Annotated in this window: 58 protein-coding genes and 5 pseudogenes (1 of these 63 running past the window's edge); 35 read left to right on the plus strand and 28 right to left on the minus strand. The window is 40.9% G+C overall.

What is annotated here, in order from left to right:
• The first annotated feature begins 176 nt into the window (after window positions 1–176).
• Together gatC and AACX33_RS23160 are read left to right on the plus strand one after the other, a co-directional pair.
• On the plus strand, window positions 177–470 hold the full coding sequence (gatC, locus tag AACX33_RS23155) for an Asp-tRNA(Asn)/Glu-tRNA(Gln) amidotransferase subunit GatC (protein ID WP_193997956.1): 294 nt from the start codon (window positions 177–179) through the stop codon (window positions 468–470).
• A 123-nt stretch (window positions 471–593) separates the two neighbouring features.
• Window positions 594–1,565 carry a glutathione S-transferase family protein gene (locus tag AACX33_RS23160; RefSeq protein WP_193997955.1) on the plus strand — a complete coding sequence of 324 codons (972 nt, stop codon included), beginning with the start codon at window positions 594–596 and terminating at the stop codon, window positions 1,563–1,565.
• Window positions 1,566–1,708: 143 nt separating this feature from the next.
• On the opposite strand, the gene aroA is transcribed toward AACX33_RS23160, so the two are convergent.
• Entirely contained in the window at window positions 1,709–3,061 is a 1,353-nt protein-coding gene (gene aroA / locus AACX33_RS23165; protein WP_193997954.1) for a 3-phosphoshikimate 1-carboxyvinyltransferase, read from the minus strand.
• 414 nt (window positions 3,062–3,475) lie between these two features.
• Between aroA and AACX33_RS23170 the strand changes: the two genes are divergently transcribed.
• Window positions 3,476–3,988: a hypothetical protein gene (locus AACX33_RS23170; RefSeq protein WP_193997953.1), complete on the plus strand. Its 513-nt coding sequence runs from the start codon at window positions 3,476–3,478 to the stop codon at window positions 3,986–3,988.
• Between the two features lie 92 nt (window positions 3,989–4,080).
• Here the strand turns inward: AACX33_RS23170 and AACX33_RS23175 are convergent, their stop codons facing one another.
• Entirely contained in the window at window positions 4,081–4,662 is a 582-nt protein-coding gene (locus AACX33_RS23175; RefSeq protein WP_193997952.1) for a thioredoxin family protein, read from the minus strand.
• Between the two features lie 171 nt (window positions 4,663–4,833).
• Window positions 4,834–5,049 carry a chlorophyll a/b-binding protein gene (locus tag AACX33_RS23180; protein ID WP_193997951.1) on the minus strand — a complete coding sequence of 72 codons (216 nt, stop codon included), beginning with the start codon at window positions 5,047–5,049 and terminating at the stop codon, window positions 4,834–4,836.
• 241 nt (window positions 5,050–5,290) lie between these two features.
• Here AACX33_RS23180 and AACX33_RS23185 point away from each other — a divergent pair.
• The 8 genes and pseudogenes from AACX33_RS23185 to AACX33_RS23220 form a co-directional block, all read left to right on the plus strand.
• A pseudogene (locus AACX33_RS23185) lies at window positions 5,291–5,578 on the plus strand (FAD-dependent thymidylate synthase); the annotation flags it as partial.
• 3 nt (window positions 5,579–5,581) lie between these two features.
• Window positions 5,582–6,208: pseudogene (locus AACX33_RS23190) on the plus strand (hypothetical protein); the annotation flags it as partial.
• A gap of 3 nt (window positions 6,209–6,211) precedes the next feature.
• A pseudogene (gene thyX, locus AACX33_RS23195) lies at window positions 6,212–6,646 on the plus strand (FAD-dependent thymidylate synthase); the annotation flags it as partial.
• A 920-nt stretch (window positions 6,647–7,566) separates the two neighbouring features.
• The gene (locus AACX33_RS23200; RefSeq protein ID WP_193997950.1) at window positions 7,567–8,535 is read left to right on the plus strand and encodes an SDR family oxidoreductase; all 969 of its coding nucleotides are present in this window, start codon (window positions 7,567–7,569) and stop codon (window positions 8,533–8,535) included.
• Window positions 8,536–8,692: 157 nt separating this feature from the next.
• A complete protein-coding gene (locus tag AACX33_RS23205; protein WP_193997949.1) occupies window positions 8,693–10,096 on the plus strand; it encodes a hypothetical protein in 1,404 nt (467 codons plus the stop codon).
• 145 nt (window positions 10,097–10,241) lie between these two features.
• A complete protein-coding gene (locus AACX33_RS23210) occupies window positions 10,242–11,192 on the plus strand; it encodes an ABC transporter ATP-binding protein (RefSeq protein WP_193997948.1) in 951 nt (316 codons plus the stop codon).
• A gap of 170 nt (window positions 11,193–11,362) precedes the next feature.
• The gene (locus AACX33_RS23215; protein WP_193997947.1) at window positions 11,363–12,880 is read left to right on the plus strand and encodes a hypothetical protein; all 1,518 of its coding nucleotides are present in this window, start codon (window positions 11,363–11,365) and stop codon (window positions 12,878–12,880) included.
• A gap of 261 nt (window positions 12,881–13,141) precedes the next feature.
• Complete coding sequence (locus tag AACX33_RS23220) at window positions 13,142–14,797, plus strand: hypothetical protein (protein WP_227788811.1); 1,656 nt, start codon at window positions 13,142–13,144, stop codon at window positions 14,795–14,797.
• 92 nt (window positions 14,798–14,889) lie between these two features.
• Here the strand turns inward: AACX33_RS23220 and AACX33_RS23225 are convergent, their stop codons facing one another.
• The 3 genes from AACX33_RS23225 to AACX33_RS23235 form a co-directional block, all read right to left on the minus strand.
• On the minus strand, window positions 14,890–15,999 hold the full coding sequence (locus AACX33_RS23225) for a glycosyltransferase family 4 protein (protein WP_193997946.1): 1,110 nt from the start codon (window positions 15,997–15,999) through the stop codon (window positions 14,890–14,892).
• A gap of 20 nt (window positions 16,000–16,019) precedes the next feature.
• On the minus strand, window positions 16,020–16,829 hold the full coding sequence (locus tag AACX33_RS23230) for a PIG-L deacetylase family protein (protein ID WP_193997945.1): 810 nt from the start codon (window positions 16,827–16,829) through the stop codon (window positions 16,020–16,022).
• Between the two features lie 548 nt (window positions 16,830–17,377).
• Window positions 17,378–19,594 (minus strand): hypothetical protein, encoded by a 2,217-nt coding sequence (locus AACX33_RS23235; RefSeq protein ID WP_193997944.1) that lies wholly within the window; start codon window positions 19,592–19,594, stop codon window positions 17,378–17,380.
• Window positions 19,595–20,445: 851 nt separating this feature from the next.
• On the opposite strand from AACX33_RS23235, the gene AACX33_RS23240 reads away from it, so the two are divergent.
• On the plus strand, window positions 20,446–21,615 hold the full coding sequence (locus tag AACX33_RS23240; RefSeq protein ID WP_193997943.1) for a glycosyltransferase: 1,170 nt from the start codon (window positions 20,446–20,448) through the stop codon (window positions 21,613–21,615).
• Between the two features lie 50 nt (window positions 21,616–21,665).
• Window positions 21,666–22,823 carry a glycosyltransferase family 4 protein gene (locus AACX33_RS23245; RefSeq protein WP_193997942.1) on the plus strand — a complete coding sequence of 386 codons (1,158 nt, stop codon included), beginning with the start codon at window positions 21,666–21,668 and terminating at the stop codon, window positions 22,821–22,823.
• Here AACX33_RS23245 and AACX33_RS23250 read toward each other — a convergent pair whose 3' ends face one another.
• From AACX33_RS23250 to AACX33_RS23260, 3 genes are all read right to left on the minus strand, one after another.
• Window positions 22,824–23,195 carry a hypothetical protein gene (locus tag AACX33_RS23250; protein ID WP_193997941.1) on the minus strand — a complete coding sequence of 124 codons (372 nt, stop codon included), beginning with the start codon at window positions 23,193–23,195 and terminating at the stop codon, window positions 22,824–22,826. It lies immediately after the preceding gene.
• Between the two features lie 44 nt (window positions 23,196–23,239).
• Window positions 23,240–23,503: a hypothetical protein gene (locus tag AACX33_RS23255; protein WP_193997940.1), complete on the minus strand. Its 264-nt coding sequence runs from the start codon at window positions 23,501–23,503 to the stop codon at window positions 23,240–23,242.
• A gap of 268 nt (window positions 23,504–23,771) precedes the next feature.
• Entirely contained in the window at window positions 23,772–25,364 is a 1,593-nt protein-coding gene (locus tag AACX33_RS23260) for a mechanosensitive ion channel family protein (protein WP_193998044.1), read from the minus strand.
• A gap of 598 nt (window positions 25,365–25,962) precedes the next feature.
• Here AACX33_RS23260 and ahcY point away from each other — a divergent pair.
• The 3 genes from ahcY to AACX33_RS23275 all read left to right on the plus strand — a co-directional run bounded on the left by ahcY (window position 25,963) and on the right by AACX33_RS23275 (window position 28,227).
• Complete coding sequence (gene ahcY, locus AACX33_RS23265; RefSeq protein ID WP_193997939.1) at window positions 25,963–27,240, plus strand: adenosylhomocysteinase; 1,278 nt, start codon at window positions 25,963–25,965, stop codon at window positions 27,238–27,240.
• Window positions 27,241–27,493: 253 nt separating this feature from the next.
• A complete protein-coding gene (locus AACX33_RS23270; RefSeq protein ID WP_193997938.1) occupies window positions 27,494–27,910 on the plus strand; it encodes a XisH family protein in 417 nt (138 codons plus the stop codon).
• A complete protein-coding gene (locus AACX33_RS23275) occupies window positions 27,898–28,227 on the plus strand; it encodes a XisI protein (RefSeq protein WP_193997937.1) in 330 nt (109 codons plus the stop codon). The genes AACX33_RS23270 and AACX33_RS23275 overlap by 13 nt, the downstream gene beginning before the upstream one ends.
• Here AACX33_RS23275 and AACX33_RS23280 read toward each other — a convergent pair.
• Together AACX33_RS23280 and AACX33_RS23285 are read right to left on the minus strand one after the other, a co-directional pair.
• On the minus strand, window positions 28,224–29,681 hold the full coding sequence (locus AACX33_RS23280; protein WP_193997936.1) for an HNH endonuclease: 1,458 nt from the start codon (window positions 29,679–29,681) through the stop codon (window positions 28,224–28,226). The two genes, AACX33_RS23275 and AACX33_RS23280, sit on opposite strands and share 4 nt — an antisense overlap.
• A gap of 115 nt (window positions 29,682–29,796) precedes the next feature.
• Window positions 29,797–30,426, minus strand: a complete 630-nt coding sequence (locus AACX33_RS23285; RefSeq protein WP_193997935.1) for a hypothetical protein — start codon at window positions 30,424–30,426, stop codon at window positions 29,797–29,799.
• A 360-nt stretch (window positions 30,427–30,786) separates the two neighbouring features.
• Between AACX33_RS23285 and AACX33_RS23290 the strand changes: the two genes are divergently transcribed.
• Together AACX33_RS23290 and AACX33_RS23295 are read left to right on the plus strand one after the other, a co-directional pair.
• Window positions 30,787–31,026, plus strand: coding sequence for a type II toxin-antitoxin system Phd/YefM family antitoxin (locus AACX33_RS23290; protein ID WP_193997934.1), 240 nt, complete (start codon window positions 30,787–30,789; stop codon window positions 31,024–31,026).
• A complete protein-coding gene (locus AACX33_RS23295; protein ID WP_193997933.1) occupies window positions 31,023–31,409 on the plus strand; it encodes a type II toxin-antitoxin system VapC family toxin in 387 nt (128 codons plus the stop codon). Before AACX33_RS23290 ends, AACX33_RS23295 begins: the two co-directional genes overlap by 4 nt.
• Here the strand turns inward: AACX33_RS23295 and AACX33_RS23300 are convergent.
• Window positions 31,406–31,723, minus strand: coding sequence for a hypothetical protein (locus AACX33_RS23300; RefSeq protein ID WP_193997932.1), 318 nt, complete (start codon window positions 31,721–31,723; stop codon window positions 31,406–31,408). The genes AACX33_RS23295 and AACX33_RS23300 overlap by 4 nt on opposite strands.
• Before the next feature lie 85 nt (window positions 31,724–31,808).
• On the opposite strand from AACX33_RS23300, the gene AACX33_RS23305 reads away from it, so the two are divergent.
• From AACX33_RS23305 to AACX33_RS23320, 4 genes are read left to right on the plus strand one after another with little or no spacing between them, the layout of a single operon-like run.
• A complete protein-coding gene (locus AACX33_RS23305; protein ID WP_193997931.1) occupies window positions 31,809–32,225 on the plus strand; it encodes a XisH family protein in 417 nt (138 codons plus the stop codon).
• Window positions 32,213–32,548, plus strand: a complete 336-nt coding sequence (locus AACX33_RS23310) for a XisI protein (RefSeq protein WP_193997930.1) — start codon at window positions 32,213–32,215, stop codon at window positions 32,546–32,548. Before AACX33_RS23305 ends, AACX33_RS23310 begins: the two co-directional genes overlap by 13 nt.
• Before the next feature lie 17 nt (window positions 32,549–32,565).
• Window positions 32,566–32,796 (plus strand): type II toxin-antitoxin system Phd/YefM family antitoxin, encoded by a 231-nt coding sequence (locus tag AACX33_RS23315; RefSeq protein ID WP_193997929.1) that lies wholly within the window; start codon window positions 32,566–32,568, stop codon window positions 32,794–32,796.
• Window positions 32,793–33,179, plus strand: coding sequence for a type II toxin-antitoxin system VapC family toxin (locus AACX33_RS23320; RefSeq protein WP_193997928.1), 387 nt, complete (start codon window positions 32,793–32,795; stop codon window positions 33,177–33,179). Before AACX33_RS23315 ends, AACX33_RS23320 begins: the two co-directional genes overlap by 4 nt.
• Here AACX33_RS23320 and AACX33_RS23325 read toward each other — a convergent pair.
• From AACX33_RS23325 to AACX33_RS23345, 5 genes are all read right to left on the minus strand, one after another.
• Window positions 33,176–33,463, minus strand: a complete 288-nt coding sequence (locus AACX33_RS23325) for a hypothetical protein (RefSeq protein ID WP_193997927.1) — start codon at window positions 33,461–33,463, stop codon at window positions 33,176–33,178. The genes AACX33_RS23320 and AACX33_RS23325 overlap by 4 nt on opposite strands.
• Window positions 33,460–33,699 (minus strand): hypothetical protein, encoded by a 240-nt coding sequence (locus AACX33_RS23330; RefSeq protein ID WP_193997926.1) that lies wholly within the window; start codon window positions 33,697–33,699, stop codon window positions 33,460–33,462. Before AACX33_RS23330 ends, AACX33_RS23325 begins: the two co-directional genes overlap by 4 nt.
• A 158-nt stretch (window positions 33,700–33,857) precedes the next feature.
• Complete coding sequence (locus AACX33_RS23335; RefSeq protein ID WP_193997925.1) at window positions 33,858–34,226, minus strand: Crp/Fnr family transcriptional regulator; 369 nt, start codon at window positions 34,224–34,226, stop codon at window positions 33,858–33,860.
• Between the two features lie 344 nt (window positions 34,227–34,570).
• Complete coding sequence (locus tag AACX33_RS23340) at window positions 34,571–34,936, minus strand: VOC family protein (RefSeq protein ID WP_193997924.1); 366 nt, start codon at window positions 34,934–34,936, stop codon at window positions 34,571–34,573.
• A 299-nt stretch (window positions 34,937–35,235) separates the two neighbouring features.
• Complete coding sequence (locus AACX33_RS23345; RefSeq protein WP_193997923.1) at window positions 35,236–35,952, minus strand: cyclase family protein; 717 nt, start codon at window positions 35,950–35,952, stop codon at window positions 35,236–35,238.
• Window positions 35,953–36,098: 146 nt separating this feature from the next.
• Between AACX33_RS23345 and trxA the strand changes: the two genes are divergently transcribed.
• The 3 genes from trxA to AACX33_RS23360 all read left to right on the plus strand — a co-directional run bounded on the left by trxA (window position 36,099) and on the right by AACX33_RS23360 (window position 40,115).
• Window positions 36,099–36,425: a thioredoxin gene (gene trxA / locus AACX33_RS23350; protein WP_193997922.1), complete on the plus strand. Its 327-nt coding sequence runs from the start codon at window positions 36,099–36,101 to the stop codon at window positions 36,423–36,425.
• Window positions 36,426–36,896: 471 nt separating this feature from the next.
• Window positions 36,897–38,162, plus strand: a complete 1,266-nt coding sequence (locus AACX33_RS23355) for a TPR domain-containing glycosyltransferase (protein ID WP_193997921.1) — start codon at window positions 36,897–36,899, stop codon at window positions 38,160–38,162.
• A 264-nt stretch (window positions 38,163–38,426) separates the two neighbouring features.
• On the plus strand, window positions 38,427–40,115 hold the full coding sequence (locus tag AACX33_RS23360) for a SulP family inorganic anion transporter (RefSeq protein WP_193997920.1): 1,689 nt from the start codon (window positions 38,427–38,429) through the stop codon (window positions 40,113–40,115).
• On the opposite strand, the pseudogene AACX33_RS26550 reads toward AACX33_RS23360, so the two are convergent.
• Window positions 40,107–40,211, minus strand: a pseudogene (locus AACX33_RS26550) (P-II family nitrogen regulator); the annotation flags it as partial. The gene AACX33_RS23360 and the pseudogene AACX33_RS26550 sit on opposite strands and share 9 nt — an antisense overlap.
• Window positions 40,212–40,476: 265 nt before the next feature.
• A complete protein-coding gene (locus tag AACX33_RS23365; protein ID WP_265338623.1) occupies window positions 40,477–40,608 on the minus strand; it encodes a hypothetical protein in 132 nt (43 codons plus the stop codon).
• A 526-nt stretch (window positions 40,609–41,134) separates the two neighbouring features.
• Between AACX33_RS23365 and AACX33_RS23370 the strand changes: the two genes are divergently transcribed.
• From AACX33_RS23370 to AACX33_RS23405, 8 genes and pseudogenes are all read left to right on the plus strand, one after another.
• Window positions 41,135–41,380, plus strand: coding sequence for a hypothetical protein (locus AACX33_RS23370; RefSeq protein WP_193997919.1), 246 nt, complete (start codon window positions 41,135–41,137; stop codon window positions 41,378–41,380).
• 100 nt (window positions 41,381–41,480) lie between these two features.
• Window positions 41,481–41,627, plus strand: coding sequence for a hypothetical protein (locus AACX33_RS23375; RefSeq protein ID WP_193997918.1), 147 nt, complete (start codon window positions 41,481–41,483; stop codon window positions 41,625–41,627).
• A 231-nt stretch (window positions 41,628–41,858) separates the two neighbouring features.
• Window positions 41,859–42,953 (plus strand): sodium-dependent bicarbonate transport family permease, encoded by a 1,095-nt coding sequence (locus tag AACX33_RS23380; protein WP_193997917.1) that lies wholly within the window; start codon window positions 41,859–41,861, stop codon window positions 42,951–42,953.
• Between the two features lie 97 nt (window positions 42,954–43,050).
• Window positions 43,051–43,383 (plus strand): P-II family nitrogen regulator, encoded by a 333-nt coding sequence (locus AACX33_RS23385; RefSeq protein ID WP_193997916.1) that lies wholly within the window; start codon window positions 43,051–43,053, stop codon window positions 43,381–43,383.
• A 158-nt stretch (window positions 43,384–43,541) separates the two neighbouring features.
• Window positions 43,542–43,757: pseudogene (locus AACX33_RS23390) on the plus strand (tetratricopeptide repeat protein); the annotation flags it as partial.
• A complete protein-coding gene (locus tag AACX33_RS23395) occupies window positions 43,758–43,910 on the plus strand; it encodes a hypothetical protein (protein WP_227788812.1) in 153 nt (50 codons plus the stop codon). It abuts the pseudogene before it with no gap.
• 39 nt (window positions 43,911–43,949) lie between these two features.
• Window positions 43,950–44,753, plus strand: coding sequence for an Rpn family recombination-promoting nuclease/putative transposase (locus AACX33_RS23400; RefSeq protein WP_193997915.1), 804 nt, complete (start codon window positions 43,950–43,952; stop codon window positions 44,751–44,753).
• Between the two features lie 317 nt (window positions 44,754–45,070).
• Window positions 45,071–45,688, plus strand: a complete 618-nt coding sequence (locus AACX33_RS23405) for a hypothetical protein (RefSeq protein ID WP_193997914.1) — start codon at window positions 45,071–45,073, stop codon at window positions 45,686–45,688.
• Between the two features lie 166 nt (window positions 45,689–45,854).
• Here the strand turns inward: AACX33_RS23405 and AACX33_RS23410 are convergent, their stop codons facing one another.
• The 3 genes from AACX33_RS23410 to AACX33_RS23420 all read right to left on the minus strand — a co-directional run bounded on the left by AACX33_RS23410 (window position 45,855) and on the right by AACX33_RS23420 (window position 48,173).
• The gene (locus AACX33_RS23410; protein WP_193997913.1) at window positions 45,855–47,021 is read right to left on the minus strand and encodes a pyridoxal phosphate-dependent aminotransferase; all 1,167 of its coding nucleotides are present in this window, start codon (window positions 47,019–47,021) and stop codon (window positions 45,855–45,857) included.
• 292 nt (window positions 47,022–47,313) lie between these two features.
• Window positions 47,314–47,478: a hypothetical protein gene (locus AACX33_RS23415; protein ID WP_193997912.1), complete on the minus strand. Its 165-nt coding sequence runs from the start codon at window positions 47,476–47,478 to the stop codon at window positions 47,314–47,316.
• A 53-nt stretch (window positions 47,479–47,531) separates the two neighbouring features.
• Window positions 47,532–48,173 carry a hypothetical protein gene (locus AACX33_RS23420; RefSeq protein ID WP_193997911.1) on the minus strand — a complete coding sequence of 214 codons (642 nt, stop codon included), beginning with the start codon at window positions 48,171–48,173 and terminating at the stop codon, window positions 47,532–47,534.
• Window positions 48,174–48,663: 490 nt separating this feature from the next.
• On the opposite strand from AACX33_RS23420, the gene AACX33_RS23425 reads away from it, so the two are divergent.
• Together AACX33_RS23425 and AACX33_RS23430 are read left to right on the plus strand one after the other, a co-directional pair.
• On the plus strand, window positions 48,664–49,746 hold the full coding sequence (locus AACX33_RS23425; protein ID WP_193997910.1) for a class I fructose-bisphosphate aldolase: 1,083 nt from the start codon (window positions 48,664–48,666) through the stop codon (window positions 49,744–49,746).
• A gap of 147 nt (window positions 49,747–49,893) precedes the next feature.
• Entirely contained in the window at window positions 49,894–50,223 is a 330-nt protein-coding gene (locus AACX33_RS23430; protein ID WP_193997909.1) for a hypothetical protein, read from the plus strand.
• Window positions 50,224–50,809: 586 nt separating this feature from the next.
• On the opposite strand, the gene AACX33_RS23435 is transcribed toward AACX33_RS23430, so the two are convergent.
• From AACX33_RS23435 to carA, 6 genes are all read right to left on the minus strand, one after another.
• Entirely contained in the window at window positions 50,810–51,988 is a 1,179-nt protein-coding gene (locus AACX33_RS23435) for an RNA-guided endonuclease TnpB family protein (RefSeq protein ID WP_193997908.1), read from the minus strand.
• A gap of 769 nt (window positions 51,989–52,757) precedes the next feature.
• Window positions 52,758–53,060, minus strand: a complete 303-nt coding sequence (locus AACX33_RS23440; protein WP_193997907.1) for a DUF1816 domain-containing protein — start codon at window positions 53,058–53,060, stop codon at window positions 52,758–52,760.
• A gap of 99 nt (window positions 53,061–53,159) precedes the next feature.
• A complete protein-coding gene (gene rlmB, locus AACX33_RS23445) occupies window positions 53,160–54,128 on the minus strand; it encodes a 23S rRNA (guanosine(2251)-2'-O)-methyltransferase RlmB (RefSeq protein ID WP_193997906.1) in 969 nt (322 codons plus the stop codon).
• A gap of 94 nt (window positions 54,129–54,222) precedes the next feature.
• The gene (locus AACX33_RS23450; RefSeq protein ID WP_193997905.1) at window positions 54,223–54,705 is read right to left on the minus strand and encodes a ribonuclease III domain-containing protein; all 483 of its coding nucleotides are present in this window, start codon (window positions 54,703–54,705) and stop codon (window positions 54,223–54,225) included.
• A 422-nt stretch (window positions 54,706–55,127) separates the two neighbouring features.
• Window positions 55,128–55,523 (minus strand): STAS domain-containing protein, encoded by a 396-nt coding sequence (locus tag AACX33_RS23455; protein WP_193997904.1) that lies wholly within the window; start codon window positions 55,521–55,523, stop codon window positions 55,128–55,130.
• A 108-nt stretch (window positions 55,524–55,631) separates the two neighbouring features.
• Window positions 55,632–56,555, minus strand: the 3' portion of a protein-coding gene (gene carA, locus AACX33_RS23460) for a glutamine-hydrolyzing carbamoyl-phosphate synthase small subunit (protein WP_193997903.1). It continues 243 nt past the right edge of the window; the window shows 924 of its 1,167 coding nt (coding positions 244–1,167); the start codon falls outside the window, past its right edge; the stop codon is at window positions 55,632–55,634.

A 56,555-nucleotide genomic window follows, 5' to 3' on the forward strand; every position in this document is an offset into this window, starting at 1 on the left:
CGAGGAGGGGAACCGGATTTACAGTAAAATTCGGTTTGTAGGGCTGGAAACCCTTTTTGGATCAGGATGTGTGTACACCGTAGGTAAGCGAGGAGGGGGCAAGATGTAGTTTGGAACAAGTTGCTTTGTCGGTCTAATTGACAAAAAAAGAAAATAAAATTAACTATTCAGGAACCATGATTGATCGCGAACAAGTTCACAAAGTAGCTCTGCTGGCTCGTTTAGAATTAACATCAGCAGAAGAGGAGCAATTCACTACTCAACTGGGAAGTATTTTGGATTATATCGAGCAGTTGAATGAAGTAGATGTCAGTAATGTACTGCCGACAACACGGGCAATTGATGTCAGTAATGTGACTCGAAAAGATGAGTTACAACCATATCCTGAGCGAGAAGCTATCTTGAATGGTGCGCCTGAACAAGAAGGCGATTTTTTCAAAGTCCCAAAAATTATGAATAGCAATGATTAGGGAGGGTTGAATCAGTGAACAGTGAACAGTGAACAGTTATCAAGTAGATTGAGTAAGAGATTTCTATGCAATGATGTCTCTTAACTGATAACTGATAATTGATAACTGAAAAAGGAGAGATATATGGGTTTGGGAATCCTCAAGGATGGTCAGTGGATATCAAGACGGGATCAAGAAGATTCAGAAGGTAAATTTATCCGCCCATCAACAACTTACCGTGATCAGATTACAACAGATGGCTCTAGTGGTTTTAAGGCTGAACCAGGTCGCTATCATTTATATATTTCTTGGGCTTGTCCTTGGGCTTGTCGGACTGCAATTATCCGCCAATTAAAAGGACTAGAAGATGTGATTGGGCTATCGGTAGTTGGGGCGGAAATTGAGCAAAACAGTTGGGAATTTACTGATGAATCAGGTGCGATTCCTGATACGGTCAATGGTACTAAATATCTTTGGCAACTTTATCTGAAAGCTGATCCTAACTACAGTGGACGGGTAACAGTGCCAGTATTATGGGACAAGGAAAAGGGGACAATTGTCAATAATGAATCCCGCGAAATTATGCGGATGTTTGATACCCAATTCAATGCTTTTGCTCAAGAAGATATCAATTTTTATCCAGAAAGTTTACAAAAACTAATTGACGAGACGATTGATGCTATTTACCAACCGATCAATAATGGGGTATATCGGGCGGGATTTGCTACTTCTCAATCAGCTTATGATCAGGCGGTAACAGAGTTATTTGCCGCCCTTGATGACTGGGAGATTATATTAGGAAAACAGCGCTATCTCTGCGGGGATCAAGTGACTGAAGCTGATTGGTGTATGTTTACTACTTTGCTGCGTTTCGATGCAGTTTATTATGTGCATTTTAAATGCAATATACGTCGGATAGTTGAGTATCCTAATTTGTGGAATTATCTCAAAGAACTTTATCAATTACCGGGTGTGAAGGAAACTTGTAATTTTGACCACATTAAACGGCATTATTACAGAAGTCATCCCAATGTTAACCCCACCCGCATTGTGCCGAAAGGCCCTGTGATTGATTTTGATGCGCCTCATAACCGGGATGAAGTGGGTACAAAATAGCAGCTTCTGGCGCGACACAGCTAAAGTAGTGCATCAGGCATACTTCGACAAGCTCAGTACAAGTCTTGCCTGTTCTAGGCGGGCTAGAAGCCCACCCCACGATATTGATGTTGATGCACACAATTATGTGTGTCACACTTTACTTATGTATTCAGTATTCCTTGTAGTGTGGCGGTGAAGTCGGGGTAAGAAATGGCGGCGGCTTCTGCACGGTGAATGGTGGTGATTCCGGTGGAAACTAAAGATGCGATCGCTAAACTCATGGCAATGCGATGATCTGTATAACTATCGACATCAGTACCCACTAAGGGAGTACCGCCAGTGATTTCCATACCGTCGGGTAATTCACTCACCTTTGCACCCATTTTATTGAGTTGCTGCGCCATCACGGTAATGCGATCGCTTTCTTTAACTCGCAATTCCTCTGCATCCCGAATAACCGTTGTACCTTCGGCAAATACTGCCGCTACTGCTAAAATGGGAATCTCATCAATCATTCTGGGAATGATATCCCCGGCAATGGTGCAGCTTTTTAAACCACTGGAACGCACTCTTAAATCCGCGACTGGTTCCCCAGCGACTTCGCGCTGATTTTCCAGTTGAATGTCAGCCCCCATGAGTTCTAAAGCTTCTAATATCCCCGTGCGGGTGGGATTAACACCAACATTTTCCACTACCAATTCCGAACCGGGAACAATCGCGCCAGCGACTAACCAAAAGGCTGCGGAACTGATATCCCCAGGAACAATGACTTTTTGCCCACGTAGTTGCGCCGGTCCGATGACGGTGACGCTATTGGTGTCTGGATCAATACTGAGTTCTGCACCAAAAGCCCGTAACATCCGTTCGCTGTGGTCACGAGAAAGAGCGGGTTCGGTGACGGTGGTTTTTCCTGCTGTTAATAAACCCGCAAGTAAGATACAGGATTTCACTTGGGCGGAAGCGATGGGGGAATGGTAATGAGTTGGTTTCAGGGCTTGTCCTTGAACTGCTAAGGGTGCTAAGGAATTACCCTTACGTCCCCAAATCTCTGCGCCCATTTGTTGCAACGGTTTAACTACACGGGACATGGGACGCGATCGCAAAGAACTATCCCCTGTGACCGTAAAAAACCGCCCTGGATGAGAAGCCAAAAGCCCTAACATCAGTCTGAGTGTAGTACCAGAGTTGCCAGCATTCAACACATCCACTGGTTCTTGCAATTGTCCCAAACCAATACCCTGAACTGTAACTAATTCGGTATTCAGTTCCGAAATTTGCGCTCCCATAGCTTGAAAACAGCTTGCAGTGCTGCGGGGATCTTCGCCTAACAGCAGCCCTTGGATCTGCGTTTCACCTTCAGCGATCGCGCCTAACATTAAAGCCCGATGTGATATAGATTTATCACCAGGGACACGGATACAACCCTGTAAGGACAGTCCAGCAGAGGGTCGCTGGATAATTAACTTCTGAGAAAGGTCTTTTTGAGTTTCTACAGTGATGACAGCAGCCGACATGAGTTTACACTTCTTGGATACACCGGAAGTTCATCAGCGACTAAATTTGCCACGACTGGACACTTCCTGCATAGTATCCTATCGCTTTTTGTTCGCGGAAATTTGTCAAAATCGACCTAGTAGATGATGAATCCTCACTTAATACTTTTGTTCTTGGCAAAAATCACTCTCAGGGGTCTTGTGTTTCTTGCAAATTTCACTTAACATTTTGCCAAAAAATTTTATTTATAGCACCAGAGAAGGTGTTTAAATTTATAATCTTTTATTTATTTTTACCTGGATTTATTTGGCTTACCAAATCAGGATCTTCAGTTAATATGAAGGATGTTTGACTATTTACTGGTTGATTCTGACTGTAAAAGATACTGGTGTTAATTTCATTTTGTTCAATAGCTTTTAGCCCCTATCGCTCCCATGCTGACCCATCACCGTAAGCCCGTATGTTTATCACTTATTTCCACTGACCTGCCATTCTGGTCTGTTGTGGAAACTGCGGGTACATTGTATCAAAAAGACACTGATCGATTTCATTTACTATTGACAGCACCGCCTTTAATTACCTGCGAACTGGCAAGTTCTTTGAGTTCAGAAGACATCTGTCCCGAAAATCAGAGCCAAGCTCAAGCCCCCAACAGCCCCAGAATTTTGTGGCTGGAGATTTCCCCCTATCGGGTAATTATGACCATGCAAGGTAACGGTCAAGTTAGTTATCGTCATTTCTGGGAGCAAGGCGTTTATGGTGTGAGCCGTTATTGGCTACCCACTGAGTCATTGCAACCTCATAATCCCATTCGTTTACGAAATTTCACAAAAACTCTGTCACTGAACGGACACCACTTACCAGAGCATTTACGGGTGGAATACGAATTATGGGCAGATCAAGTCCAGATGGGAAGCTACATCCTCAATCTGGAAATTAAACATTAACGCCGCCGCTGCGCGGAAGTCAAAAGTCAAAAGTCAAAAATAAATTTTTGACATGGGTGGTTTATTAACGCCGTGCTTTACTAGGAGTTGGATTAACCAAAATAACTGGGTTCGTTACCAGGTTTCCATTTAATATTGCAACCAATACTGGGCTTTTGTTCAATTGTAACGGGGTTATCCGCCAACACGGATGCGATCGCCCCACGTAAATCTGCACCCGTCACGGGTTTACCATTACTGGGACGGCTATCATCCAATTGTCCCCGATAAGCGAGTTTGCGTTCTACGTCAAATATAAAAAAATCAGGTGTGCAAGCTGCTGTATAAGCTTTGGCAATTTCTTGAGTTTCGTCATAACACAAGGAAAACTTAAAATCAAGTTCTATCGCCATTGCTTTTAAAGACTCTGGTGCATCATCTAGATATTTTTCCGCATCATTGGCGCTAATGGCCACAATTCCTAAATCACTGGAGAGGTAATCTTTTCCTAGACGGGCTAATTCTTGTTGGATATGTTTGACAAATGGGCAATGGCGACAAATGAACATGACCAACAATGCTTTTTGATCAGCAAAAGTGTCCAGAGAAATTGTTTCTCCAGATACTACTTCGGGTAGATGAAAATCTGGTGCTTCCGTGCCTAATGGCAACATTGTAGATGCAGTTAAAGCCATAGAAAATGGGGAGTGAGGAGTAGGGAGTGGAGAGTAGGGGACAATTCTGAGTCCCTAACCTTTTTTTCTCTATTATTTAGTGTACGCATTAATGATGGCTAGACATAAAATTAGAGACAGGAATTTTCCCGTCTCTACATTTGTTAGATATTCAATTTTCAAGATTAGTTTTTACAGGCTGGTCAAAAGGCCGATGATACCGTGTCCTGTGAATACTTCTAATGCAATCAGAGAGACGAAACCAATCATTGCTAAACGACCGTTGAGTAGTTCGGCGTAGGGAGTAAACCCGGTGCGATCGCCTTGCTCGTCTACATAAACCTTTGGTTCTATTGCAAAGTTGTTCATGAGACCTTGGTCATCAATAACAGTTGTATTGGTACGCATATGATTTTTCCTGTCTGCTCTGTGTATGTAAACAACTGTAACAAATCTATTAAATTTTGTAAAGTATCTGAGTAAACTTTTCTGAATCATGGGCAATCTGGTTTTTGACCTCTTTCTCCCTTCTCCTTAGCAAGGGGCTGGGGGTGAGGTTTGTGTACTTTATTTTCTTCGCACTCCTGAACGAGATATCATAGTGAATCGGGTTGACAAAGACGTTTCACGAACAGGTTTCAATTTATCAATGCATCGATTCCGAGTAGAGGTTATTGCCAAAACACCAAACCCGCAGCAAGTGGTTTACGCTGCGATGCACCAAGACTATACCGATGGCTTCGTATATGACGAGCGCGACTCATGGCCTACGGAGTCACAATGTGGCGAAATTATTGTTAAGCGACTGTTAGCCGGTGAGCGGGGACATTATGGACCGCTGGAGCATCCCCAGATTGTTTTTAACTGTGGTTATTTTCCCCACAGTGTCATGCAACAGGCTCGTACACATCGGGTCGGCGTATCATTTGATGTTCAGTGCTTGTCCGCCAATACTGAAATTACTTTTGTTAACTGTGAAGGGAACACTAACCAGAAGCTGAAAAAAACAATTGGAGAACTATACGACAGATGGACTAACGGAGAAAAAGCAATCCGTCAAAGGTCGATTCGGGGTAGGAATGGAGAAGCACCTGGTCAATATCGGCGCGATTGTAAACAACGTATTCGCAAAATGCGCCTGCGAGTTCTGAACGAAGAAACTGGCTTGTTTGAAGTTGGGCATATTAAAGATGTAATGTGCAGTGGTCTTCAACCTGTCTATCGAGTCACTTTGGAGGATGGAAAAACCTTAGATTGCACCGTTAATCATCGCCTATTTACATTAGAGGGCTGGCAAACAATGGGTGACGCAGTTGGTTTAGTCACTAATATTGATGGTACTGTAATCGAAATGACTAAGCCATCCTACTTGATGTGTAATGGTATGGCAGTAGTAGGAAACGGGCTTTACAGAAAATCTTATGATCCTATAGTAAATACAGAAAAAAAATTACAGTCACATCCGGTCAAGGTGAAGAGTGTAGAATACCTGGGTCAACAAATGACTTACGATCTAGAAGTAGAAGGTTCCTGGCATAATTTTGTTGCTAATGGAATTGTAGTTCATAACTCCTTCCGTTACACGGGGAACCAGTTTATTGATGTAGTAGCAGGTAAAAAAGATATAGAAGATGTATTTTACCTGCGTCCCGTTGGTGATTACTCTGATAGACAAGGCAAAAAGTATTTCTATTCACCAGAACAACGCGCCGCAGATTTAGAATGGTGTCTCGAAGCAGCGAAGCGTTACAAAGCTGATTTTGAGGGGGGAATGTCTGAGGAACACGCTAGAGGAAAAGTACCTTTTGATTATCGCCAGCATTTTGTCGTGAGTTTCAATTTAAGGTCGTTCATGCACTTTTGTGATATGAGAAATAAAAAGGATGCTCAATTGGAAATTCAACAGTTGTGTGAAATGATGTGGCCTCATTTTGCTGATTGGACACCTGCGATCGCACAATGGTATGAAAAGCAGCGTCAAGGCAAAGCCAGACTAGCACCGTAAATCGTCGGGGTTTTAAACGCAGAGGGGCGCTAAGGTAACGCAAAGGTTCGCAGAGTTTTGTTCATTCCTCTGTTCCTTGGCGTTCTTGGCTTCTTCTCCCAAAGGGAGAGGCTAGCGCCAAGGCGGTTCGATAATCAACTCCATATTCACAGAATATTCACAGAGAATACTTAAGACGTGTACTTAATTACTTGAATGCCTAAGCCACGAACTCACCCTCTTGGCTCCCGTCTGATGTTTCCTGAATTTTATGAGTTGAAGAAGGTGTAGTTAAAGAATAAGCAAATAATGCTAATTTAACTCGGCAATCATGGTTTTTATTCTATCAGTGGGAAGAGGCATTGTTTAACCAGCCAGGTAATCAGAGGTAGATTTATGTAAAATTTTTAAGTATTGAACATTACAAATAATATTAAACAATTAACTTAACAACTTACGAACGAGAAATATTCCCTCTTCTCTTGCCGGAATTGGGGATTTGAGCCTCTCGATTTGGCTAAATTTCTATCTATAGATATATTTTTAATTTTAAGTCTCGTCAATTATTTAATGTCATATTTGAGGAAAAATTGGTGATTTAATCTGTAATTGAATAAATTAAATGTATCTACAACTTACTTCTATTTGTAATCCCAATTTAACTTTTGCTAACAAGCTATTGCGGTGAAAATTGCCATAACTAATTTCAAGAAATTCCTCATGAAGATAATTAATATCTATCTTCAGATTGTCATAAGAATGTAAATATTTTTTGTAACATTAGTACGAGAGTTTTTAATATCAAACTCAGAAATAACTAGCTATAAAAATAAAAGGATAAAAGCAAATAAACAAGAGGGTAGTTATTAAAAATAACAAATTTTTACCAAATCAACTAGAAATTTGCCCTAAATTAGGCGATCGCTTAAGGAGTCAGCAATATGCCACGACCGATCCATAATTCAGTCATTGTGATTACAGGTGCATCGAGCGGCATTGGACGTGCCACAGCGCGGGAGTTTGCCAAGCAGCGGGCAACATTACTGCTAGCAGCACGGAATGAAACGGCTTTGCAGGAAGTTGCTCAAGAGTGCCAACGTCTAGGTGCGACTGCTGTAGCCATGCCTACTGATGTCACAAATGAGTCAGCAGTCCAAGCATTAGCACAGCGAGCGATCGCCTCTTTTGGGCGTATTGATGTTTGGGTAAATAATGCCGCCGTCAGCTTATTTGCCCGGTTTGAGGAAGCACCCCCATCAGCTTTTAGACAAGTAATTGAGACAAATTTATTTGGTTATATTTACGGAGCGCGTGCTGCTTTACCTTACTTCCGTGAACAAGGTAGCGGCAACTTAATCAATGTTTCTTCGGTGGTCGGCGTAACTGGTCAGGCATACACCAGCCCCTACACCATCAGTAAATATGCCATTCGTGGTCTGTCCGACTCTCTGAGGATGGAATTGTATTTAGACAATGCCCGTGAAATTCATGTCTGCACAGTATTACCAGGTTCCATTGACACACCAATTTTTCAACACGCAGCTAATTATACTAATCGCCAAATTAAGGCGATGAACCCCGTATATCCAGCCAAACAAGTAGCCGATGCCATTGTGGGGTTAGTGGATAAACCAGAGCGAGAAATTGTCGTTGGTCAAACTGTTTACTTGCAGCTTTTGCAGAAAACCTTGGCACCTGACCTTTTTGAACCGATGCTGGCGAAGCAAGTTGATCAGGATCATTTCCAAGATCACAAGCCAACTCCTCAGACTGATGGTAATTTATTCGAGCCGATGCACGACTATACAGGCATCAGTGGCAATTGGTTGGGTACAGGCGGCATCACTACCCAAGATGTTTGGGATATGGCCAGAGAGACAGCACAGAAAATTGGTTTACCCCTTTCTTAAAGCAGAGATGCACTTGATCTCGTCTAAACAAGAAAGCTTGCTCCCCTCTGCTTCTTTGTCATTACCCTGAATTACAGCAGACCTCTGGAATTAGCCCGTGTAACTCGCGCCTTTATTGAAGCTACAGAATCACATTTGATTGAAAAGGAGAGATTAAATGCAAAGGCCTATGTATAACCGGATGTTAGCTTCCTTTATGGCCAAGTTCCGGGTCGCTCCGCCTTATATTGCCGGATTTGACTCTGGGACGGCAATGTTACGTGCCACTGCTGCTTACCTACGCGGAGATGATTTTCCCGGAATAGGGACGATGCCACCTGCTATAGAAGCAATTGCTACTGTTCTGAACCAGTTACCCCAACAAGCTAAAGAGACAATTTATACAGTTAGTAGTGCAGGTGAATCAATTCCGCCGGGACGATTGGGAGATGTCAGTTCTGAGGTCGTCTCGGAGTGGATGGTCAATGAATATCCCCAAAATGAATATCAGGCGATCGCCATTGGTTCTGCGAGTGGGGCGCTGGTGCATCTATGCGCGGCGCTGGGTATGCCTTGGCTACCACAAACTTTTTTGATTCCGGTGCTGTATCCTGAACTGCATCCCGATGAACCGAAAAAGGCGATGGAGTGGGGTAGAGAGAAAGCCCAGCCGCTGCTGGATGCCAATCCTGATTTGCAATTACATCATATGTATGACCCCAGTCAAGACCGCTTGACTATGCGGGGAATGAACTATTTTCGGGCGAAGTATTTGCGTCTGAGTTCAACTTACAAGCGGTTTTTAGAAAAGAAACTCACCAGAGGCGGGACGATTTTTTTGGTAGAGTGTCAACGAACTTCGCCGACAACCAGAATTGGCGATCGCCACATCTTTCAGTTTGGGGGGTTGGGTGGTGCAACACCAAGCGATCGCGTGACTGATTACTCACATCGGCAATCCTGGGACGCACCAAAACCAGATGGAGAAACACCAGAAGCTGAGTGGGGTTTTGAAGCTACCCTGCGCGAAGATGTGGAAAAATTTGCCCACAATCACGGTTATCATGTCCGGCGGATCATCTTTCAAGAACCAGAACACCTCAGTCCTTTTGTCGCGGAATTTTATCGTTGGTGGTACAAACAACGAGGAATCACTGCTAACCGATTACTGGTAGAGTCGTCTATTTTACTAGAACCCATGTGGGCTTTACGTACTGGCTCAGTACCATTCTGGCTGAAGTTTAACATGGAATCTTCTCTAGATGAGATTAAAGATTATCTTCGCAAAGCTGACCCATACGATGAAATTTTCATGTCCCTGTTCTCTCACGGGGTCGAGTCAGTGGGTTTACCTAGCATCGAACAATGGCGCGAAGTCTTGAATTACGCACGCCAGCGCGGTGAATTCATCGGCATGGTAGAGTCAGATTTCCCCCGAAATTTCGCGACATTAATTCGTTATTATACCGACCTCAAACGCACGATTTCAGCTCGTTACCCAGTCCCTGGGACATTGAGTTTAGAACAATTAGACAAGTTTATTCAGCAAACAGGCGATCGCTTTCCCGTGCAATGGCAATAGCTAGAATTGATATCCAGCAGATTCTGTGGTGATTACGCCCAAAGACTTGAATAAAAAAATTAGTTGCAATTTCCGAAACCAGACTAAAAAAGGCTGTATACAAAGGATAAGTTAATATTTTAACAACCGCCCTACTGTAGCAGCTATGGTAAAAGAATTAGCAATTCAGACCTGTGGATTAACAAAGCAATTTGAACGACACGTTGCTGTCAATGATGTTGATTTAGAAATCCCCGCAGGTGAAGTCTATGGATTAATTGGCCCCAATGGTGCTGGTAAAACCACTCTCATCCGAATGTTGGCTACTGCGGAAGAACCAACTACGGGTGAGATTTATATTAATGGCGATCGCCTGCGACTTGACAAAAGTAACTCTCAACTCAAGCGTCACCTGGGCTACTTACCTGATGACTATCCCCTATACGAAGATTTAACCGTCTGGGATTACTTAGATTATTTTGCCCGGCTGTATCGTTTGCGAGAACCACGGCGAACTCAACGCTTACATGAAGTTTTAGAACTTATACAACTGGAGAATAAACGTCACAGTCTGATTTCTACCCTATCACGGGGGATGAAACAGCGTTTGAGTTTAGCACGGACGATTATTCACGAACCAATTTTACTACTTTTAGATGAGCCTGTTTCTGGACTTGATCCGATTGCGAGAATGCAGTTTCGGCAAATCATCAAATCCTTGCAAGAAGCCGGGATGACAATTTTAATTTCGTCCCATGTTCTCAGTGATTTAGCCGAACTGTGTACTTCTGTAGGAATTATGGAGTTGGGTTTTTTAGTAGAAAGTACTTCATTGCCAGAACTTTACAAACGCCTTTCTCAGCCACAAATTATTTTATCAACTCTGGGGAATTTAGAATCTCTGGAAAGTGAATTAAAAAATTATCCCTTGGTGAAACAATGGGAGAAAATACTCGGTACAAACAGCTTGCGAGTCAATTTTTCGGGTACAGAGGAAGATAGCGCTGATTTATTGCGATCGCTAATTGTTTCCGGTATTCCCATCACTGATTTTCACTGCACTCAAGAAGACTTAGAAAGTATTTTCCTCAAATTAGGACACAAACAAGCATCTTAGGGAACACCAAAAAATAAATTCCCCAAAAATTGTAAGGTGGGTGAGCGCAGCGTAACCCACCAGAAGCTTAAGGATAATGGTATGTTACTACAAATTAATTGGGGATTTTATTCCTTGGAAGTCCCTTAGTCAATCAATAATTACACTTTCTATTTTTGGAGTTGCCAATTATGCTCAATCTCAAGTACAAACTAGGCGAATTAAACCCTCAATTATTCCGAGAAATTAAAGGAAGCTTAAAAAAACGCAATGTTTTGTTAGTAGGATTTATATCTTTTGTATTTCAGTTCATATTCTTAGCATTTGCCCTAGACGGGGAATCACTACTTCCTTATAGTTGGCTCAGTGTGATTGAAATAATAGCCATTATCATCTGTGGAACCTATGCACTCATCAATGATTTAGTTACCGAAGAACGGCGAACCACATTAAATTTTATTCGTCTGAGTCCACAATCATCTCAAAGTATTCTTTTTGGTAAAATGCTGGGAGTTCCCATTCTGGGGAATATGTTCATATTACTGGCAATTCCTTTCCATGTATGGTTAGGTGTAAATGCAAAATTGCCCTTGAATCAAATTTTGTTTTTTTATGTGATTTTGTTCGCTGCTAGTATTTTCTACTATAGTAGCGCATTACTATTTAGCTTAGTAAGTTCTTGGTTAGGTCGTTCTCAAGCTTGGTTAGGAAGTGGCTTCCTCACACTGTTTTTGATCTTGACTCAGAAAGATTTGCATGGTAATGAAACGGAGATTCCAGCAGTATTCAGACTAATTAATCCCCAATATTTTATTCCTAATTATGACAACAGTTTCAGCCTAGCTGATTTGCATTTGTTCGGTCTACCATTAGGAAAGAGTTTTACCATTACAGCCGGCTTTAGTGTATTGGTTTACTCCATTGGAATTTACTTTATTTGGCAATCTATAGAACGTTGCTATCATACGCCTAATGTCACAATTTTGAGTAAAAAGCAGAGTTATTTACTCACTACTAGCTTTACAGCGATTACGTTAGGATGCTTCAATAATCTAGATGTAGAAGCTTTATTAAGTTTAATATTTCTGAACTTTGGGCTGTTTTTCTATCTGATTGCTGCCCTTACGCCGAATCGCCAAACCCTACAAGATTGGGCGAGATATCAGCACATTTATCATGTTCAACATCCAGGTAAGCGCAAGTTAATCAAGGATTTAATTTGGGGTGAAAAAAGTCCGAGTGTACTCGCGATCGCCATCAATGCTTTAATTGCTATTACCAGTACAAGTGTATATATTTCTCTGGTATCAAGTCATGGATGGGACAAAATTAATGGTTTTGCAGCTTTAATTTTCGCATTTAGTTTAGTAGTTATCTATGCAGCCTTAGCTCAATTACTTTTATTCATGAAAAATGAGCAGAGGTTATTATGGACTAATGGCATTTTGGGGGCGGTAATTATCTTGCCACCGATTGTTTTATTCATGTGGTTTTCCGATCCTGGAAACCAAAGTTTTCTGTGGTTATTTTCTATAAATGCACCAACCCTGTTCTTATATCCACCAACTAATAATTCATTAGGTGTAATAACTCCTTTTCTAGCAATTCTGGGACACGCAGGTATTTTAGGTTTATTGCTGTTTAAAACCAAGCAACAATTGCAAAAAGCAGGGGTATCAGCCACAAAGGCACTATTAGCAGAAAATTAGCGTTATTTTATTACTCTGAAAAAATAAAATATTTGTAGGTTGGATAGAACGAAGTAAAACCCAAAGAAACCAGGATTTTTTGGTGTTGGCTTGAGGAACAAAACCCAACCTACCGAGACGCTGACTTTTAGGCTTAACTGAACTATCTGGGATTTTTACTACACTCAAGAAGACGGAGAAAGTCTTTTCTCAAAATTAGGACACAAATAAGCATCCTCAGCAGTCAAGAATTATGATTGTCTATTTTTGGAGTTGCCAATTATGCTCAATTTCATGGATAAACTAGGCGAATTAAACCCTCAATTCTTACGAGAACTTAAAGGGCGGTTAAAAATTCGCAACGTGCTGTTAGCAATATCTATATCTTTGCTGGGTCAGTTTATACTCTTCATGGTTTTTCAAGCTAAACTGCCGTCAACCCTGATCGAATTGCCATTTTCTCATAAGTATTGTACAGGTAAACTTGAATATGGTATAGCAGACTGTATTTTAGATAATTACGATCATGTCATTATGAATTGGCAATTATGGTATCAAGATATTTTTAATTTGCTCAGTTTGATGACAATTTTTGTCGTTTTAGTCGGTGGAACTTATTTACTCATCAATGACTTAGCCACCGAAGAAAGGCGAGATACACTAAATTTTATTCGTCTTAGCCCCCAATCCCCCCAAAGTATTCTCCTTGGTAAAATTTTAGGTGTTCCCATCCTTTTGTATATTTTAGTATTGCTAGCAATTCCGTTCCATTTTTGGTTAGGTTTGAATGCAAAATTACCCTTGAATCAAATTTTTGTGTTTTATCTAATCTTGCTCGCCGCTACCTTTTTTTACTACAGTAGTGCATTACTCTTTGGCTTAGTAGGTTCTTGGCTAAACGGGTTTCAATCTTGGTTAGGAAGCACGTTCATGTTGGGTTTTCTGCTCTTTACTGAAGCATTACTAAAACATAGTATTACAAGGAATCATCCATTGCTAGTATTTGGGCTAATTAGTCCAAAATATTTTATTGCCCATTTTTCAGACAGTTCCACACTTGCTGATTTTCATGGGTTCGGTCTCCCATTAGGAGATAGTTTTGCCCTCAGCATCGGTTTTACTTTATCGATTTACTTCATGGGAATTTACTTTATCTGGCAATCTCTACAACGTTGCTATCGTGATCAAAATGCCACAATGTTGAGTAAACAGCAGAGTTATTTACTAACTACTAGCTGTGCTATAATTACTTTAGGCTGTGCCAATTGGCATTCAGAGGTAAAGGAAAACTTTTTTATTTTGCTCTTGCTAAATTCGGGGCTGTTTTTATATCTGATTGCTGCCCTTACCCCGAATCACCAAACCCTACAAGATTGGGCTAGATATCAGCACATTTATAGTGTGAAACATCCCGGTAAGCGCAAGTTAATCAAGGATTTAATTTGGGGTGAAAAAAGTCCGAGTGTACTGGCGATCGCCATCAATGCTTTAATTGCTATTACCAGTATAAGTGTATATATTTCTCTTTCTCTGGCATCAAGTCATGGATGGGACAAAATTAGTGCTTTTGCAGCTTTAATTTTTGCATTTAGTTTAGTGCTGATCTATGCAGCCTTAGCCCAACTCCTTTTATTCATGAAAAATGAGCAGCGATTATTATGGACTAATGGCATTGTGGGGGCGGTAATTATCTTGCCACCGATTGTTTTATTCATGTTGTTTTCCGATCCTAGTAACCAAAGTTTCCTGTGGTTCTTTTCGATAGTTGCACCATCCATATTTTTATTCCCACCAACTAATTATTCCTTAAATGTCATGGATGCTTTTCTAGCAATTCTGGGACACGCAGGTATTTTAGGTTTATTGCTGTTTCAAACCAAGCGACAATTGCAAAAAGCAGGGGTATCAGCAACAAAGGCACTATTAGCAGAAAATTAAGGACTGACAAATCAAACAACAGCCCAAATTTTCTGGACTTTACCGTGTAGCGTCTCGTAGAGAGGACTATAGTCCTCACTACAAACCTTGAGTTATTTACCAGTTAAAATTTTTTTTCTGGTTACTACTTGCGGGGCATTGTAGTTTGTAGCTAATTCATTGTATAATTCCAGCGTTTCTTGATTCGCACGCGCCGCACTGAAACGCTGTAAATTTTCTTGGGCGCGACATTTCCACCTGTGTAACTCTACAGGATCTTTGAGTAATTGTGTTAAAGCTGTTGCTAAAGTCTGACTATCTTGAGGTGGAACTAAAATACCAGCTTGGCGATTATCTAAAGTTTCCGGAATACCGTCTACATCGCTGGCGATAATTGCACAACCTGCTTCCCGCGCCTCTGTTAACACTAAACCAAAGGATTCGTAGTGTGAAGCCAGGACAAAAATATCGGTTGCTAGCATATAACGTTGCGGTTCTGCCTGGAAACCTTCAAAATGAATGCGATCGCTATAAACTGTATCTTGCGCCATTGTCTCAAACAAGGAGCGATCTGGCCCATCTCCAACTAAGTATAGATGTGCCTGGGCAAATTCTGCCGCAATTTTGCTAAAAGCCGTAATTAACTCCACAATTCCTTTGCGGGTATACATCCCGGCCACAGTGGTAATTGCTGGACGCTGTAGGGGTAGCGGTTGGTAATCTTGAATGTTGCGATGTCGGGGACTGTTTAATGTCCCGTTGGATATTACCCGCAGCTTTTTTTGTGGTATACCTCGCCGCACCATTGATTTAGCGACTGCGTGACTGACTGCAATTACCCGATCCGCCAATCCCATGAGGACTGAACTACGCTGGAACTCATTATGTACTGTAGAAACTAAATTGTACTTACAGCCGCTTTTGCAAATCCCTGCTAGTACAACTCCTGTCATCATATGTGCATGGACAATATTTGGCTGAAATTCTTGCACAATCTGTCGATAACGCCAAGCAGCTTTGAGAAGATTTAGGGGTTCCCTAGACTGACTTAATTGCCAGTGTCTGACATCATGAAATCCTAATAATGCCTCATATTCTCCTCCATCTGAAACTACAGCCACAGTATGACCATCTTGACTTTGTAAACAAGCCAAATCTATTGCTACATTGACAATTCCATTACCAATGTTCTGCACATGATTGATAATATGTAATATCCGCATAGAATTTTTCTCCTCAGCAGTTAGTCAACCTTAAAAAAGATTTCATAAGAGCCTAAAAACCGTTTAATAAAGCCACGAGGTAGGCTAGCCAGTTGAGATGTATATGAGGCGATCGCTCTATTTTTCTTTTCTTGAACTGATGTGATCGAAAAACAGTAAGCTGCTGCTATATCCTGTAACTTGAGTAGAATAAATAGCGGCGCTCTCCAGAATAACCAGATGGGATATTGTAGTAATTCAACTGTAAGATTATTTTGTGCGTAGACCCGGATCAGCTTTTTGTCAGACATGGCTGCTTTAACTAATTCATATGTAGCTTCATGATCTTGATGACAATCTTTTCTGTGAGGGACATAAATTTCTTCTGGTTGATAATATCGAATCAGTTCAGCTACATGGGAAATTATCTGTTGTTTATCATCATTTTTTAAATTTTGCAAACTCCCATCTAGTTTGGCTAAAAAATGAATTTCTGAGGCTTCTACACCTAAAATTCCTAATGCTTCTATTGCTTCTTGTTGGCGAATTTGGACGATATTGTTTTGAGTATTTGCCACTGAACCACCTGATCCCTGTCCATCTGTCAGAAACACAACTATCACTGGTATTCCCTGTTCACGCTTATGAGCAATCATTCCCCCACAGCCCAAGGTTTCATCATCTTGATGAGGAGAAAACACCATTGCTGGTTTTTGGTTAAATGCTAAAGGCTGACTGCCACGAAGCAAAATCCATCTACACAATAAACTAGAGTGGATATATTGTAATTGCTCTAGCCAGGGGTGAGGAAATAGTTTTTGTAAACGTTGAAGATGAGTTTTCACTGTCATAACTACTTAGTTATTTATAAAAAACAACCTAATTACATCGAGTTAGCAAGTTGGTTTCCTCAAATTATGTTCATTTATTATCTCTGAAATCAGAGTTCCTGTGATTTTTTGTTTGATTTAATGGAAATAATGTTCTTTCCTGTTACATTACCGTAATTTAATTATTGCTGCTTTTAATTGAAAGAATTTATTTTTTTGGTAAAAGGCAAAATTGAAATATAAACTAATGTCTCAATTTGCCGAATCATGACTAAATTTTTATTGCTAAATGAGGTTGTTTTATTTGATAAAATTGTGTAGATAAATTGTTTTATTAACCACAGAGTAAACAGAGAAAAAAAAGACATAAAAACACCGGGCTGCTAGAGAACAGACACAAACCCGGCTTTGATTATTTATGTATAGCTGGGGAGTTACTTCGACTGCGCTCAGTAACCGGGGGAGTGGGTTAAAACTCTTTTGCTGCCTAAGTTTGATTATCTGTTGATGTCTTAACCTCCTTGGCGGTTGCTATACTCAAGAAGGCAAGATTAACTCTGTGCGAATGCTTATAGCTTCAGGCGATACACAATCACTTTGGCTTTAGCATTTTCTTCTACAAATACGAGATACTCGCCATTAGACCGCCGCATAGCCCGAATCCCATAGGGAATATCAACCCAGCCACTTTCTTTTGCAACTTCTGGGCCTGGTGTTAATTTTTTGACCAAATCCCCTGTTTTGGCATTATAGATATATACTTCTGCTGTTTTTACAGTCACGGCAAAAACATAATCTCCGGCTATACTCATCGCTGCGGTGGAAACTTCGCGTTTACCAGTGGTATCGTGGGGAACTACTATGCGCCAACGGGGTGTGCTGTTTCCCCGACTCCAATTGTCGAAACGCACAATCTCAGATCCCACAACTTTGGTGTCATCACCAACGGCTGGATGATCCTGTGTAAAGCCTGATAAATACATCGTATCGGTTTCAGGCAAATACTCAATCCGCCGCAAATCGCTAAATAGGCTGGGGGTTTTGTGCTTTTGCATGGAACTATAGGTGTAGATGGGGTTACCATGATCATCTAGTCCCTGCAAAGGATAGTGTCGGATACCGTCTTTGGTTCGCAAGGTTTTCCAGACATCTCCTTTAGTATCTACCCACCATCCGCCGATGTAAGGATAATCTTTGCTGGTATCGTATTCACCTTTGTCAAATTTACCGTTTTTGTTGCGATCGCGCCAAATCCATTCTCCGGCTTCTGGTTGCTGCGGCGGCCAATCTCCCCGCATTGATTTTCCCCCACTACCATGAGTCCCCACAAACATTCCCGCCGGAATCGCAATTTTGCCGTCTGTTTCGGGATTGAAGCGATAAATTTGCAGAAAGCTTTCATACATATCACTCAGGAAAACAAAGGGTTTCCCTTGGATGCGGCGCACCCAGGTAGCATCCGGCGATGTATTCAAACGTGGATCTTGCGGATATTTGAAAGGATTTAATGTGTAGGCTTGGTAAGTCCATTGCTTACCAGCCGGCTTTTGATAATCCATCAAAAATTGTTCTTGTTTGGTATATAAATTGACTCCATCACCCTGGGGATCAGCATCAGCGTTATCCACAAAGATCAAGCCCAATAATCGCCATACCAGCTTTCCCGATGATGAAAACTTGCGTAAATCTGTGCCTGATTTATTGAAACCATTACTATTTACATAGATATTTCCTGCGTCATCTGTACCGACTCCAGTCAAACCGTAAAGTTTCAAATCTTTGACTTCACCAGCCACACCGCCATAAATTCCCCCCTGACTACCAAAAGTACTCACCTGTACTGGCTGATTTTTAATTTGGTAAATCAGCACTTGCTGACGAGGGCCATTTTCCGCGATTAAAAGTCTGTCTTGACGATCAATTGCGATCGCACTTGGTTCGACAATATTAGTGATCTCTTGGGGTAATTGCTTTCCTTCCGGGGAATAATGCAGAATCTTCGCAGAATTACTGGCATTTTTGCCTTGAATAATCCACAAAGTTCCTTGTTTATCAACAGTTATCCCCCTTGGATTCGCAACACTAAAGCTGCGTAGTTCCTTCATGGTTTCAGTGTTGTACACACGCAGGCGATTAGCAGCAGCATCACTGACATATAACTCATTTCCCCGCGTAGCTAATCCAGTAACTGCACTGTTGTTACTGACAATTAACATACTTTTATCCCAACCACGTCCTTCAGCAAAGGGTGCAGCTTTCCCAGCTAAGTTATAGCGTCTGACGCAATACCAATTTGTGCCTTCCGAGGGATAGTCTTGGTCTTTTCTGTTCACCGCACCTTGGCGCATGGCAATATAAACATATTTATTATTTGCCGTTACAGCTTCTCCCCCAGTCCGACTCCAGCCGTGGGTATCACTCAATTTACCAATCACATTGCCATCTTGATATATTCCGGCTTCTCTGCCAGCTTCGTCCCAGATGCTATTAGTATAAACTGTGCCATTGGGTGCAACATACATACCCTCAATGTTATTTTGTACCCACTTTTCTCCACCACCAAATGTATTACCAATCCAAGAGGTTTGATATGTGGGTGGGGCTGTTTTACTGTTAGCCCCATCATTGGAAACCCCAAGAGCCGTAAAAATTACGCCTATAGCTATAATCAGCACAAAATTGACAAATTTTAACCTCTGAAAATTCCTATTTCGTGTTAGCCTCTTGATGTATTGATTAAACTTTTGGTAAATTTCGCCAAACTGCTGTGTTATTCTAGTTCGCATCTTATTTTTAGCCGTTATGATTCATGGCATTCAGTGACTGAGATTAAATACAAATAAACAGCAAAAAAATGAGTTTTAAGTAAAATAAAATACATAAAACTTCCCCCATTTTTTTGTCAGTAACTGCGCCAAATTTCTATCCTGAAAAAACTAGCTATATTTTTTGCTACAAGTTCAAATGTGTATGAGATGAATTTTCCAGTAAACGCCAATAGTCAAAGATTAACAATCCTCAAATCCTCCCCTGTAGATTTTAGACATTTACTTTTGTCAGGACTGTGATATCTATTTGCATGGATTTTCACCTTTGCTATTGACTTACACATTTAATAACAAATTATAGGGAATAAAAATTTCATATTCACCAAAAATTCACCAAAAAAACACATAATATAAATTTATTGTAAATGTATTAATATTTACTTTTCAGCGAAGAAAACTAGAGAAAATTTCCCCAAAACTTTAACTGGGTTCACGAGGAACTAATTTCAATAATTCCCCAAATCACATACAGGTATTGAGCGGGTAATCGAAATAGTTGATAAATTAGTGTTTGATTGAAATCTCTACAGAGGGTGACGTGAAAATTACTGATTTTATAGATAATGGCAGGATATAAGTAGTAGCAGCATTCACTAATTTACTCCTGACTTATACTATTTGCATATGAAGACCCATAGAAAGAACCCCACCGCCTGCGGCTTCTCCCCTGATCAAGAGGAGTCAAAATAATCTGCATCTATGGCTACACCACGCCAGCTATCACCGAAAATGGGTGTTTACACAGCAGTGATTTTGCAGGGAATAAAAGTAAATATATGCACCATCAAGAAATTATAGGAGCTAAGTAGGTGGAAGGTAAAAAAGAACATTTTAATTCAACATCGGCATCGATTCTTACATTGGGAATCGGCTGGTTTCCCAAAACTCCCGGCGGATTAGAAAGGTATATTTATGAACTAACTCATCAATTAGCAGCCAATGAAGACAAAATAGAACTATGTGGAGTTGGTTTACCAGAAACTGAATTAAATGTGCCAATGAAGCTGACGAATTTGGCTGATCCAAATCAGGCAATTTGGCAAAGACTTGTATCTATTCGTCACAAATTTCAGAAAACACGAGTCAGCAAACCAGATGCAATTAATCTGCATTTTGCACTATATAGCTTTCCGATTTTGGATCTTCTGCCCAAAGGTGTACCCATCACTTTTAACTTTCATGGCCCTTGGGCTGCTGAAAGTCAGCAGGAAACTGTTAATCATCAACTCGCTCTTTTTCTCAAGCGACGGTTAATCGAACAAAGCACCTATAATCGTTGCGATCGCTTTATTGTTCTCAGTAAAGCATTCGGTAATATTTTACATCAACAGTATCAAATACCTTGGAGCAAAATTCATATTATCCCTGGGGGAGTGAATATTAATTGGTTTCAAGGCAACTTATCACGCCAATCCGCCCGTCAGCAGCTAGACTGGCCGGAAAATCGCCGCATCCTCTTTACATCCCGTCGCTTAGTCCAGCGAGTTGGAATTGACAAATTACTACAGGCGCTGGTGATGATTAAGCCCCAAGTTCCTGATGTTTGGCTGGCGATCGCCGGTCGTGGTCATATGCAAGCTACACTACAACAACAGGTTGCAGAATTAGGCTTAAAAGACAACGTGAAATTTTTAGGTTTTCTCCCTGATGCCCAATTACCCCTAGCTTACCAAGCTGCTGAATTAACAATCATGCCCAGCCAATCTTTTGAAGGGTTTGGATTAGCAATTATCGAATCTTTAGCTTGTGGAACTCCAGTTTTATGTACCCCAATCGGGGGAATGCCAGAAATTTTATCATCATTTTCCCCAGATTTAATTAGTGATTCTGCCGAGGCTCCAGCTATTGCAGAAAAATTAGCACAGATACTTTTGGGTAATTTATCAATTCCTTCCCGATCAGCCTGTCGTGAGTATGCAGTGACTAATTTTGATTGGCAACATATAACTCAGCAAGTGCGGCAGGTTCTCTTGGCTTGATATTGCTGCGAAATAATTGATTGTAGATTACACCACAAAAATTATAATATATGAAAATTCTGTTTTTAGACCAAAGCGGTAAACCTGGTGGTGCTGAATTGTGTTTAATAGATATTGCTAAACCTTATGGCGATCGCGCTTTGGTAGGTTTGTTTGCAGATGGTGATTTTAGAAAGTTACTACAGCAGCATCATATCCCGGTTGAAGTTTTCGCAACTCAAGCAATTCAAGTTCGCAAACAAAGCAATTTGTTGCAATCTTTGGCGAGTATCGGACAACTTGCCCCACTATTAGCCAAGGTGGTACAAACAGCTAAAGAATATGATCTGATCTACGCCAATACCCAAAAAGCTTTAGTTATTGGCGCACTGGCGAGCTTTTTAGCCCGTCGTCCCTTGGTTTATCACTTACATGATATTCTTTGTTCACAACACTTTAGCCAAACTAATTTGCGGATTGCCGTTACTTTAGCAAATCGTTTTGCTTCATTAGTAATTGCTAATTCTCAAGCTACTCAAACAGCGTTTATCCAAGCAGGAGGAAACGCCAAACTCACGGAAATTGTTTATAATGGTTTTGATTGCCAAAATTATCAATCTGCTGCATCTGAAGTTAAACAATTACAGCAACAGTTAGGGCTAGAAGGAAAGTTTGTCGTTGGACACTTCAGCCGACTTGCACCTTGGAAAGGGCAGCATATTTTAATTGCGGCTTTGTCTGAATGTCCGCCAGAAGTGACAGTAATTTTGGTTGGTGATGCCCTGTTTGGCGAACAAGATTATGTCCAACAATTGCATGAACAAGTTACCAGCTTGAAATTAGAAAACCGCGTCAAATTTTTAGGATTTCGGGCAGATGTTCCCCAGTTAATGGCAGCTTGTGACTTGGTAGCACACACCTCAACAGCCCCAGAACCTTTTGGGAGAGTGATTGTGGAGGCGATGCTATGCGGTACGCCTGTAGTAGCCGCTAAGGCTGGGGGCGCAATGGAATTAGTGGAACACGGTGTTAATGGTTATTTGGTGACACCTGGAGAAATTACGGAATTGGCACAGGTGATTAATACTTGTGTTGCAGAAACCGAAATCACTGCAACCATAGCTAATCATGCCAAAGCGATCGCAGGTCAGCGTTTTGATATAGTAGCGATTAATCAGCAAATTGCTCAACTATTAAATCAGTTATCAGTGAACAAATTTAAGAGATGACTACAAACCGACTAATTCACGAGATTCAAAATCAGTAAGTTGATGCGCGATCGCTAATCTTGCTTCTAATTTAGCTACACTGAACTGGTTACGCAGATATTCTAACTGAGCGATCGCATTGGCTTTGGCCACAGTTAAGCGAATCTGAGTATCCATAGCCTTTTGATATTCTTGATTCACCAGCAAAACTTCAAAGCGACGGGCTTTGCGTTGGGCATCATTTTTCAAATCCATATCAAAAGCAGCAGCGCGATCGGCATTACCTTCAAATCGGTCAATCTGCTGCTGCACCGCCATCAACTGGGAATCTACTTCATTCACCTGTTGGGCAGCTTGCGCGATCGCAGTGGGATAATGACTTAGTTCCAGCATCAAATCATCTTCCTCATAAAAAAATACTCCCGACTCCCCAACTCTTACGCCGCTTCTCGCAATTGTGACGGGATATTTACTTCTGAGAATGGCAGTGAGAGTTGTTCAGATTGAGATACGGCAGCTTGTTCTAAAACTTGGACTTCAATATTCACACTCACTAAATAACTACCAGTGTCAGTACCAACAGCTTCAGCGATTAATTTAGCAATGTCCGGACGTTTTGCAGTCAGTGGGTCACGTAAAATACATCGATCCCATTCATGCTTGGCAGTCGGATTGAGGTTGAGAATATAATGCTTCATCATTGAACTAACCCTTATATCCATCTTCCAGAACTCTTTGGTAGAGCCGTTTTACTCTTCACTAGGCTTTGTGAGCGCTATAACCTATTATAGTACAATTGTTCTAGCATGACAAGAGGCTATTTGCTGGTCATGGAATAATTACTAATTCGTAATTCGTAATTCGTAATTCAGAGGGTAGAAGCCCGACCTAAATCGTAGATTTGGTGGTTTGAAATTAATGGCAGGTACAAATACTCACTGATTGCAACTACGAATTACGAATTATCAATTACGAATTATTTTCCGATTTGCCATTAACTTCCGAGTGCAGCGATTGACCTTCATTTAACCAAATACCTTGTTGAGGTACAGGAATAGAGAATCCGGCCTGATCAAAGGTGATTTTCAAGCGACGGCGAAACTCTCGCCCCACATCCCATTGCTTGAGGGGTAATGTCTTAATCCAGACACGAATCATCAAACCGCGATCGCCAAAGTTATCTATTCCCAGAACTTCAGGTGGTGCGATGATCAGACGTTTCCAGAGCGGATCTTGATTCATCTCCAAGCCTACCTGTTGAAGCAACTTCAAAGCATCATCAATGTTATTTTGGTAAGCAACTGGAATCGTTAAATCAGCCCGTGACCAACGGCTAGAAAGATTGGCCACAACTTTAATTTCACTATTGGGAATCGTAATCAAACGCCCTTCAGCATCCCGCAACTGAGTAATCCGCAGATTGAGAGTTTCTACTAAGCCTCCCACATCTCCCACAGCGATCACATCGCCTAAAGCATATTGATCTTCGACGATTACCAGGAAGCCGTTAATGGCATCTTTGATTAAACTTTGGGAAGCCAGAGATAATGCCACACCAATTAAACCAGCACCTGCTAATAAAGGCACAATATCTATACCCAAAGCAACCAGGGATAGTAAAGTACCAACTGCCAACAAAATACCAGTAGTGATACTTTTAGACACACCTGAAAATGTCGAAACTCGCAGTTGCATCCGTTTATTCGCTTCTGAGTTTAATAAAACACCACTGCTAATTAGAGTAGAGGTGAAGCGGTCAATCAGAGCATAGGTGAAACGAATTGCTACGTAAACGCCGAGGATCACAATACCCAATCTCAAAGGAATCTGGGCAACTGAGAGAATCCCCACTTGAAATGCTCGCGTATAAGGAAATAGACCCAAAATGAAAACAATTCCAGATCCCCAAATTCCGGCTTGAGTTAATTGAAACAGTCTTTTTTTGACTTCCTTAATATCTTTATCTTGCTGTTGATTGAGTTTAGTTGTCAGCTGTTGGGCATCATCTGCAATCGGGAGGATGGGGTGTGTTGACTTTTGTTTTGAACGGCGTTCTAAATAATATACTCCCCCACTCAACACAACCATTAACAGTCCAATACCCCCAGCCACTTGAGCTTGTCTGATTAAAATATCAGTAGTTCTCTCCCTGCTAGATCGTTGCAAGGCTCTTTTCAATTGTTCAGTAATTTCAATTGCCGATACAGCTGGATCTTGTCTTCGCAGATTGGCATCTTCGGTCGTCACGGTCATCAGGTATTGACCATTCACATAAATTACTGGTAATCCATTTTGTGTCCGGGTTTCAATCTTAATTTCTCGTTCAGATGAACTTAAGTAACTTTGGCGGATGAGATTTAAACTTTGTTGAATACTTCGGGAACGTTCCGACAAATTGCTTCTTGTTCCTGCTATCTGAAATACTTCGTAGCCGTCCACATAAATCCACTCAGAAACAGTTCTGTTATCGGCTTCGCTACTTCCACCATTAGGAGATTGTAGGAAAGGCAACATGGGAATCTGAGCTGAAGCTTTTGGGATAGAAACAACAGCTATAGCCATTGAACTGGCCATTGTTAGCATCACACCTCTACCTAAAATCCCTTTGGGTGATATCCGCCTTATCGGTGGGTGTCCGGCTTGATTAGATACATCCAAACCTGGCATCTGCTTTGCAGCATTTTGGCTATTACCAAGGCAATTTTCGTCTAATAATGCCTGTCTCTGCTTTATAGAAGCAAAATTGGACAACAGGACTTCCTTGGCGATCGCCAAAAATTCACAGCGCACTCAAATACCTCCTTAAAATTTACCATCGGCTACTTCCAGAGTCATCCTCCAAGACTGGCTTGTGTAAATGTACCTATCTAAAGTAAAGTATTTAAATTGAGGGAATCTTTCTAACTTTTGATAGATGACAGTTTACCTCATCCGCTCTGGGTAACAGATAGATTAGCCCTGATCATATTCTTAGCAAAAATTAGGTCAAAAAAGAAAAATCAGGAATGAAGTTAACCTGAAAGCTCTGCCAGGTCAAGCTAGAAAAGAGTACAATTAACAAGCTTCTTGGTGAATACAATGCAAAATCACCAGTTGTACAATACCCTAGTAAGGTGCGTAATTTTTACGTAACTTTTTTATTTTTCTGAGGAAATTTTTGATGACTGCAACTTCTCCCCGATTAAAGCACGAGGTTAAAGACCTCGCCCTAGCTCCCTTGGGAAGACAACGCATTGAGTGGGCTGGACGGGAAATGCCCGTATTGAAGCAAATCCGCGATCGCTTTGAGAAAGAAAAGCCCTTCGCTGGAATTCGCCTTGTAGCTTGCGCCCACGTAACCACAGAAACAGCACATTTGGCGATCGCTCTTAAAGCCGGTGGTGCTGATGCTGTATTGATTGCTAGTAACCCTTTATCAACTCAAGATGACGTAGCCGCAAGTCTTGTTGTTGATCACGAAATTCCTGTTTTTGCCCAAAAAGGCGAAGACAACGCCACCTATAACCGCCACGTACAAATAGCCTTAGATCACCGCCCCAACATCATTATTGATGACGGTAGCGACGTGGTAGCAGATTTAGTTCAACACCGTCAACATCAAATTGCTGATTTGATTGGGACAACGGAAGAAACCACCACAGGTATTGTCCGTTTACGCGCCATGTTCAAAGATGGCGTTCTCACCTTCCCCGCAGTCAACGTTAACGACGCAGACACCAAGCACTTCTTTGATAACCGCTATGGTACTGGTCAATCAACCCTAGATGGGATTATCCGCGCTACCAATATTTTGTTAGCTGGTAAGAATATCGTCGTTGTGGGTTATGGCTGGTGTGGTAAAGGTACTGCATTGCGCGCCCGTGGCATGGGTGCAAACGTCATCGTTACCGAAATCGACCCCATCAAAGCAATTGAAGCCGTTATGGATGGTTTCCGCGTCCTACCAATGGAGGAAGCTGCCACCTATGGTGATATCTTTATTACTGTGACAGGTAACAAGCACGTCGTTCGTGGTGAACACTTCGATGTCATGAAAGATGGTGCGATCGTTTGTAACTCCGGTCACTTTGATTTGGAACTTGATTTAAAATACTTAGCTTCTAAAGCGAAGGAAGTTAAGGAAGTCCGTCCTTTCACTGAAGAGTACAAATTGACCAGTGGTAAGTCAGTTGTGGTTTTAGGACAAGGACGTTTGATTAACTTAGCTGCTGCTGAAGGACACCCCAGCGCAGTTATGGACATGAGTTTTGCTAACCAAGCGTTGGCTGTTGAATACCTGGTGAAGAATAAAGGTAAATTGTCACCCGGTTTACACTCTATTCCTGTGGAAGTTGATCAAGAAATTGCTCGTTTGAAGTTGGAAGCTATGGGTATTCACATTGATACTCTGACAGCAGACCAAATCGAGTACATCAATTCCTGGACTTCTGGAACCTAATCTTTGTTGATTAATTGATTTTTTGGGGATAGGCTTTTGAGCTTATCCCTTTTTTTTGGGTTTCACGCAGAGGCGCAGAGGCGCAGAGAGAGGGGAATAAGTAGGCCGGTGTAAAAATCTGAATGTATGTCATTGCGAATGGAACGAAGTGAAATGAAGCAATCGCAAAGGTTTTGTCGATTTTAGCACCTACTTACTTAGCTTACGTACAAGGATAGGTGTGATAATATAGAAAATATTATTTTAACTTTCCATGCCAGCGAAAGATATCTTTCATGACGCAGTTCGTGTAGCTTTAGAAAAAGATAGTTGGTCTATAACTCATGATCCTTTGTCTATGACAATAGACGGGATTGAATTTTATATTGATTTGGGAGCAGAAAGGCTTTTAGCTGCTGAAAAAGAGGGGCAAAAGATAGCAGTTGAAGTCAAATCTTTTCTAGGTAAATCAGACATAAGTGAATTTCATACGGCTTTAGGACAAACACTTAATTACCGTTCTGTTTTGAGAAAAAAACAACCTGAGCGTGTTTTATATTTAGCAATTAGTTATGAAATATATACAGAGTTTTTTATAATTCCGTTTATTCAAGAAGTAATTTCTGAACATCAGTTAAAGTTGCTCATATTTGAAACTAAGAAACAGGAGATTGTTTTATGGAAGGAATGAATTACTCAGAATTAGTCCAAACTGTTTTAGGAAGACATACAGAAAATCATTTCTCTGAAGGAACAGAAAAAGAGTTAATTTTCGATTGTCAAAGAAATCGCTATCTTGTAGTTCATGTAGGATGGGAAGATGAAAAACGGGCTTATGGTTCTGTTATTCACGTGGATATTAAAGATGGCAAAATTTGGATTCAGCGCGATTTGACTGAGGAAGGAATTGCTAATGAGTTAGTAGAGTTAGGAGTACCAAAAACGGATATAGTTTTAGGTTTTAGAGCGCCTCATGTCAGACAGTTTACTGGTTTTGCATCAGTTTAGATTTTTGTATTGTATAAACAATTTTGTTTTTCATAAAAAATTTGGTAATGTTTTTCAAGAGCTTGTTTATTGGGTTTATAATCTTCATTTTGCGGAATTAGTATAGGATTTCCAGCTAAATCACCATAGGAAGTATTCTTTAAATGATTTGATATTTCTACAGTCATTTTATCTGGATTGATTGCAATTAGGTACAAATCAAATAGTGTATGAATATCTGCTCTTAAAAGTAGCCCATTTGTTGGATGGTTAGTATCAGAACCAAGATAAGGAATGATATGAGCAGCTTCTAAAACTTGTTCTGCATTACAACCTGTTATGACACATTTGCAATTGTAAACTTGTATCAGAGTTTTGCGAAATGTAGACTGTCCCTGACGACGCACAATAGATGTAATTACCCGCTTTCTTGCATCTTCTAAATTTTCTGGGTTGAAATATCCATTTTTTTCTAAATTAATTTCTGTATTAACAATCTCTGATAACACATTTTTTTGTTGTATTTTTATCAGAAAATCATCAGGGATTTCCCAAACACGTATTTCACCCAACGCATTACCACTTGCAAGTAATTTACCATCAGGACTAAAAGTAATACTAATTGCCCATGAAAATTCTAAAGTATGGATTAATTCTTTTGTCTGTAAATTCCAGATTTTGATATGAGGACTATTAGTACTTGCAAGTATTTGATAATTATGATTTATAGCGAAAGAACGAATATATTCTGAATCTTCAGATAAAGCGCTGAGTAATTTTCCGGTTGTTAAGTTCCAAAATTTTATTCCGCCTCCACCACTACTAATTAAAGTCTGACAATCAGGAAGAATTAGTAAATGACCAACATATGATAAATGTCCTGTAAGGGTGTAGAGTAATTCTTGTGTATTTATATCCCACACTTTGATTGTTTTGTCGTAACTACCAGTGACAATAATCTGATTATTTGGAGAAAAAGCAATACACTGAACTCTTAGATAATGTCCAGTAAGTGTACCTATTAATTCTTCTGTTTCTGGATTCCACAAATAAGTTGTGGTAGTTTTACCTTCAGCATTCTTATATTTATTAGTTCCGCCACAAGCAAGAATTTTTCCATCATGACTAAAAGCGACACAATTGATTGGATCTGCTCGTTTAGCAAGAGTGCTGATTAATTCACCAGTATGTAAGTTCCAAATTTTAACTGTTTTATCTAAACTACCACTAGCCAAATTTTGCCCATTAGGGCTAATTGCTAAATTGAAAACACATTTTGAATGTTCATCAAGAAAATGGTCTAATTTTCCTGTCTTTAAATCCCAAATAAATACTCCACCGCCATAAGCATTTACAAGTTTTTTACCATCAGGTGTAATAGAAATTCCATAAACCCATATAGCAGGTGTATCTGCTGGATGTGATATAACGGTTTTGTATTGCCAATCCCTTGGATAATTAGTGATTACTAACATAAGTATTTTCCTCTATTTTATAAAGAGCATTCAAGTTTAAACTTCTAACTTAGACCTATTGGCAAGCGTATATAACTTTTTAGATATCTCATGCCGTATTTTGTAAAATTTATTTTCACAAGCATCTAGCAAGTATTTCTATTTCAGTTTTAATTGCACAAATTTTTGTTAAATCATCATTTGTGTCAAGTATTTCTTGCTCCAGAGAATCTTTACAATCCTCAATTTGTGTAATTTTGTTTGATTGTTTTAATAAAAAACATCTAACCTTTCTGACTTCATATTTTAAACTATGTCGGTATTCTTTACTTTTACGGTGACGAAAACTATATAATGAACTGAAATATTCATCTTCACTTTGATTCTTTTTGTTTAAAGATAAGAGATTTTCTTCTTCTTGTATCTCTTTATGAAATTGCTTTAATTTATTGACTAAATCAAGAGAAAATTCTTTTAAATTAAGGGTTTGTTCTCTAGCTTGGAAATTATCATTTTTTTCCTTCAATTGTTTCAATTCTGATTCGTAACTTTGTACTAATTCTGTTTTTTCTAATAATTGCTTTTCCGCAAAGTTAGTTTGAGCCGTCAATATAGCCATTCTTTGCTTATTCCACAAAAACATTATAATTACTCCCAATAAAAAGCATAAAAAACCTAATGGTACAGTAGTTGTCCATTCTCTTAAAATAACTTCGCCTTTTTCCGATAAAAATTCATACAATGTTTTGATTATTAAATTCGGCATCGTTTTTTATTTCTCATATATTGGCGAGATGGGTAATCAATTCCATTGACTCAATCTAATTGAATTAGCTTTTTTTCTGTAAATACAATATACCCAATTTTTTCTAAAAAAGCACCTGCTTTCAAAGAAACAAAACTGAGATTCATTTGGATGAACTTAAACAAATACAAGACTTGGAATTTAGTCCACGAAGGTGGACTTCGTTTCTGTAGCCGCGATTTCTAATCGCCAGGGCTTCTTGATATATATCGTCAGGACTTCTTGATATACTTGATATATATCGTCAGGACTTCTTGATGTACTTGATATATATCGCCAGGGCTTTTCGATATACTAGAAATATTACTATACAATCATCTCATGCTAACTGTAACCATTGATGAAATTCAGGAAAATCTAACCAGCTATCTTCACCAAGTAGCAGCAGGACAAAGCATTATTATCACCCAAGCTGGTAAACCTATTGCAGAAATTAAACCAGTTTCCCCTATTATTCAACAAATGAGGCCTTATGGCTTATGTGCTGGAGATTTCATTGTTCCAGATGATTTTGATAGTCCCTTACCTGAAGATATTTTGAATAGTTTTGAGGGTAAATGAAACTATTACTAGATACCCATATTTTTTTATGGTTTATTAGTGGCGATCAAAAATTACCAATTCATTTACAAAATAGCATTCGTGATTTAAACAACGAGGTATATTTAAGTTGCATTTCCGTGTGGGAAGCAACCGTTAAATATCAATTAGGTAAACTACCCTTACCAGAATCTCCGGAAATATACCTTCCTAAACAGCGTCAACAGCACCTGATCAGCAGTCTCAATCTAGATGAACAAAGTATTGCTCAACTCGTAAATCTGCCATTATTACATCGTGATCCTTTTGATAGAATTTTAATTTGCCAAGCATTACAGCATGATATGACAATTGTAACCGTAGACTCGGCAATTCGTGCTTACTCAGTAAATATTTTATATTAATCTACTAATTGCTCAAAATCTGGCAGAGAATAGCCTTTCCACTGTAAAAGTGCATAAGCATAGGCTTTTTTCAACATTAAATAATCAGCACTCACTCGGAGCGACTTCAATAACAATCTATCTGAGTCATTTAATTGATTATTTTGATTTTTTTCTAAAAGCTGTAAATGCAGTTCTTGTTGACTTTCTGTAATTTTGCTTTGAGCAATAGGTAATAATTCCTCAATCATTAATTGCTGCATAGCGATTAATTCCCCTTGTAATTCCAGGGGTGCATAATCAACACCAGGAGGAGTATTAGTTTGGGTACTCATAACTTTTGTAATAATTACTTAATTTTTAGTATAACTGTAATTTCCCAAATTAATATACTATATATTGCAAGATATACTTACCCAAATGCCAGCTAAAGACATTTACCATAATACCGTTAGAAATTCCCTAGAAAAAGATAATTGGCAAATCACCAAAGATCCATTTGTTCTCAAATGGGGTACAAGAGATTTATATATAGACTTAGGTGCAGAAAAACTCATAGCCGCCGAAAAAACCGGACATAAAATAGCAGTCGAAATTAAAAGCTTTATAGGTGCGTCTCCAGTGACAGACCTAGAAAACGCTTTAGGGCAATATATCTTATATTACGATATTCTCAATCGCTTAGAACCTGAGCGTCGCTTATATCTCGCTATTCGTCAAGAAACCTACTCAGAACTATTTCAAGAACCAGTTGGTAAAATATTATTAGAAAATCAACGCCTTTGTTTACTTGTCTTTGACTCAAAAAAAGAAGTGGTGCTGCAATGGATACCTTAGATAATTATCGCCAAATCATTCAAAAAATATTAACTGAATACGCCCAACTCCCCTACGCTTACGGAGAACTAGAAAGACAACTAATTATTGACCAAACCCTCAACCATTACCTACTACTAACGCTAGGCTGGGAAAATAATCAACGGGTACATGGTTGCTTAGTTCATCTTGACATTATCAACGACAAAATCTGGATTCAAAGAGACGGTACAGAATACGGAATAGCCAACGAACTGGTTAACGCTGGTATTCCTAAACATCATATTGTTCTCGCCTTTCAACCAGCAGATATCAGGCAACATACTGAATTTGCAGTAACTTAAAACTTTAAAATCATCTTATGCTAACTGTAACCATTGATGAAATTCAGCAGAATCTAAGCAGCTATCTTCAGCAAGTAGCAGCAGGACAAAGCATTATTATCACCCAAGCTGGTAAACCTATTGCAGAAATTAAACCAGTTACTGAACAAATGAGGCCTTATGGCTTATGTGCTGGAGATTTCATTGTTCCAGATGATTTTGATAGTCCCTTACCTGAAGATGTTTTAAATAGTTTTGAGGGTAAATGAAATTATTGTTAGATACCCATATTTTTTTATGGTTTATTAGTGGTGATCAAAAATTACCAATTCATTTACAAAATAGCATTCGTGATTTAAACAACGACGTATATTTAAGTTGTGTTTCAGTGTGGGAAGCAACCGTTAAATATCAATTAGGTAAACTACCCTTACCAGAATCACCGGAAATATACCTTCCTAAACAGCGTCAGCAGCACCTGATCAGCAGTCTCAATCTAGATGAACAAAGTATTGCTCAACTCGTAAATCTGCCATTATTACATCGTGATCCTTTTGATAGAATTTTAATCTGCCAAGCATTACAGCATGATATGACAATTGTAACCGTAGACTCGGCAATTCGTGCTTACTCAGTCAGTACTTTATATTAATCTACTAATTGCTCAAAATCTGGCAGAGAATAGCCTTTCCACTGTAAAAGTGCATAAGCATAGGCTTTTTTCAACATTAAATAATCAGCACTCACTCGCAGCGACTTCAATAACAATCTATCTGATTCATTTAATTGATTATTTTGATTTTTTTCTAAAAGCTGTAAATGTAATTCTTGTTGAATTTCTGGAATTTTATTTTGAGCAAATTGAATAACATCCCTTAGTTCTCTCCCCTTGAGAATAGCAGAAACTAAAACATTAGTATCAATAATAACCTTCATTCCCCACGCCGATAGGCTTCTATTTCTGCTGTTATTTCCTCATATGTAATCTCTTCCATTCCAGGAATAGCCTGAGTTTTATCAAATAAATTCCGCAACTTTGTACTAATTGCAGCTTTAGGTTTATTTTCAGCTAAAACAATTATCTCCACACGTTTTCCAGCTTGAAAAGGTAAATCAGATAAAACTACCTGTTTCGGGTCTTCAATCGTGATATACGTCTTGTAAGCATTCATGATTTATCCTGCTATTTAGCCTATATATATTTCATGATACTTCTCTTCCTTGGCGACTTTGCGCCTTTGCGCGAGATAAAAAAACCTAATTTAGCCTTCCAAGCCGGAGATATTAGACAGTATACTGAATTCGCAGTAACTTAAATTTATCGGAAATTTTATAGCTTATGCTGCAAGCGACTGAGACGTTCTGCATAACTTTTCATTACCTTGATAGCAAATACAGGCGTTTCCTGAACCGCAAACAGAAACCCAGACTCGTCCAAATATGCTAGCTTGCAGTCAGATTTAGCGATCGCAGTATAAGTTCTCCCTTTTATCCCTACAAGTATACCAGTCCCAAAGACCTCACCTGACTCAATTATCTCTACAGTCTTACCATTGACTAATATTTCCACCACGCCTTCTAAAATCCCGAACATACAATCACCTGGCTGTCCTTCCTTAAAGATGACTTGACCTGTAGAAAATACTTGAGGATCGGGTTGTTTCTGGAAGATGCTGAGTGTAACTACAGGACTTAACATAAGACAGCCACCAAATTTCTGAGTTTTGAGACGTATTCTTGGTCTAGGCAGTACAAGAATAGATAAAATTATACTACACTCTGTAGATAGATATCTAGTAGCATTGCCAACCATTCCCCAAAAATTGGTGAATCAACTGAAATTTACAACTTTAAATGAAATTGTTGCCAATAAATCCGGTTTTTTTACCCAAATGCTGACTCAGTAAAACACGGTGATTTGGCAATTTGGCAGACATACATTTTTTGTCAGTGGTATCTTTTTATTGTGCAAGGGGTGTAGCAGAAGTAGTCTGGATTAATTAATTTAGGCTACTTCTGCAATTTTATGAACCTTGAAAATCACTAAGCACGAGTCAATAATTCTAAATTATGACCATCTAGGTCATAGAAATAAAAACCACGACCTCCCATTCTATGATTAATTTCGCCTGTGTTTTCATGCATAGGGTCGCTACTGTATTCCAGTCCTATTTCTTTGATGCGTGTAAAGATGGCATCAAATTCTTCATCACTGACATGAAAAGCATAATGGTGAGACTCAAATTCTTCTCTGTCAGCAAAATCGAAGGTTAACTGGTCATTGACACGCACAGCAGCAAAATGACCAACCGGACTATCAAGCTTTAGTCCAAAAATCTCTGCAAAAAAGCGTGCCGATTTTTCTTTATCTTGTGCAGGGACTATAGTATGGTCTAAGATAATTGTCATATCACACCTTCCCTTTTTTTGGGTATTACTCTCGCTCAAATCCGCATAAATAGACAAAAAACCACAGATAAACAAACATATTCATTACTGATGAAATATTGCAGTTTATTTATGGTTGAATTGCCAAAATATTGCTTAATCTTGGTGTAGTATCTCTATTTTAGCGATGAATTTTCTATTCCCGATTATCAACTTGGGCGCTGTTACCTTCCCATAGCGTCTCCCTTGTTGGGAGGAGCAGAGGGACTCGGGGTGAGATTCTGGATTGTATTAAATCCCCAGTCCTCAGCCGGAAAAAGTCATGGAACTAAAGCCAAAACCCCCACAGGACAACCCGAACCATCCCGCAACCTCAAAACACCAATAATTACAGTAGTACCCTTAGCTGGTAGCTGCTGCAAATTCGTGAGATTTTCCAAAACAATCCGTTGCTGTGCTAAAACCAAACTGTTAATAGTAAAACTGTTATCCTGTCCAGGGTCTACCCCATGCGTATCAATACCTAAACCAGCAACTTGCCGTTCCTTCAAGAGAAACTGAGTTGCATCATCGCCAAAACCGGGAAAGTGCATAATTCCTGACGCATCTGGGTTAAAAAACGCCGTTTTATCTAACCATTTATCTTGCCAGCCAGTATGCAGTAGCACTAAACTACCAACAGCAATTTCCCCATTTTTTTTCTCCCAAGCGAGAACATCGGCAATAGTCAAGGCGTAATCAGCATTTACCGCTGCGGCTTCGCAGATATCGATCACTACCCCAGGTAAAACCAGTGACTCAGCCGAGTATTGGTCAATTCCCACACCATCATCATGAAAACTGTTCGGTGCGTTGATATGAGTTGCACTGTGTTCTCCTAAGCTGAACCGCCGTAAGTAATAGCCATCCTGTGGAATCTGAGCGACGGTGGTAAATTCCACTGGGGGGTCACCAGGCCATTGGGGAATATCTATGTCTATTATATGGCTGAGATGTATGACCCGTGAGTAAGTTATCCTGTTTTGATTTTGTGGCATTTATCAAAATATTTACGAAAATAATCACAGCTTTTTAGTGAAAAGTTGCTCAACCAGAACTAGATCATGGTTTACCGACCCGCAGAAGGGAGTATAGTTTTTAGAGTTAGCTTTTTAGTGAAATTTTAGATTGGAGAATTAAAATAATGTCTACTGACACAGTTGCTTATGTTGAAGAAAGTGAATTTGATGCTCTTTTAAGTAACGAAAAAGTCCTTGTAGTTGATTTTACTGCTACTTGGTGTGGCCCCTGTCGTCTGGTTAGTCCGTTAATGGAGCAACTTGCGGAAGAATACAAAGGTCGCGCTCAAGTCGTCAAGCTAGATATTGACAATAATAAGCCGGTGTTCAAAAAATTTGGTCTGCGTAGCATTCCGGCGGTTTTAATGTTCAAGGATGGTGAATTAGCAGAAACTATTGTGGGAGTTTCTCCTTATGAGCAATTCACTGCTGCTGTAGATAAGTTGCTTTAGGTGGTTGCTGGTAGTGCAGAAGCAGTAGATATACTTGAAGATTACAGGACTTCAAAAGTCTACCATGATCGCAGTTTAATTGATTTTTAAATTGCTCAAATCAGATTCTCGGCTTTTTTAACAGGTCGGGAATTTTATTTGAAAATAATTTAATTATCATTTGTATATCAAATATTAGATTTGAGTTTTAGTGGGAATTGATGGAAATTTAACAACGATATATTTAATAATATTCCTGTTATGAATGTACTGCAATCGAATAATTAATATAGGGAATGCATAATATTTTCTGGGGTTAAAATTCTAGAAATCAGTTAGTATCTTTATACCCATAACCAGTGAACCTGATTTAAAAGTGATAAAGATAACATGACTGCTAAATTTATTAATGATCACCTAAGACCGAAATTGGCAGATAATTAAATTCGGTTACATCAGCCCATTAACCTGAAATCATAGTTTTTCGGCGATATGAAACTAAGTCTCTGCATGATTGTCAAAAATGAAGCAGCCACACTGCCTAAATGTTTAAATAGTGTGAAAGGTGTGGTAGATGAGATTATCATACTAGATACCGGGTCAAGCGATCGCACTCCTCATATTGCCCAAGAATTCGGTGCGAAGTTATATCACTTTGAATGGTGTAATGACTTCAGTGCTGCCCGGAATGCGGCGCTACAATATGTGACTGGTGATTGGATTTTGGTATTAGATGCTGACGAAACTCTCACCCCAAGTATTGTGCCACAAATGATCTCCGCAATTGAAAGTGACGAATATATTCTGATTAATCTAGTACGTCAAGAAGTTGGCGCGGAACAATCTCCCTATTCTCTGGTGTCTCGGCTGTTTCGCAACCATCCCCAGATTCACTTTCAACGCCCCTATCATGCTTTAGTGGATGACAGTGTATCGGCAATTTTAACCCAAGAACCTCATTGGCAAATCGGTTATTTACAAGGGATAGCTATTCTACATAAAGGATATCAGAAAACTGCGATCGCTCAAAATAATAAATATGCCAAAGCCCAAACCACAATGGAAGCGTTTCTGGCTACCCATCCTGATGATCCCTATGTTTGCAGTAAGTTAGGGGCTTTGTATGTGCAGATTGGCAAAATTGACCAAGGGATGAATTTACTCAACAGAGGATTAAACCAGGCTACTGGCAGTCACAGCGACATAAACAGACAAGAACAGTCCGGGAATTCCATTCGCCAGGGAGTCAAGGCAGCAGAGGAAAACTATGAAATTGTGTACGAATTACACTACCATTTAGGCATTGCTCACAGTCATTTACAAAACACTCAACAGGCTATATTTCATTATCAAGCTGCAATCAAGCTGCCAATTTACCCGATGCTCAAATTAGGCTCATACAACAATTTAGGCAACTTACTTAAAGCATCTGGCGATATTAATAATGCAAAAATTGCTTACGAAACAACTTTAAAAATTGACCCAAATTTTGTGATGGGACACTATAACTTGGGAATGATCTTCAAAGCTTTGGGTTTATTTACCGATGCGATCGCCTGTTACCAAAAAGCCATCCGATGTAATCCCAACTATGCACAAGCTTATCAAAATTTAGGGGTAGTACAGCTAAAAGTTGGCAATGTTCCAGCGAGTTTAACAGCCTTTCAAAACGCCATCCTGCTTTACGAACAACAAAACCCCGAAGAAGCTAACCGACTACGCCAAGGTTTATGCGAGATGGGATTGATGAAATTCTGAGTGTTGAAAATTTAGCGATATGTAATTTAAAAAACAAACTTACTTGCTCAGGGAACAGTTTTATCTATTATGTGCCTGCCACAAAATCCAGTAAAGCTGAGACAAAACATTTCATGTATTCTAATAGCAGCTAAGTTATACCCGAATTCACTTAGATTTAATGTGGGCTAACTATTTATTGTTTTGGCTGACCATGAATATTGCAACTAACCACAAGGTTTAAAAACAGATAATCAAAACTAATCGTATTCCAGCATTCAAGTTATGACACTTGTTAATAAAATACATTTCAGAAATCTCCGGGGCGATCTGTTTGGCGGCTTAACTGCGGCAATTGTGGCATTACCGCTAGCATTAGCTTTTGGTGTTTCATCAGGTGCTGGAGCGATTGCGGGTCTCTATGGTGCCATTTTTGTCGGTTTTTTTGCTGCTCTTTTCGGTGGTACACCCAGCCAAGTTTCTGGCCCCACAGGCCCCATGACTGTAGTCGTGACCACAGTTTTCACAATGCTGATTGCTAAACACCCAGAAACTGGACTAGCCATGTCCTTTACAGTGGTGATGTTAGGCGGTCTGTTTCAAATTCTCTTTGGGGTGCTGCGACTAGGACAATACATCACCCTCATGCCCTACACCGTGATTTCCGGGTTCATGTCTGGAGTTGGGATAATTATTATCCTGTTGCAAATAAGCCCTTTTCTTGGTTACGAAAGTATAGGTGGGGTGTGGGGTGTATTGCGACAATTACCTGTTTACTTCAGTGATCCCAAACCAGCAGCTTTAGGTCTGGGTTTGCTGGTCTTGGTAATTGTATTTACTGCACCACCTAAGCTCAACCGCATCCTCCCAGCCCCCTTACTGGCATTAATAGTGGGGACAGTGGTATCAGTAGTATTCCTGGAAAATAATAGTGATATTAGTCGCATTGGCTCCTTTCCTACAGGATTACCCACCCCACGAATGCCAGTATTTGTCTGGAGTGATTTCAAGGATATGGTGGTTTATGGGCTGATGTTGGGGGTGTTGGGATCGATTGACTCGTTATTAACTTCCCTGGTAGCAGATAATATTACCCGTACTCAGCATAATTCTGATAAAGAATTGATTGGTCAAGGGATTGGTAACTGTATCTCTGGGCTATTTGGGGGTTTACCCGGTGCTGGAGCCACCATGCGGACGGTGACTAATGTCCAAGCTGGAGGGCGTACTGCTTTATCCGGGATATTTCATGCTTTGGTACTGCTTATTATTACCTTGTGGGCGCGTCCTTTAACTACAGTGATTCCCCACGCAGTGCTTGCAGGAATTTTGCTGAAGGTGGGAATTGACATCATTGACTGGGGATTTATCAAACGAGCGCATCGAATTTCCTTCAAAGCAACAGGTTTGATGTATGCGGTGATGTTATTGACGGTATTTGTTGATTTAATTACCGCAGTTGCTGTGGGGGTGTTTGTGGCTAACTTATTGACAGTTAAGAGTTTAACAGATTTACAAAGCGATCGCGTCAAGGCGAGTACAGAACCCACCAATGAACTCAGACTGACTCTAGAAGAACAGCATCTGCTTACCAGGGCTAGAGGTCGCATTTTATTGTTTCAGTTAGGCGGTCCAATGAGCTTTGGGGCGGCAAAAGTCATTTCTCAGCGCATGACTATTGTTAAGGATTATACAGTGTTGCTTTTAGATATGAGTGATGTCTCATTATTAGGAGTCACCGCAGCACTGGCTATTGAAACAATGGTAGAAGATGCTGTGGCTAAAAATCGTCATGTGTTTCTTGTAGGAGCCACGGGACGTACAGAAAGCCGGCTCAAAAAGTTACAGCTTGTGGAACGTTTTTCGCTAGTTTATCAAGTAGAAAGTCGTTCCCAGGCTCTGGAATCTGCCTTAGAGTTGATTCCGTCAGCTACACCTGTTCAATCTGTAGTCAATCTGGAAGGTAATAATTAAATAACCGGTAGCCCCAGCTTCGTCGATGATCTTGGCGATCTGTTTCAGCAGCAACTTTTCCGTGACGATGACGAGCTTGCTGGCTTTCTGGGTGATGTAGGTTACATCCTGACGCGTTTTGTTATGAAAATTCAAGGCAAGCCCTATGATTTTGCTTTGAACCATATTTTTAAGTTTATGCCAAATATCAGTGAATCAACTACATTCAGTTGATAAATATTGACTCAGATTAGCGGAAGCATTATATAAAAAAAACTTATATTTTGGCGCTATGACCAACATTCAAAATCAGATTGCAGGGGGTACTAGTACCGCCGTGAAGTCAAAAATCAAAAGTCAAAAATATTATCCTCTAGGCTTTTCATTGATTTTGAATGGTCTGTTTATTTCCGCCGACCTGTACTAGGGAAGAGGGTTCTGGAGACAAATTAATGACACCCAAGCCGACTGTGATTGGCAGCGCCATCCAACGCAATTTGGGAAGTGCAGTCATAGAAAGCCCTTCTTAATAACAACAACGTATAGAGAAAATCCTATGATTGCAATTTACTATTGACCAGAAATATACGGGTTTTCTAAAAGTAAAAGGAAAACTTATGATTTGAATTTGAAATTACTTAGCAGATCCATGTATGGCGATCGCAAATTTGTGCAGATTTAAGGATAGACTGAAGCACATAGAAATTTTGTTCTTAATAGGTCTAGGAATTACTCCAAGACAGCGACACCTTCAGTCCCAGTTCAGAAAGCGACCACCTCTGAACACCTTGTCGGCAGGTATTCGCGTAACACCTGTGCTGTAGGGATGAAGCGCTTCATCCTTACTTTTTAAGCTCACTTATCACAATAATCGCTCTTCGTTAGAGGAGGTGGAAGGAGGTATTCGTGGATTTTTTGTCCAATTTTTTAATGGACTTCGTTAAGCAGTTGCATGAATGACCATGAATATTGCAACTAACCACAAGGTTTGAAAACACATAATCAAAACTAAAGAACCTGCTTAAAACGGTAATGAGATAATGAACAAGTTTGACTCAACTAAACTTCCGACCAAATTTAACAACACCAGCGAAGGCTGGCTAGTGCAAGTATATGGGCGCGATCGCCGCCTGCTCTGCGTACTTGAGTCGTCTCACGCCTGGACTTTTTTGTTGGGCTGTGGGTTCGGTCTACTACTGGCGGTGGGGTGGTTTAACCTCGCCAGTCACAGTCCGTCTACGACTTATGACCCGGCAACCACTCCCCCCGAAGTGTCGATTGATTAGCTCAATCATTGCTAGAAGAGTGGTGTCCAAACAACTCTTCCGATTTGGCTGATCCCATACCGTCCTCGGTGCAATATCCGTGTATAGAGAAAATTCTGCGATGATGCTCCGCCCGCCGGAGGCGATCGCAATTTACTATTGGCCAGAAATATATGGGTTTTCTGAAACTAAAAGGAAAACTTATGATTTGAATTTGAAATTACTTAGCAGATCCATGTATAGCGATCGCAAATTTGTGCAGATTTAAGGATAGACTGAAGCACATAGAAATTTTCTTCTTAATAGGCCTTGGTCTAGGAATTACTTCAAGAGCGCGACACCTTCGGTCCCAGTTCAGAGAGCGACCACCTCTGAACAACCTGTCGGCAGGTATTCGCGTAACACCTGTGCTGTAGGGATGAAGCGCTTCATCCTTAATTTTTCAAGCTCATTTATCACAATAATCGCTCTTCGTTAGAGGAGCCGAAAGGAGGTATTCGTGGATTTTTTATCCAATTTTTTAATGGACTTCGTTAAGCAGTTGCAGTCCCCAACACTCAGCTTTCTGATTGGTGGTATGGTAATTGCCGCCCTTGGTAGCGAACTGGTAATTCCAGAGTCGATTTCTAAGATCATCGTCTTCATGCTGCTCACCAAAATCGGTCTGACTGGTGGTATTGCGATCCGCAATTCCAACCTGACTGAGATGGTGTTACCCGTACTGTTTTCTGTAGTAGTAGGGATTATCATTGTATTCATCGCGCGCTATACATTAGCCAAGCTGCCGAAGGTCAAAACCGTGGATGCGATTGCGACCGGGGGATTGTTTGGTGCTGTCAGTGGCTCTACTATGGCCGCCGCCCTGACGGTACTGGACGAACAAAAGATCGTATACGAGGCATGGGCTGGCGCACTCTATCCCTTCATGGATATCCCAGCACTCGTAACTGCGATTGTGATAGCCAACATTTATCTCAAAAACAAGAAGCGTAGTGCAGCAGACGAGTATCTCGGCAAGCAGCCCGTTGCAGCAGGGGATTATCCCAGCACCCGGCAAGAGTATCTCAGCAAGCAGCAGTCTCCGGATGATCGGGTCAAGATATGGCCGATCGTGGAGGAAAGCCTCCGGGGGCCTGCCCTATCGGCAATGTTGCTCGGCCTTGCTCTTGGACTGTTCACTCAGCCGGAAAGTGTCTATAAAAGCTTCTACGACCCAGCCTTCCGTGGACTGCTTTCGATCTTGATGCTGGTCATGGGTATGGAGGCTTGGTCAAGGATTGGTGAACTGCGTAAGGTGGCCCAGTGGTACGTCGTGTATAGCCTCATAGCACCGTTGCTGCATGGGTTCATCGCCTTCGGTCTCGGTATGATTGCCCACTACGCAACAGGATTCAGCCTTGGCGGTGTCGTGGTTCTGTCCGTCATTGCCGCCTCCAGTTCAGACATCTCAGGACCCCCCACGTTGCGAGCCGGGATTCCGTCGGCTAATCCCTCCGCCTATATCGGCGCATCCACAGCCATCGGTACACCCATTGCGATCGGCGTGGCAATACCGCTCTTCCTCGGTCTTGCCCAGGCGATAGGCGGCAGCTAATCCCAGACTAGTTGCAGTCTGTCGGCGCTCCCTTGACCCGGCAGACCAAGCAACTCAATATATAATATCAATGTACGTAAGTAAGGAGGTAACCAACATGGCCAAGCCAGCCAAAAAGCTCGTCATCATCACGGAAAAGATTCTGCTTAAAAAGGTCGCCAATATCATCGATGAATCCGGAGCGACTGGTTATACGGTGGTGGAAACTGGCGGTAAAGGCAGTCGCAATGTGCGCTCGTCGGGACAACCCAACGTTTCCGACACCCAAGCGAATATAAAGTTTGAGGTACTCACCGAAAATCGGGATATGGCCGAGAATATTGCGGAGCAGATCGCAATGAAGTTTTTCAACGATTATGCGGGCATTGCTTATATCTGTGACGCAGAGGTACTGTACGCGCACACTTTCTGCGGGCCAGACGGCTGTTGAATCGAAACGACGTAGACCTAAACAGTCGGGGCATGATCCCGGCTGTTTAGTACCCGTATTTTTTGCCTGCGGGACTTGGGTCTTAGTTGCAGTCCCTAACGCTCGGCTTTCTGATTGGTGGTATGGTCATTGCCGCCCTCGGTAGCCAACTGCAAATTCCAGATGCGATCGCCTGTTACCAAAAAGCTATCCGATGTAATCCCAACTATGCACCAGCTTATCAAAATTTAGGGGTAGTACAGCTAAAAGTTGGCAATGTTCAAGCGAGTTTAACAGCGTTTCAAAATGCTATCCTGCTTTACGAACAACAAAACCCCGAAGAAGCGAACAGACTACGCCAAGGTTTACGCGAGATGGGATTGATGAAATCCTGAATGCTGAATATTTACCGGAAATTGCGGGGAAGTTTTTTATATGTAATTGAAAAAACAAGGTTATTTGGTCAGTTTACCAGTTTAGCGATCGCCTGTGCAGAACTTATACTATTTTTTAGCGTGTTTTTGTTTCATGGCAATCACGATCTATGATCATACTCTTGTTGATCTACAGATCCAGAGGATTGCTTTGTGAGACGTGATGCCATTTTTTATCAACTTTTTCAGCGTTCCCCCTGGTTGTTATTTGAATTAATAGAACAACCACCAACAACAGCCAGAAATTATCGCTTTGAATCAGTCGAAGTCAAAGAACCAACATTTCGGATTGATGGGGTATTTTTACCACCACCAGATGTAACACCCCAGATGATCTTTTTTGCCGAGGTGCAGTTTCAAAAAGACGAGTTACTCTACCACCGTTTTTTTTCAGAATCGCTGCTATATCTATACCGAAACCCATCTGTTTATGATGATTGGTACGGTGTAATTATTTTCCAGTCTCGCAGTTTAGAGCCAGAAAACACGACTATTCACAGGTCACTACTGGATAGTTCACAAGTACAACGGATTTATCTGGATGAATTAGGCAATTTTGATCAGCAACCTGTGGGTATCAGTTTGATGCAATTAACCATTGCGTCAGAGAATCAAATGGTGGAACAGGCAAAACGCTTGATCGAACGGGTGCAACAAGAAGAACAGAGTTTTTTGCCTAAAGATGACATAATAGATGTAATTACAACAATCGCTGTTTACAAGTTTGCCAATTTAAGCCGTGAAGAGGTAGAGGCGATGTTAGGAGTCAATTTAGAAGAAACTAGGGTTTATCAAGAAGCCAAAGCTGAGGGTCGAGAAGAAGGCAGAGAAGGACTTAAACTCGAACTTGTACCCCGGATGCTGGCGCGTGGTTTAACAATAGAGGAAGTTGCTCAGTTATTGGGTTTAACCCCCGAACAAGTGAGACTTGCAACAGAGCGAAATTCCCCAGAATAACTTTAGTAAATTTTTCATAAAATTACTGGGGTCAAAAAGTTAAAGCTTGTGGAACGTTTTTCGCTGGTTTATCAAGTAGAAAGTCGTTTCCAGCCTCTAGAATCTGCATGAGAGTTGATTCCGTCAGCTACACCTGCTCAACCAGTTATCAACTTGGACTTTGAGTAATTAAAGCAATATGGCAATGGGTAGCGATCGCCTGTGCAGAACGCATACTATTTTTCACTGTGTTTTTGTTTCATGGAAATCACGATCATGGGTAAGTTCTTTAGCAACTACTTTCTCCAAGTTGGTGAGCTTATATACAGTATAATAATTTGAATAAATCAAGATTTAGGTCAATTATTAGCGTATTAGGGAATTTGGATGAGCCAGGGGGATTACTAACGCGGTTTTTTGAGTTAGCTTCTGATGCGTTGCGTGGCTATGCTCTTGAATTGGTAGGGCGAACCCTTAAGAAGACAGAAAATGAGATAGATCCAGAAATCCTGAATAGCTTCCAATTACTCTGGGAAAAGCGTCTGGAAACAGCGTGTAATTCTCATGAACCTAGTTCCTATGCTACTGAACTTGCTGCTTTTGGCTGGTGGTTCGGTTCAGCAAAATTTGAGGACTCTTGGGCGATCGCACAGATTAAACAAATTCTTGAGCTAGTTGGTAAAGTAGATCCTGACTTTTTGCTGCTGGAACGTCTAGCTGTACTTGCTGATACGATGCCAGAATTAGTCATCGAGTGTCTTGAATTGATGATTAAAAAAGACAAGTCTGGATGGGGTAACTACGGCTGGCGTAATGAAACTAAGACTATCCTGAGTAAAGCTATTCAAAGCAGCAGTTACCAAGCAAGAAAAACTGCTGAAAATATTATCCAAGATTTGGGCAAACGCGGACACTGGGAATATCGGAATTTACTTACTGATTCTAGTAGTCAATAAACTGCAACTGAGCCAAATTCATCAGAACAAATCTAGCAAAACCTCCATAACCTGTAAATCTGGTTATTGACCTCACCCCGCCATTGACTTTCGTTAAAGTCTCCCGTCTCCTTGCTAAGAAGAAAGGTTTAGGGGTGAGGTTTTGTACTTGATTAAATCCGCATTCCTAAACAAGAGAATTCACAAATTTCTCCAACCTATCCATCCCTTTGTCAATAGTCGCCATATCAGTGGCGTAAGACAAACGAATGTTTTGATCAGCACCAAAGGCAATACCCGGAATGATTGCTACTTGCTGTGCTTCCAAGAGAGCGTTACAAAATTCCAGGGACTTGAGACCTGTTTTGCTAATATCAGGAAACAGATAAAATGCGCCGTCTGGTTTAGCACAACTCAATCCCGGAATGGCGTTGAGTCGGTCTAACATTACTTGTCGCCGTTTCGCGAAAGCTAGGCGCATTGTTTCTACACAGTCTTGAGAACTTTCTAAAGCCGCGATCGCACCATATTGAGCAAAGGTACACACATTCGATGTACTATGTCCTTGAATAGTGCTAGCCGCTTTAATAATCTCCACTGGCCCGGCTAAATAACCCAGTCGCCAACCAGTCATGGAGTAAGCTTTCGCAAACCCGTTACTGATCAAAGTACGGTCAAAAATTTCTTTACCCAGAGAACCAATGCTGATATGTTCTGCACCGTCGTAGAGAATCCTTTCGTAAATCTCATCAGAAACGACAAAGATATCTGCATCCACTACCACTTGCGCCAGTGCTTTAATTTCATCTGGCGTGTACACCATCCCGGTGGGATTAGATGGGGAGTTGAGAATAAATAACTTTGTTTTGGGTGTAATTGCTTGACGTAGTTGTGACGGAGTAATTTTATAATCCGTCGCCGCATCTGTGGTGACAATTACTGGCTTCCCACCAACTAAAGTTACCATTTCCGGGTAACTGAGCCAATAGGGAGCCGGGATAATTACCTCATCACCCGAATCAATCAGGGCTAACATCAAGTTAAACAGAGAATGTTTACCGCCATTCGTGACAATCACATTCTCGGACTGATAATCAAGACCGTTCTCAGTTTTCAGTTTTTGGGCGATCGCTTCCCTTAACTTTGGTTCTCCTGCGGCTGGTCCATACTTGGTTTTACCTGATTCCAAAGCTTTCGCTGCTGCGGCTTTGATGTGGGCTGGAGTGTCAAAATCCGGTTCTCCAGCGCTGAAACTACAAACGTCTATTCCCTCAGCCTTCATGGCCTTAGCTTTAGCTGCGATCGCTAAGGTTAAAGAAGGGTTCACCTTACTTACTCGTGCTGCCAGCTTCATGCTTAATTTATTTGGCAAATCTCTCACTTATCTAAGGATATCTCACAATCCCTACCGAGATTTGCCTTTTTTTTAATTCCTTAGCAAGTCTAGAAGCCAAACATTTGCACAGCATAAATCCGACCATTCGCCCCAGTTACCATTCCATAACCAAATTTGGTGTATTCCTTGGTCACGTCGCTGCGCTCCGAATTCAAAATTCAAAATTCAAAATTCAAAATTAAATACCCCACGGATAAATCCGGGGGCTTGAATTAATGTTGTTTCACTTTTTGCTTCTCCATAAATAAATTTAGAGGCTTGTATCCTTTTTTTCTTTGGTCAAACATATCCTGTGCATGGAGTTGTGCGGTGAGGGCAATTCAGGATCTTCTGGCAAAGGTGGCAAATTATTCAGAATGCGATCGCGATTTACCAGTTCTAGTGCAAAAGTTCTTAACTCCGGTAGCGATCGCAAATTTTCTGCATTCCAAATGATTGCTTTTGGCTTCCCTATTTTCCAGTCAGCCGTTATTGACCAGAACCGCCTGTAGTCGTATCACCTGGGGTAGAAGAACCACTATTAGATGGATCATTTTCTGTACTTGGAGTGACAGTCTTAGTAGAAGTACCGCCTTCGTTTCCCGAAGTAGAATTACTATTCGTTGGACTAGTCGGGCTTTGTGTCGGGTTAGGGGTTGGCTGGGTTGGAGAAGGCGCTTTTTCTGCCGCAGGCTGCTGGGGTGGAACAGTAATATTAATATCCGGTTGGCGAGGTGCAGATGGGGGTGTAACCTGCTGTTGTGGTTGTGGAACAGGGACAAATACAGGTACTTCCGTAGTTTTTTCGATGATCGTCGTTTGTGGTTGAGGAGATGGACTAGCGGTGGGACTGCTACTCGGTACAGGAACCAACACAGGCACAGTATCAGTATTGTCAACAGTTGCTTTATTGCTCTGGTTGAAGTACCAGACCCCACCGACAATCAAACTCAGCAGGGAAGTAAGGATAATACCTAACAGCAAACCACTAGCAGCATTGTTATTGTCACGCTCGGCTAAATTGCGTTCCGTGGTTCGTTTGACGTGGGTGTGAGTATTACCATTAGTATCAGTGTAAGATTCTTGCTTGATGTCAATGTTTTTACTTTCGTGTTCATTGGGAATAGACATAGCTGTTGATTTCACTCCTTGATCCGATATTGAGAAACTAAAGCTTTGTAAGAGGATTTTGGAAAAGTTCTATTGTCGGTAGCAAAACTTTCTCAATTGCCCTGAAAAAGGTGACTTTGATACCATCCCCACCCTTTTTTAGAGGGCTAGGGGGGATCAGGAAGTGCTTAAATTCACAGCCAAACAGTTTTCAAATATTCTCTAATAACAAGAGGCTTGAATGAAAAATGTATGTAGCTGAGAAATATTGAGTTTGATTTACTACCTAATTGTTGGTAATCATCAGAATAACCTCTGTGATCAGACAAGTGGCTCTATCTCTAGGAAGTTACTACTTCATCTAAAGAAAGAGGTATAGCGATCGCCTCCGGTGGGCGCAAAGCGTCATCGCTCCACAGTACAAGGTATTATGCTTAAATTATCTTGGCAGTTGTTATAATTGTGAATTAGTAATTATTTTTGTCATTGCCTGAAGTTAGAGGAAAATTCAATGACTACAACAGTTTTAGAAGCTAATTCTATCCAGTCTTTGTTAGGTAAAGAGGCAGAAAACCTACTTACATACAAAGCAAAAGTTTCTCAGAATTTACTACATTTACCAGGCCCAGATTTTATAGATCGAGTTTGGATAAATAGCGATCGCCATCCTCAAGTTTTGCGTAATCTCCAGCAACTTTACTCTCATGGTCGGCTGGCAAATACTGGTTATTTATCTATCTTACCAGTAGACCAAGGAATTGAACACTCAGCTGGTGCATCTTTTGCGCCTAATCCGATTTATTTTGATCCCGAAAATATTGTCAGATTGGCAATAGCCGGAGGTTGTAATGCTGTGGCGACAACTTTAGGTGTATTAGGTAGTGTTGCGCGTAAATATGCCCATAAAATCCCCTTCATCGCCAAAATCAATCACAACGAACTGCTAACTTTTCCCAATCAATATGACCAGATATTGTTTGCTGATGTAGAACAAGCTTGGAACTTGGGTGCAGTGGCGGTAGGCGCGACAATTTACTTTGGTTCAGAACAATCTGCTAGGCAGATTCAGGAAGTTAGCCAAGCTTTTAAACACGCCCATGAACTGGGTTTAGTAACAATTCTTTGGTGCTATCTGCGTAATAACGCTTTTAAACAAGAACAAGATTATCATGTTGCGGCTGACCTTACAGGGCAGGCAAATCATTTGGGTGTGACGATTGAAGCGGACATCATTAAACAAAAGTTACCTGAATGTAATCATGGTTACGGTGCAGTAGCTAAAGCGACTAACAAAAGTTACGGCAAAACTGATGAACGAGTTTACACAGAATTGACCAGTGATCACCCGATTGATTTAACTCGTTATCAAGTCCTTAATTGCTACTGTGGACGTGCGGGGCTAATTAATTCTGGTGGTGCTTCTGGTAAAGATGACCTTGCGGAAGTTGTGCGGACATCTGTGATTAATAAACGGGCTGGCGGTACTGGTTTAATTTCCGGGCGGAAGACTTTCCAGCGTCCCTTTGACGAAGGGGTGAAACTATTTCATGCCATTCAGGATGTTTACTTGTCTCCAGATGTGACTATAGCTTAAAAAGTGTGGGCAGTGTGCGGAAACAACTAATGGCTAATGAGCAATACTTTTTATATATACGTAACCAGCCTGGGGGAAGACGTTAACTAACTAAAAAGTTTCCTAACATTCAGACATTTGTTAAAGAGTTAGGAGATGGTTTTGCTTATGTTGAAAGCCCAGCAAATATTTACTCAATTGTGCCGCAAACTTACTCTAGTATTCCTTGCTAGTTTAGTTTGGTTTGTCACCTTTCCTACTACTTCAGTTCAGGCGGATGGTTACTATTCGGAGAGAAATCATCAGGGAGCAATAACTAAACCCTATTATATCTCTAAGGAACGTCAAATAGTAGTACAAGAAGAGCCTGCTAAACCTTACTATTCTACAAAAGAAAGAAAGAAGGAAAGAGTTATTATCCAGACACCAGAAATAGTCAATGGGCAAAAAGTAATTCCTAAAGACTTAGAAACTAGGAGTCGGCAAAAAAACCTCTAAGTATGTTGAAATAAGCTGGTGAATAATTAAGTAAAAAGTGCTTGAGGTCTAAGAAATGAGAGGCGTGATTTTTCACGTCTCTAAAATTTTTGAATTGCCGTTACACATCCTACATAATTGAAAATTTAGCTGATATAGCTGGGGAGTAGGGAGTGAGTTAAAACCCTTTTGGTGTCTAATTTTGATTATCTGTTGATGTCTTAACCTCCTTGGCGGTTGCTATAGTTAAATTTTCAAAAATAAAAGTAAAAAACCACGAATAAACTGATATGTATACCCCGTGGGAAAGCATTCGGTGTTTGAGAATGCGTCTACATTGACGTTTATCTGTGGTTATAAATAATAATTAGGATTCTTGCCATAACTCTATTTTAAATTTTCACTATACTCAGTCATATACCAAAAGACACAAATCCCTTCATTCAGATAAAAAGTTACATTTAGGAAATAATTTTTGTGAAAATTTCCCCCTTAGAACAACCCGATGGGAATATTAACCTGGGATATATAGCAAAAGTCAAAAGTTTATCGTGAACTTAGTCGTTCACGTAGTGTCTCGCAGAGAATATTGACATACTCACCGCCCTTAAAGTGCGGTGATTCTTGACGAATCACTGCAACTTGCTACCGGAGTAGTCTGATAGTCGCTCCTCGTCCGTTTAAGGTCGTGCCGATGCCCCATGCCGACCATTTCTATATTTTTAGAAGCATTTTCGTCCCTGTCGTGTTCAGCATTGCAATTTAAACACAGCACTGAACGGATAGAGAGATCCACTTTACCCCACCTATACCCACAACAAGAACAAGTCTGACTAGTGGGTTGCCATCGGCTAATGATCCTGAGATCACGGTTAAGTTTTTCAGCTTTAGCCTCGCAAAATACCCGGAATTCTCGCCATCCCTGTAAACTAATTGCTCTTGCAAGTTTACGATTTCTGACCATTCCTGACACGTTCAAATCTTCCAAAACAATTGCTTGGTTGTCGCTAACTACTTTAGTGGATAGTTTGTGTAGGAAATCTTTCCGAGTATCTGCAATTTGGTTATGCAGTTTAGCAATTTGAATTCGGGTTTTATTTCTACGCTTTGATTCCTTTTGCTGTCGGGCTAATTGGCGCTGCTTGCGACGAATTTGTTTATCCAATTTTGAGTAATCAGGGCTAACAAATTTATCACCATTACTCATTACAGCAAAAGTTTTTATCCCTAAGTCAATCCCGATACTTTGGCTCTTAGCATCGATTTGAATCGGTTCAACTTCTACTACAAAGCTCAAAAAATAGCGGTTACCACAGTCTTTTACGACAGTACAAGAAGTAGGTGCAGAAGGTAGTTGTCTAGACCAGATTGGCTTAAAGTTGCCGATTTTTGCCAGATACACCTCATTACCTTTGACTGAGAATCCGCCGATTCTAAAACGTGCAGATTGTTGGTTTGTCTTTTTCTTGAATTTTGGGCTACCAACTTTTTTGCCTTTGCGCTTACCCTTAAGGGAATCGAAAAAGTTTTTGTAAGCAACCCCTAAATCAGCCACCGATTGTTGCAACGGGATGTTGGAAACATCAGATAACCACGAACGTTCATCAGTCTTTTTAGCTTGGGTAATCACCAACTTTTGCAAGTCGTTGTTACTTGGCAGTTTCTCAGATTTTTTACAAATAGCCAAAGCATCATTCCAAACTACACGCACACAACCAAACAACTGAGCTAAAAGCTGTTGCTGTTGGTTTGTCGGGTAGAATCGGAACTTATATCTGGCTTTCACTATTTTTTCTTCAAAACTGCTACTATTGTATATCATATCAATATACAATACCATGAACAAAAGTGTATTTTTTCGATTAACCGAGGAAGAATTGGCGCATCTCGAAAGTTACTGCAAGGTGACTCAGAGAACTAAATCTGATGTACTTAGAAATTTGATTAGAAAATTGAAAACAAATAAAAAGCCGTCCTAGAAGGGCGGGGCTTGTATCCCATTATTTTCGGTCAAAATTGAAATGATCGCTGTGACTTGGTTTTGGTATTTTTTCATGTGCTAACCGCCAAGGCGCTTGCTATATCTCTGCAATAGGATAAATTACTTTAGGGACTTGCAAATAAAAAACACTCAACCACCTAATACCAATTGAATATAAAGATACATAAATAGAATTTAACTAGAAATCGAGTTCCCATCCTCGCTTGCACCGGAGGGGTTAGGGGTGGGGTCGAAATAATATGCAGCCTCACAAATCATTGGTATAACGCAAAAAACCTCTCAAACTCTCATAACTCTGTGTCCTCTGCGTCTCTGTGGTTTGTTTATTCGGATAATTTATTTCTAGGAAGTCCCTTATTTCCACTTTACCAAAGAAAAAAAGGATACAAGCCCCCGGATTAATCCGGGGGTTATTTAATTTTGAATTTTGAATTCGGAGCGTTCGCGTAGCGTCTCGTAGATAAGCGACGTGACAAATCCGGTTGTGAACAGCCCAATTTCTACCATAGTTCCCAAGCGCGGCCTGAGAACTATGGAAGCCTTTGAATTTAAATTATATCTGACCGCTAAAGGCAGGCTTTACTTTGCGGTCAATCCTTTCCCCCAAGTCTTCGGAAATTGTTAAAGTACCTGGTTTACAGCGCTTTACATTCACAAGTATTCCTTGCGCTCCTTCGATCTCCAAATCTTCTACGTAGCCTTTGAGTGCCACTTTGGCATCAGCAGAACTCAGAAATGGCCCGAAGTAGTAAGTACAACGGGGATTTTGCGTCACGATCTCCACCCACCAAGCTAAGCCCAGGTTGTGGAATGTGTTAATTAATGATTCCTTCAGGTTATTCCAAATCGTTTGCATGGTTGTAGCCGATTTATCAATGTGGTACTGGATATTAAAGGAAAGGATATGGTGTTGTTTTTTCTTTTACATTTCTTTATACTCTGTTACTGTCTTTTTTTAAAGAGGTTTTGGTAATTTATCTAGATACAAAGTGTTTGATGACCGTTGGCGATAGATTTCATAAAGCGCCATACCTGCCGCAACTGAGGCGTTGAGACTAGGGGTTTTGCCCAGGAGGGGTATGGAGACCAAGACATCGCAGGAACGCTGTGTGAGCATACTCAGCCCGTCGCCTTCGGAACCGATAACCAGAACAATCGGACCACTAAATTTAACTGTATGCAGGGGTTCGCTGCCGGTGCTGGCTGTACCATAGATCCAAAAGCCAGCTTCTTTCAATTCTTCTAAGGCGCGGCTGAGGTTAACTACTCTAGCCACAGAGAAGTTTTCTAAAGCACCTGCTGCCACTTTGATCACAGTAGAAGTGATCCCCGATGCTCTTCTTTGGGGAATCACCAATCCCTGAGCGCCGATGGCTTCAGCTGTGCGAATAATTGCGCCCAAATTGTGGGGATCAGTAATGCCATCAGCCACCACAATTACGGGATCAGTAATAGATTTGGCTTGTGCAATTAAATCAGGTAACTCAATGTAGTCATGGGGGGCTACTTGCGCCGCGATTCCTTGGTGATTAGCTCTATCGGTAATTTGGTCTAAACGTTTTGGCTCTACTTCATCAATGACTGTGCCATGTTCCTTCGCTTGCAGGAGTAAATGATGAAAGCGGTGGTCGTAACGCAGACGAGTAGTAATCCAGATGCGGTTCAATCCCCGTTCACCTTCCAAAGCACTCAAAACTGGATGGCGACCGTAAATGAGATCACTATCTTCTGGTGGTTTTGGCGCTGGAGATGGCTGGGGATCAATGCGATGTTGGTTTATCCCTCTGGAGACAGATTTTTTATCGCGATCGCCGACGCGAGGACTGCGAATGGAACTAGGAATAATCCGCTTGGTCTTCAATTTCAGGGGTTGCCCACGATTCGGTTCGCTAGGAGTCTGAATTTTCCTGGGTTTGCTTGTCATATAAGTTTTGGGTATAGTTTATTGGGTGGACGTTGTGATGTTTTGAATTTACTGAACCGCTATTGCTGAGTTTCCTATCTTGAGATTGAGTCACTCACTGTTTCTCTAGATGGAGTTTTTGTAACAATTCGGTTAAGCGTGGGAAATCGGTGAGGTAAAGGTAGCCAATTAAAGTTTCTAAACTTGTTGCCTGTTGATAAATTTTGGGGTCAACCCGCTTAGGTCGTCCTGATGCGGCATTACGGCCTCGACGGACTATTTCTAATTCGGCTAGACTCAAATGAGGAGTAAGCGATCGCAAATGAAGCGCTTGTGTTTCGGCTCTTACCTGTGCTACTACCAAACAGTGGTAGACTTTTGTCTGTTGCATTGGCAACAGATAGAACATCCTAACATACAATTCATAAATTGCATCACCTATATAGGCTAAAGCCAAAGGCGAAATTTGTTGTATTTGTGACGGAGAAATCTCTAGAGGTAATGTCCCGCTGGTAGCCAACAGTGCTTGATGCCAAGACAACTCCGGCGTAGGCGTTTCATCTTGTCCATCTAATAGCTCTTTTTCCTGTGATGTCACAAATTAATCATTCCTTAACGGGCTATAGTTAGCAGGCATCTTCAGAGAGCTTTAATTTATTTATTATTTCTGAAGCCACCCATGTTGGCACACCTAAGATAATCGAAATTCTCAAATATTATTTACTATTTTTAACCTTGTTGATTGGTACTTTATCTTGAGGAGTAATATATTGTATCAGATAATCAAGCTATTTTACACACTTGGACAGCGTTCAATATTCAATATTACCTCAACTCCAACGCACTGCACTATCCATAAATAATTGTCATCTGAACTTCCTCGCTTTCAGGGTTGAGATTGAGTAATTTTTAAACCTCTCTCGCCAGGAGAGAGGTTATTTGTCAGCGGTTCTAAAAATTAAGCTACCCAGATATAATTTCTCACAGTTGAGTGTATCTCTTTAGATAAAGCGATCAAGACTACTTGATGTTTGCTAAAGCTGCATCAACTGAAGTTTGCAGGGCGAGAAACTTTTCTAAGCGCACCAGCTTGACCGTTTGAGTGACGCGGGCATTTGTGACAATTTGCAAAGTACCGCCGGCAGTTTGAGCTTGTTTAGCTAGCTGCACCAGAGCGCCCAATCCGGAACTATCAACAAAGTCAATTTGTGAAAGATCCAGGATAATATGCTTTGGACCCTCATCAATTTTATTGCCAAGTATCTTGCGAAACGTCGGCTCAGAAAATGCGTCTAACAAACCTGTGAGGCGGAATAGCTGACAGTTATCCCGGGCTTCGCGAGTGCCTCTCAGGCTCACGGTTAGATTCAATGGCTCAGCAATAATTCCCTCCTCATGGTTAAAGCGAACGCTCAAGTATAGATGGTTTTAGCACAATTTGTCTACAATCTCCTGGGATAAGGGGAATAGGGGCATGGGTAGATCACGATTAATCGCTTTGATGCTGATTCCCCATCTCCTTTTTTAGCTGACTTCAGCAGTTTTAGATGACCGTGCTGTTCGCATTGTTTGGACAAATTGCTCAAATAAGTAGTCAGCATCGTGAGGGCCAGGACTAGCCTCTGGGTGATACTGAACAGAGAATATCGGCAGAGACTTATGACGTACCCCAGCAACTGTGCGATCGTTGAGGTTGAGGTGGCTCACTTCCACTAATCCGGTAGGTAATGAATCTGGGTCAATAGCAAAACTGTGGTTTTGGCTGGTAATTTCTATCTTCTGCTGTAGTCCGGCGGGCTGATTTAAACCACGATGACCAAATTTGAGTTTATAAGTTTCTGCCCCTAGTGCGTGACCTAAAATTTGGTGTCCCATACAAATACCGAATATGGGTTTTTGACTTTCCAGCAATGCTTTAGCAGTGGTAATGCCTTCAGTAACGGCGGCTGGGTCACCAGGGCCATTAGAAAGAAATATCCCATCTGGATTGTATTTGAGAATTTCCTCTGGTGGTGTATCTAGGGGGACAACGATGACTCGGCAACCGTGACTGGCTAGGCGACGCAAAATATTCCGTTTTACACCAAAGTCCAGGGCGACAACAGTAAAGGGTTCTCCCGAATTGACCACAGACTCCGAGTTGAATTCCCAAGCTGGAATTGTGGCCTCTGTCCATTCATACATGGTGGAGGTGGTGACTTGACGTGCCAAGTTTAAACCAGCCATGCTGGGCGCTGCTTGTACCAGTTCTAACAATTCCGCTTCATCGAGAATTGATGTGGAGATCCCACCGTTCATGGCTCCTAACGTGCGAATTTTCCGCGTGAGGGCGCGGGTATCAATGCCGTAGATCCCAGGTATTTGGTGCTGATTGAGGTAATCAGGCAGGGATTGTGTTGAGCGCCAGTTACTGGGTCGATGACAAATATTGCGAGCGATCGCACCGGC

The sequence above is a fragment of the Nodularia sp. LEGE 04288 genome (assembly GCF_963896525.1).
GTDB lineage: Bacteria > Cyanobacteriota > Cyanobacteriia > Cyanobacteriales > Nostocaceae > Nodularia.

What these genes read in the sequence shown, in the direction of transcription:
- gatC (WP_193997956.1), top strand. Translation starts at nt 177, where the DNA reads ATGATTGATCGCGAACAAGTTCACAAAGTAGCTCTGCTGGCTCGTTTA.
- AACX33_RS23160 (WP_193997955.1), top strand. Translation starts at nt 594, where the DNA reads ATGGGTTTGGGAATCCTCAAGGATGGTCAGTGGATATCAAGACGGGAT.
- aroA (WP_193997954.1), bottom strand. Translation starts at nt 3,061, where the DNA reads ATGTCGGCTGCTGTCATCACTGTAGAAACTCAAAAAGACCTTTCTCAG.
- AACX33_RS23170 (WP_193997953.1), top strand. Translation starts at nt 3,476, where the DNA reads ATGCTGACCCATCACCGTAAGCCCGTATGTTTATCACTTATTTCCACT.
- AACX33_RS23175 (WP_193997952.1), bottom strand. Translation starts at nt 4,662, where the DNA reads ATGGCTTTAACTGCATCTACAATGTTGCCATTAGGCACGGAAGCACCA.
- AACX33_RS23180 (WP_193997951.1), bottom strand. Translation starts at nt 5,049, where the DNA reads ATGCGTACCAATACAACTGTTATTGATGACCAAGGTCTCATGAACAAC.
- AACX33_RS23200 (WP_193997950.1), top strand. Translation starts at nt 7,567, where the DNA reads ATGCCACGACCGATCCATAATTCAGTCATTGTGATTACAGGTGCATCG.
- AACX33_RS23205 (WP_193997949.1), top strand. Translation starts at nt 8,693, where the DNA reads ATGCAAAGGCCTATGTATAACCGGATGTTAGCTTCCTTTATGGCCAAG.
- AACX33_RS23210 (WP_193997948.1), top strand. Translation starts at nt 10,242, where the DNA reads ATGGTAAAAGAATTAGCAATTCAGACCTGTGGATTAACAAAGCAATTT.
- AACX33_RS23215 (WP_193997947.1), top strand. Translation starts at nt 11,363, where the DNA reads ATGCTCAATCTCAAGTACAAACTAGGCGAATTAAACCCTCAATTATTC.
- AACX33_RS23220 (WP_227788811.1), top strand. Translation starts at nt 13,142, where the DNA reads ATGCTCAATTTCATGGATAAACTAGGCGAATTAAACCCTCAATTCTTA.
- AACX33_RS23225 (WP_193997946.1), bottom strand. Translation starts at nt 15,999, where the DNA reads ATGCGGATATTACATATTATCAATCATGTGCAGAACATTGGTAATGGA.
- AACX33_RS23230 (WP_193997945.1), bottom strand. Translation starts at nt 16,829, where the DNA reads ATGACAGTGAAAACTCATCTTCAACGTTTACAAAAACTATTTCCTCAC.
- AACX33_RS23235 (WP_193997944.1), bottom strand. Translation starts at nt 19,594, where the DNA reads ATGCGAACTAGAATAACACAGCAGTTTGGCGAAATTTACCAAAAGTTT.
- AACX33_RS23245 (WP_193997942.1), top strand. Translation starts at nt 21,666, where the DNA reads ATGAAAATTCTGTTTTTAGACCAAAGCGGTAAACCTGGTGGTGCTGAA.
- AACX33_RS23250 (WP_193997941.1), bottom strand. Translation starts at nt 23,195, where the DNA reads ATGCTGGAACTAAGTCATTATCCCACTGCGATCGCGCAAGCTGCCCAA.
- AACX33_RS23255 (WP_193997940.1), bottom strand. Translation starts at nt 23,503, where the DNA reads ATGATGAAGCATTATATTCTCAACCTCAATCCGACTGCCAAGCATGAA.
- AACX33_RS23260 (WP_193998044.1), bottom strand. Translation starts at nt 25,364, where the DNA reads ATGGCTATAGCTGTTGTTTCTATCCCAAAAGCTTCAGCTCAGATTCCC.
- ahcY (WP_193997939.1), top strand. Translation starts at nt 25,963, where the DNA reads ATGACTGCAACTTCTCCCCGATTAAAGCACGAGGTTAAAGACCTCGCC.
- AACX33_RS23270 (WP_193997938.1), top strand. Translation starts at nt 27,494, where the DNA reads ATGCCAGCGAAAGATATCTTTCATGACGCAGTTCGTGTAGCTTTAGAA.
- AACX33_RS23275 (WP_193997937.1), top strand. Translation starts at nt 27,898, where the DNA reads ATGGAAGGAATGAATTACTCAGAATTAGTCCAAACTGTTTTAGGAAGA.
- AACX33_RS23280 (WP_193997936.1), bottom strand. Translation starts at nt 29,681, where the DNA reads ATGTTAGTAATCACTAATTATCCAAGGGATTGGCAATACAAAACCGTT.
- AACX33_RS23285 (WP_193997935.1), bottom strand. Translation starts at nt 30,426, where the DNA reads ATGCCGAATTTAATAATCAAAACATTGTATGAATTTTTATCGGAAAAA.
- AACX33_RS23290 (WP_193997934.1), top strand. Translation starts at nt 30,787, where the DNA reads ATGCTAACTGTAACCATTGATGAAATTCAGGAAAATCTAACCAGCTAT.
- AACX33_RS23295 (WP_193997933.1), top strand. Translation starts at nt 31,023, where the DNA reads ATGAAACTATTACTAGATACCCATATTTTTTTATGGTTTATTAGTGGC.
- AACX33_RS23300 (WP_193997932.1), bottom strand. Translation starts at nt 31,723, where the DNA reads ATGAGTACCCAAACTAATACTCCTCCTGGTGTTGATTATGCACCCCTG.
- AACX33_RS23305 (WP_193997931.1), top strand. Translation starts at nt 31,809, where the DNA reads ATGCCAGCTAAAGACATTTACCATAATACCGTTAGAAATTCCCTAGAA.
- AACX33_RS23310 (WP_193997930.1), top strand. Translation starts at nt 32,213, where the DNA reads ATGGATACCTTAGATAATTATCGCCAAATCATTCAAAAAATATTAACT.
- AACX33_RS23315 (WP_193997929.1), top strand. Translation starts at nt 32,566, where the DNA reads ATGCTAACTGTAACCATTGATGAAATTCAGCAGAATCTAAGCAGCTAT.
- AACX33_RS23320 (WP_193997928.1), top strand. Translation starts at nt 32,793, where the DNA reads ATGAAATTATTGTTAGATACCCATATTTTTTTATGGTTTATTAGTGGT.
- AACX33_RS23325 (WP_193997927.1), bottom strand. Translation starts at nt 33,463, where the DNA reads ATGAAGGTTATTATTGATACTAATGTTTTAGTTTCTGCTATTCTCAAG.
- AACX33_RS23330 (WP_193997926.1), bottom strand. Translation starts at nt 33,699, where the DNA reads ATGAATGCTTACAAGACGTATATCACGATTGAAGACCCGAAACAGGTA.
- AACX33_RS23335 (WP_193997925.1), bottom strand. Translation starts at nt 34,226, where the DNA reads ATGTTAAGTCCTGTAGTTACACTCAGCATCTTCCAGAAACAACCCGAT.
- AACX33_RS23340 (WP_193997924.1), bottom strand. Translation starts at nt 34,936, where the DNA reads ATGACAATTATCTTAGACCATACTATAGTCCCTGCACAAGATAAAGAA.
- AACX33_RS23345 (WP_193997923.1), bottom strand. Translation starts at nt 35,952, where the DNA reads ATGCCACAAAATCAAAACAGGATAACTTACTCACGGGTCATACATCTC.
- trxA (WP_193997922.1), top strand. Translation starts at nt 36,099, where the DNA reads ATGTCTACTGACACAGTTGCTTATGTTGAAGAAAGTGAATTTGATGCT.
- AACX33_RS23355 (WP_193997921.1), top strand. Translation starts at nt 36,897, where the DNA reads ATGAAACTAAGTCTCTGCATGATTGTCAAAAATGAAGCAGCCACACTG.
- AACX33_RS23360 (WP_193997920.1), top strand. Translation starts at nt 38,427, where the DNA reads ATGACACTTGTTAATAAAATACATTTCAGAAATCTCCGGGGCGATCTG.
- AACX33_RS23365 (WP_265338623.1), bottom strand. Translation starts at nt 40,608, where the DNA reads ATGACTGCACTTCCCAAATTGCGTTGGATGGCGCTGCCAATCACAGTC.
- AACX33_RS23370 (WP_193997919.1), top strand. Translation starts at nt 41,135, where the DNA reads ATGAACAAGTTTGACTCAACTAAACTTCCGACCAAATTTAACAACACC.
- AACX33_RS23375 (WP_193997918.1), top strand. Translation starts at nt 41,481, where the DNA reads ATGATGCTCCGCCCGCCGGAGGCGATCGCAATTTACTATTGGCCAGAA.
- AACX33_RS23385 (WP_193997916.1), top strand. Translation starts at nt 43,051, where the DNA reads ATGGCCAAGCCAGCCAAAAAGCTCGTCATCATCACGGAAAAGATTCTG.
- AACX33_RS23395 (WP_227788812.1), top strand. Translation starts at nt 43,758, where the DNA reads ATGCTGAATATTTACCGGAAATTGCGGGGAAGTTTTTTATATGTAATT.
- AACX33_RS23410 (WP_193997913.1), bottom strand. Translation starts at nt 47,021, where the DNA reads ATGAAGCTGGCAGCACGAGTAAGTAAGGTGAACCCTTCTTTAACCTTA.
- AACX33_RS23420 (WP_193997911.1), bottom strand. Translation starts at nt 48,173, where the DNA reads ATGTCTATTCCCAATGAACACGAAAGTAAAAACATTGACATCAAGCAA.
- AACX33_RS23425 (WP_193997910.1), top strand. Translation starts at nt 48,664, where the DNA reads ATGACTACAACAGTTTTAGAAGCTAATTCTATCCAGTCTTTGTTAGGT.
- AACX33_RS23430 (WP_193997909.1), top strand. Translation starts at nt 49,894, where the DNA reads ATGTTGAAAGCCCAGCAAATATTTACTCAATTGTGCCGCAAACTTACT.
- AACX33_RS23440 (WP_193997907.1), bottom strand. Translation starts at nt 53,060, where the DNA reads ATGCAAACGATTTGGAATAACCTGAAGGAATCATTAATTAACACATTC.
- rlmB (WP_193997906.1), bottom strand. Translation starts at nt 54,128, where the DNA reads ATGACAAGCAAACCCAGGAAAATTCAGACTCCTAGCGAACCGAATCGT.